Source organism: Kitasatospora sp. NPDC032150 (assembly GCF_055579945.1).
This window is the reverse complement of record NZ_JBVIMH010000020.1, coordinates 99,213-142,773: the sequence shown is the minus strand read 5'-3', so window position 1 is coordinate 142,773 and position 43,561 is coordinate 99,213. Positions and strand designations below refer to the sequence as shown.

34 protein-coding genes, 1 pseudogene and 1 riboswitch are annotated in these 43,561 nt (G+C 71.0%); of the genes and pseudogenes, 26 read left to right on the top strand and 9 right to left on the bottom strand.

Going from position 1 to position 43,561, the window contains the following annotated elements:
- Window positions 1–479 precede the first annotated feature (479 nt).
- The 4 genes from ACZ5ON_RS23430 (at window position 480) to ACZ5ON_RS23415 (ending at window position 5,064) form a co-directional block, all read left to right on the top strand.
- Window positions 480–3,071, top strand: a complete 2,592-nt coding sequence (locus tag ACZ5ON_RS23430) for a DUF4118 domain-containing protein (protein WP_465595920.1) — start codon at window positions 480–482, stop codon at window positions 3,069–3,071.
- The gene (locus ACZ5ON_RS23425; RefSeq protein WP_465595917.1) at window positions 3,068–3,748 is read left to right on the top strand and encodes a response regulator; all 681 of its coding nucleotides are present in this window, start codon (window positions 3,068–3,070) and stop codon (window positions 3,746–3,748) included. Before ACZ5ON_RS23430 ends, ACZ5ON_RS23425 begins: the two co-directional genes overlap by 4 nt.
- Before the next feature lie 84 nt (window positions 3,749–3,832).
- Window positions 3,833–4,237: an OB-fold nucleic acid binding domain-containing protein gene (locus ACZ5ON_RS23420; RefSeq protein ID WP_465595914.1), complete on the top strand. Its 405-nt coding sequence runs from the start codon at window positions 3,833–3,835 to the stop codon at window positions 4,235–4,237.
- A 2-nt stretch (window positions 4,238–4,239) separates the two neighbouring features.
- The gene (locus ACZ5ON_RS23415; protein ID WP_465595911.1) at window positions 4,240–5,064 is read left to right on the top strand and encodes a DUF3159 domain-containing protein; all 825 of its coding nucleotides are present in this window, start codon (window positions 4,240–4,242) and stop codon (window positions 5,062–5,064) included.
- A gap of 86 nt (window positions 5,065–5,150) precedes the next feature.
- On the opposite strand, the gene ACZ5ON_RS23410 is transcribed toward ACZ5ON_RS23415, so the two are convergent.
- The gene (locus ACZ5ON_RS23410) at window positions 5,151–5,819 is read right to left on the bottom strand and encodes a potassium channel family protein (protein WP_465595908.1); all 669 of its coding nucleotides are present in this window, start codon (window positions 5,817–5,819) and stop codon (window positions 5,151–5,153) included.
- Window positions 5,819–6,487: a potassium channel family protein gene (locus tag ACZ5ON_RS23405; RefSeq protein ID WP_465595905.1), complete on the bottom strand. Its 669-nt coding sequence runs from the start codon at window positions 6,485–6,487 to the stop codon at window positions 5,819–5,821. Before ACZ5ON_RS23405 ends, ACZ5ON_RS23410 begins: the two co-directional genes overlap by 1 nt.
- Window positions 6,488–6,732: 245 nt before the next feature.
- Between ACZ5ON_RS23405 and ACZ5ON_RS23400 the strand changes: the two genes are divergently transcribed.
- The 9 genes from ACZ5ON_RS23400 (at window position 6,733) to ACZ5ON_RS23360 (ending at window position 16,355) form a co-directional block, all read left to right on the top strand.
- The gene (locus ACZ5ON_RS23400; RefSeq protein WP_465595942.1) at window positions 6,733–8,811 is read left to right on the top strand and encodes an APC family permease; all 2,079 of its coding nucleotides are present in this window, start codon (window positions 6,733–6,735) and stop codon (window positions 8,809–8,811) included.
- Between the two features lie 314 nt (window positions 8,812–9,125).
- Window positions 9,126–10,421, top strand: a complete 1,296-nt coding sequence (locus tag ACZ5ON_RS23395; RefSeq protein WP_465595939.1) for a class I SAM-dependent RNA methyltransferase — start codon at window positions 9,126–9,128, stop codon at window positions 10,419–10,421.
- Window positions 10,422–10,582: 161 nt separating this feature from the next.
- A complete protein-coding gene (locus ACZ5ON_RS23390) occupies window positions 10,583–11,266 on the top strand; it encodes a TetR/AcrR family transcriptional regulator (protein WP_465595902.1) in 684 nt (227 codons plus the stop codon).
- A 253-nt stretch (window positions 11,267–11,519) separates the two neighbouring features.
- On the top strand, window positions 11,520–11,750 hold the full coding sequence (locus ACZ5ON_RS23385; RefSeq protein WP_465595900.1) for a toxin-antitoxin system HicB family antitoxin: 231 nt from the start codon (window positions 11,520–11,522) through the stop codon (window positions 11,748–11,750).
- Entirely contained in the window at window positions 11,747–12,178 is a 432-nt protein-coding gene (locus ACZ5ON_RS23380; protein WP_465595897.1) for a fic family toxin-antitoxin system, toxin component, read from the top strand. The genes ACZ5ON_RS23385 and ACZ5ON_RS23380 overlap by 4 nt, the downstream gene beginning before the upstream one ends.
- An 87-nt stretch (window positions 12,179–12,265) precedes the next feature.
- Window positions 12,266–13,084 carry a putative RNA methyltransferase gene (locus ACZ5ON_RS23375; protein WP_465595894.1) on the top strand — a complete coding sequence of 273 codons (819 nt, stop codon included), beginning with the start codon at window positions 12,266–12,268 and terminating at the stop codon, window positions 13,082–13,084.
- Between the two features lie 111 nt (window positions 13,085–13,195).
- On the top strand, window positions 13,196–14,611 hold the full coding sequence (locus ACZ5ON_RS23370) for an AAA family ATPase (protein WP_465595891.1): 1,416 nt from the start codon (window positions 13,196–13,198) through the stop codon (window positions 14,609–14,611).
- A gap of 10 nt (window positions 14,612–14,621) precedes the next feature.
- The gene (locus ACZ5ON_RS23365; protein WP_465595888.1) at window positions 14,622–15,014 is read left to right on the top strand and encodes a nucleotide pyrophosphohydrolase; all 393 of its coding nucleotides are present in this window, start codon (window positions 14,622–14,624) and stop codon (window positions 15,012–15,014) included.
- 204 nt (window positions 15,015–15,218) lie between these two features.
- Window positions 15,219–16,355, top strand: coding sequence for a DUF6099 family protein (locus ACZ5ON_RS23360; RefSeq protein WP_465595886.1), 1,137 nt, complete (start codon window positions 15,219–15,221; stop codon window positions 16,353–16,355).
- A 381-nt stretch (window positions 16,356–16,736) separates the two neighbouring features.
- On the opposite strand, the gene dapD is transcribed toward ACZ5ON_RS23360, so the two are convergent.
- Window positions 16,737–17,726, bottom strand: coding sequence for a 2,3,4,5-tetrahydropyridine-2,6-dicarboxylate N-succinyltransferase (gene dapD / locus ACZ5ON_RS23355; protein ID WP_465595883.1), 990 nt, complete (start codon window positions 17,724–17,726; stop codon window positions 16,737–16,739).
- A 146-nt stretch (window positions 17,727–17,872) separates the two neighbouring features.
- Here dapD and ACZ5ON_RS23350 point away from each other — a divergent pair, with 146 nt between their 5' ends.
- The 3 genes from ACZ5ON_RS23350 (at window position 17,873) to argF (ending at window position 23,320) form a co-directional block, all read left to right on the top strand.
- Entirely contained in the window at window positions 17,873–19,537 is a 1,665-nt protein-coding gene (locus ACZ5ON_RS23350) for a 3' terminal RNA ribose 2'-O-methyltransferase Hen1 (RefSeq protein ID WP_465595880.1), read from the top strand.
- Window positions 19,534–22,128, top strand: a complete 2,595-nt coding sequence (locus ACZ5ON_RS23345) for a polynucleotide kinase-phosphatase (protein WP_465595877.1) — start codon at window positions 19,534–19,536, stop codon at window positions 22,126–22,128. Before ACZ5ON_RS23350 ends, ACZ5ON_RS23345 begins: the two co-directional genes overlap by 4 nt.
- Window positions 22,129–22,318: 190 nt before the next feature.
- A complete protein-coding gene (gene argF / locus ACZ5ON_RS23340; RefSeq protein ID WP_465595874.1) occupies window positions 22,319–23,320 on the top strand; it encodes an ornithine carbamoyltransferase in 1,002 nt (333 codons plus the stop codon).
- 22 nt (window positions 23,321–23,342) lie between these two features.
- Here argF and ACZ5ON_RS23335 read toward each other — a convergent pair whose 3' ends face one another.
- Both ACZ5ON_RS23335 and ACZ5ON_RS23330 read right to left on the bottom strand, forming a co-directional pair.
- On the bottom strand, window positions 23,343–23,930 hold the full coding sequence (locus tag ACZ5ON_RS23335; protein ID WP_465595871.1) for a superoxide dismutase family protein: 588 nt from the start codon (window positions 23,928–23,930) through the stop codon (window positions 23,343–23,345).
- A 197-nt stretch (window positions 23,931–24,127) separates the two neighbouring features.
- The gene (locus tag ACZ5ON_RS23330) at window positions 24,128–24,532 is read right to left on the bottom strand and encodes a type II toxin-antitoxin system VapC family toxin (RefSeq protein ID WP_465595868.1); all 405 of its coding nucleotides are present in this window, start codon (window positions 24,530–24,532) and stop codon (window positions 24,128–24,130) included.
- Window positions 24,533–24,929: 397 nt separating this feature from the next.
- On the opposite strand from ACZ5ON_RS23330, the gene acnA reads away from it, so the two are divergent.
- From acnA to ACZ5ON_RS23310, 4 genes are all read left to right on the top strand, one after another.
- The gene (gene acnA / locus ACZ5ON_RS23325) at window positions 24,930–27,590 is read left to right on the top strand and encodes an aconitate hydratase AcnA (protein WP_465595865.1); all 2,661 of its coding nucleotides are present in this window, start codon (window positions 24,930–24,932) and stop codon (window positions 27,588–27,590) included.
- 398 nt (window positions 27,591–27,988) lie between these two features.
- Window positions 27,989–29,395 carry an N-acetylglucosamine/diacetylchitobiose ABC transporter substrate-binding protein gene (gene ngcE / locus ACZ5ON_RS23320; RefSeq protein ID WP_465595862.1) on the top strand — a complete coding sequence of 469 codons (1,407 nt, stop codon included), beginning with the start codon at window positions 27,989–27,991 and terminating at the stop codon, window positions 29,393–29,395.
- A gap of 97 nt (window positions 29,396–29,492) precedes the next feature.
- Window positions 29,493–30,425: a carbohydrate ABC transporter permease gene (locus ACZ5ON_RS23315; RefSeq protein WP_465595859.1), complete on the top strand. Its 933-nt coding sequence runs from the start codon at window positions 29,493–29,495 to the stop codon at window positions 30,423–30,425.
- 13 nt (window positions 30,426–30,438) lie between these two features.
- Complete coding sequence (locus ACZ5ON_RS23310; protein ID WP_465595856.1) at window positions 30,439–31,386, top strand: carbohydrate ABC transporter permease; 948 nt, start codon at window positions 30,439–30,441, stop codon at window positions 31,384–31,386.
- Between the two features lie 178 nt (window positions 31,387–31,564).
- Here the strand turns inward: ACZ5ON_RS23310 and pepN are convergent, their stop codons facing one another.
- Window positions 31,565–34,201: an aminopeptidase N gene (gene pepN / locus ACZ5ON_RS23305; RefSeq protein ID WP_465595853.1), complete on the bottom strand. Its 2,637-nt coding sequence runs from the start codon at window positions 34,199–34,201 to the stop codon at window positions 31,565–31,567.
- A 181-nt stretch (window positions 34,202–34,382) separates the two neighbouring features.
- Between pepN and ACZ5ON_RS23300 the strand changes: the two genes are divergently transcribed.
- Window positions 34,383–35,018 (top strand): mycothiol-dependent nitroreductase Rv2466c family protein, encoded by a 636-nt coding sequence (locus ACZ5ON_RS23300; protein WP_344638433.1) that lies wholly within the window; start codon window positions 34,383–34,385, stop codon window positions 35,016–35,018.
- Window positions 35,019–35,086: 68 nt separating this feature from the next.
- Here the strand turns inward: ACZ5ON_RS23300 and ACZ5ON_RS23295 are convergent, their stop codons facing one another.
- Window positions 35,087–36,502: an amino acid permease gene (locus ACZ5ON_RS23295; RefSeq protein ID WP_465595849.1), complete on the bottom strand. Its 1,416-nt coding sequence runs from the start codon at window positions 36,500–36,502 to the stop codon at window positions 35,087–35,089.
- Window positions 36,503–36,817: 315 nt separating this feature from the next.
- Between ACZ5ON_RS23295 and ACZ5ON_RS23290 the strand changes: the two genes are divergently transcribed.
- A complete protein-coding gene (locus ACZ5ON_RS23290; protein ID WP_465595846.1) occupies window positions 36,818–37,417 on the top strand; it encodes a biotin transporter BioY in 600 nt (199 codons plus the stop codon).
- 178 nt (window positions 37,418–37,595) lie between these two features.
- Window positions 37,596–38,081, top strand: coding sequence for a ribose-5-phosphate isomerase (locus ACZ5ON_RS23285; protein WP_465595843.1), 486 nt, complete (start codon window positions 37,596–37,598; stop codon window positions 38,079–38,081).
- A gap of 33 nt (window positions 38,082–38,114) precedes the next feature.
- Here ACZ5ON_RS23285 and ACZ5ON_RS23280 read toward each other — a convergent pair whose 3' ends face one another.
- The gene (locus ACZ5ON_RS23280) at window positions 38,115–39,395 is read right to left on the bottom strand and encodes a GNAT family N-acetyltransferase (RefSeq protein WP_465595840.1); all 1,281 of its coding nucleotides are present in this window, start codon (window positions 39,393–39,395) and stop codon (window positions 38,115–38,117) included.
- Between the two features lie 190 nt (window positions 39,396–39,585).
- On the opposite strand from ACZ5ON_RS23280, the gene ACZ5ON_RS23275 reads away from it, so the two are divergent.
- Window positions 39,586–40,818 carry a SpoIIE family protein phosphatase gene (locus ACZ5ON_RS23275; RefSeq protein WP_465595837.1) on the top strand — a complete coding sequence of 411 codons (1,233 nt, stop codon included), beginning with the start codon at window positions 39,586–39,588 and terminating at the stop codon, window positions 40,816–40,818.
- Between the two features lie 462 nt (window positions 40,819–41,280).
- Complete coding sequence (locus ACZ5ON_RS23270; RefSeq protein ID WP_344638438.1) at window positions 41,281–41,475, top strand: hypothetical protein; 195 nt, start codon at window positions 41,281–41,283, stop codon at window positions 41,473–41,475.
- Window position 41,476: 1 nt separating this feature from the next.
- On the opposite strand, the gene ACZ5ON_RS23265 is transcribed toward ACZ5ON_RS23270, so the two are convergent.
- On the bottom strand, window positions 41,477–42,256 hold the full coding sequence (locus tag ACZ5ON_RS23265; RefSeq protein ID WP_465595834.1) for a DUF6348 family protein: 780 nt from the start codon (window positions 42,254–42,256) through the stop codon (window positions 41,477–41,479).
- Window positions 42,257–42,664: 408 nt separating this feature from the next.
- Window positions 42,665–42,820, top strand: a riboswitch (cyclic di-AMP (ydaO/yuaA leader).
- A gap of 133 nt (window positions 42,821–42,953) precedes the next feature.
- Between ACZ5ON_RS23265 and ACZ5ON_RS23260 the strand changes: the two are divergent.
- Window positions 42,954–43,352, top strand: a pseudogene (locus ACZ5ON_RS23260) (M23 family metallopeptidase); the annotation flags it as partial.
- Window positions 43,353–43,561: the final 209 nt, after the last annotated feature.

Here is a 43,561-nt window from a genome sequence, read left to right as displayed (position 1 = left end):
ACTGCAGGGGGGACCCTGTGGGAGAGTAGGACGCCGCCGAACAATTTTTAGTGAAAGCCCCTCCCGGGGATACCGGGAGGGGCTTTCCGCATTTCTGGGCAGATCCGGATCCTGAATCCGGAGACAGACCGCCCCGCAGGAACACCGGCGCGCTCGACACCTGGTCGGCACCGGACCGGAACCCCCTGGGTCATCGATCACCGAACGTCCTCGTCCAGGTCCGTGGGTCCGGGGACCCGCACACCGAGCCGGCTCCCGTCACCACTCCGCGACGCCTCCGGCCCGCCGTAGCGGCCGGGTGTACCGCGGTGCACTATGCCGTACTGGCAGCTCCAGTCGACCTGAGACCGTCAAAAACCTGCTAAATCCGCCAGGTTACTGGTCCGATCAGCGGAAATCCGCCCCAAAAGCCGTAGTCTCGAAACCAGCGAACAGGTGTCCGGGGGCGTGGCTCCCGGGCGGCACGAAAAATGGGATGTATGGCACGCGGCAGGCTGCGGATCTATCTCGGGGCGGCGCCCGGGGTCGGGAAGACGTACGCCATGCTCGCGGAGGCGCACCGGCGGCAGGCCCGAGGTACCGCCGATGTGGTCGTCGGGTTCGTCGAGCACCACAAACGGCGGTTGACCGCCGAGCTGATCGACGGGCTGGAGACCGTTCCCCGTCACGAGGTGGTCCACCGGGGCGCCGTCTTCACCGAGATGGACGTCGACGCGATCCTGGCGCGCAAGCCGGCCGTCGCGCTGGTGGACGAGCTGGCGCACACCAATGTGCCGGGCAGCCGCAACGCCAAGCGATGGCAGGACATCGAGGAACTCCTCGCCGCCGGCATCGACGTGGTGTCGACCGTCAACATCCAGCACCTGGAGTCCCTCGGCGATGTGGTGGAGGGGATCACCGGGGTTCGGCAGCGTGAGACCGTTCCGGACGCGGTGGTCCGACGGGCCGACCAGATCGAGCTGGTCGACATGTCGCCGCAGGCCCTGCGCCGCCGGCTGGCGCACGGCAACGTGTACGCGCCGGAGAAGATCGACGCGGCGTGTGCCAACTACTTCCGGGTCGGCAACCTGACGGCGCTGCGCGAGCTCGCCCTGCTCTGGACCGCCGACCGGGTGGACGAGTACCTGCAGCGGTACCGCGAGGAACAGGGCATCAAGGGCACCTGGCAGGCGCGGGAGCGGATCGTGGTCGGTCTCACCGGCGGCCCCGAAGGCGCCACGCTGATCCGCCGGGCCGCGCGGATCGCCGCGAAGGGCTCCGGCGGTGAGGTCCTCGCCGTGCACATCTCCCGCTCGGACGGTCTGGCGGGCGCCGGCTCGCCACAGGCCCTGATCGAGCAGCGGGCCCTGGTGGAGAGTCTCGGCGGCACCTTCCACACCGTGCTCGGCGACGACCCGGCGGCCGCACTGCTGGCCTTCGCCCGGGGCGTCAACGCGACCCAGATCGTGCTGGGCTCCAGCCGGCGCCGGGCCTGGCAGTACATCTACGGACCGGGCGTGAGCGCCACGGTGACCCGGGACTCCGGCGACATCGACGTGCACATCGTCAGCCATGAGCACGCGGCCAAGGGGCGGGGCAGGATCCCGATCCGCAAGGTCACCGACCTCGGTCGGACCCGTACGGTGGCCGGCTGGTTGATCGGTGTGGTCGGACCGCTGCTGCTGGCGGTGCTCCTCACCCATGTGCACGGGCTCGGGCTCTCCACCGACATGCTGCTCTTCCTGTCGCTGACGGTGTGCGCGGCACTGGTCGGCGGACTGTTCCCGGCGATCGCCTCGGCCCTGGTCGGTTCCACGGCGCTGAACTACTACTTCACCCCGCCGCTGCACACGCTCGACATCTCCTCGCCGGAGAACATCCTGGCGGTGGGCATCTTCACCGCCGTCGGCATAGCCGTGGCCTCGGTCGTCGACCTGGCCGCCCGGCGTACCCAGCAGGCCGCCCGCAGCCAGGCCGAGGCCCATACGCTCAGTGCTCTCGCCGGTACGGTGTTGCGCGGCGCGCCCAGCGGCGACAGCCTGCTCACCGTTCTGCTCGACCAGGTCAGGGAGACCTTCCAGCAGGACTCCGCGGCGCTGCTGGAGCGCCCGGGCGAGCACTCCCCGTGGCGGATCGCCGCCAGCGCGGGGTCGTGTCCGCCGGAACGGCCCGAGGATGGCGACGTCGACGTCCCGGTCGGCACCGAGCTGGCCCTGGTGCTGCGCGGCCGGGTGCTTCCGGCCGAGGACCGGCGGCTGCTCGGCGCGTTCGCCGCGCAGGCCGCCGTCCTGCTGGAGCGCCGCCGACTGGCCCGCGAGGCCGCCGCGGCCCGCCGTGAGGCCGAGGGCAACCGGATCCGCACCGCTCTGCTCGCCGCCGTCTCGCACGATCTGCGCACCCCGCTCGCGGGCATCAAGGCCGCCGTCAGCTCCCTGCGGGCCGAGGACGTGGAGTGGGACGAGGCGGACGAGGCCGAGCTGCTGGCCGGGATCGAGGCCGGCGCGGACCGGCTCGACCACCTGATCAACAACCTGCTCGACATGAGCCGGCTGCAGACCGGCACGGTGACCCCGCTGATCCACGAGACCGATCTGGACGAGGTGGTCCCGTTCGCCCTCGGCGGGGTCCCGGTGGATGCCGTCAAGCTCGACGTGCCGGAGACCCTGCCGATGATCCACGCCGATGCCGGGCTGCTGGAGCGTTCGCTGGCCAACCTGATCGAGAACGCCGTCAAGTACAGTCCGGATGGTGTGAAGGTGCTGGTCAAGGCCGATGCGCTGCATCCCCCGGGCAGTGCGGCCAGGGTCGAGCTGAGGGTGGTGGACCGTGGCCCGGGAGTGCCGGAGGCGGCCAAGGAGCGGATCTTCGCGCCCTTCCAGCGCTACGGCGACGCCCCGCGCGGCGCGGGTGTGGGTCTCGGTCTGGCCGTCGCCCGGGGATTCGTGGAGGCGATGGGCGGCACCGTCACCGCCGAGGACACCCCTGGCGGCGGACTGACGATGGTGGTTACTCTGCCCGCCGTCGACCTGCCCGACGTCAACTTCCCTGAAAAGCCACAGCTGCCACCGAACCGAAAGGCGGAGCCCGAATGACCCGGGTTCTTGTCGTGGACGACGAACCGCAGATCGTCCGCGCCCTGGTGATCAACCTCAAGGCCCGCAAGTACGAAGTGGACGCGGCCCATGACGGGGCGAGTGCCCTGGAACTCGCCGCCGCCCGCCATCCGGACGTGGTCGTACTGGACCTGGGCCTGCCCGACATGGACGGTGTCGAGGTGATCAAGGGGCTGCGCGGCTGGACCCGCGTCCCGATCATCGTGCTCTCCGCCCGCCACGCCTCGGACGAGAAGGTCGAGGCACTGGACGCCGGTGCGGACGACTACGTCACCAAGCCGTTCGGCATGGACGAGCTGCTGGCTCGGATGCGGGCCGCGGTCCGGCGTGCCGAGCCGGTCGCGGGGGAGGACGACTCGGTGGTCGTGACCGACAGCTTCACCGTCGACCTGGCGGCCAAGAAGGTGAACCGGGACGGCCGGGACATCCGGCTGACCCCCACCGAGTGGCATCTGCTGGAGGTCCTGGTCCGCAATGCGGGCCGGCTGGTCAGCCAGACCCAGCTGCTCCAGGAGGTGTGGGGCCCCGCCTACCGGACCGAGACCAACTACCTGCGGGTCTACCTCGCCCAGCTGCGCCGCAAGCTGGAGGCGGACCCTTCGCACCCGCGCCACTTCATCACCGAACCGGGTATGGGCTACCGCTTCGAATCCTGAGCGACGGGTTCCGGGAGGCCCGACGCGGACCGGCCGGGGCTGCGGCCCTGCCGTTCGAACACTTGAAACCGGTACCCTTCGGGCATGAGTGGTGACAACAGCGGCGCGCAGCCGCAGGGCCGTTTCCGGCGCATGTTCAGTCGCCTGACCTCCTCCCCCGAGGAGTTGCAGGCGGAGGAGCTGCCGCGGGACACGGCGGAGTCGGGTTGTACCCCGATCGCCAGCTGCGGGGACCGCGAGGTGGTCACCGTGGCGGGCACCCTGCGCACCGTCACCCTCCGGCCCCGGGCCGGTGTGCCCGCGCTCGAGGCCGAGCTCTTCGACGGCAGTGACGCGCTGGACGTGGTCTGGCTGGGACGGCGGGCGATCGTCGGGATAGAGCCCGGCCGGAGGCTGGTGGCCTCCGGCCGGATCAGTTATGCCCGGGGACGCCGCGTCCTCTTCAACCCCCGCTACGAACTGCGTCCGGCCGGACACGGGAGCGAGTGAGCGTGACCAATCTGCCAGGCGGCGACCCCGCTGCCCGTACCGCTGTGCCCGCCGAGTTCGAGGGGTACGTCGAGCACACCCTGACCGAGTCGGTGATGGAGTCGGCCGACGAGGGGTTCGCCGCTTACGAGGCGTCCCGGCAGGCCGGGAACCCACCGGTCCAGGAGACGGCTGAGGAGTCGGCCGCGCGCGAGGCCGCGGCGTCCAAGGAGGCCGCCGAGACGGTGCTCCAGGCCTTCGGCGGCGTCCGGGGCATGATCGACATGACCCTGCCGGGTCTGGTCTTCATCGTCACCTTCAACCTCACCCACCAGGTCGCCCCGGCGGCCTGGGCGGCGCTCGGGCTCAGCGCGCTCTTCGTGGTGGTCCGGCTGTTCAAGCGGGAGACCATCCAGCACGCCTTCAGCGGCGTGTTCGGAGTCGCGATCGGGGCCTGGATCTCGATGAAGACCGGCAAGGCCCAGGACTTCTACCTGCCCGGCCTGCTCTACAACGTCGGCTACTGCGTCGCGCTGGCCGTCTCCGCGCTGGCCCGCTGGCCGCTGATCGGGGTGATGCTCGGCCCGATCACCGGAGAGATGTTCACCTGGCGCACCCAGAACCCGGGCCGGCTGGCCGCGTACACCAAGGCCACCTGGGCCTGGGTGGTGATCATGGGCATCAAGCCGGTGATCCTCTTCCCGCTGTACTTCACCGGCAACGTCAATCTGCTCGGCTGGCTCAAGGTCGCCCTTGGGATCCCGCCGATGCTGCTGGCGATGTACGTGACCTGGCAGATCCTGCTCAAGGCGCCGCCGCCGATCAAGGCGCAGGTCGAGGAGGAGTGACCTCGCTCCGGGGCTCGGACCTCGGGGCAGCTGCGCGAAGGGCCGTACCCGGTTGTCGGGTACGGCCCTTCGCGCAGGTGTGCGGACTAGCGTGCGCTGGATCCGGAGAGTAGCTCCTCCAGCTCCTCCTCGCGCTCCTGGGCGGCCACGAACAGCAGCTCGTCACCGGCCTCCAGGGTGTCGTCCTTGCCCGGTACCAGCACCCGGCCCTCGCGGATGATGGTCACCAGCGCGGTGTCGACCGGCCAGGTGACGTCGCCGACCCGGGTGCCGACCAGGTCGGCGTCGGCGGCCAGGGTGAGCTCGACCAGGTTGGCGTTGCCCTGGCTGAAGCGCATCAGCCGGACCAGGTCGCCGACGCTGACGGCCTCCTCGACCAGGGCCGACATCAGTCGCGGCGTGGAGACCGCGACGTCGACGCCCCAGGACTCGTTGAACAGCCACTCGTTCTTCGGGTTGTTCACCCGGGCGACCACCCGCGGCACGCCGTACTCGGTCTTGGCGAGCAGCGAGACGACCAGGTTGACCTTGTCGTCACCGGTCGCGGCGATCACCACATGGCAGCGCTGCAGCGCCGCCTCGTCCAGCGAGGTGATCTCGCAGGCGTCGGCCAGCAGCCACTCCGCCAGCGGAACCCGCTCCACCGAGATGGAGCCGGGGTTCTTGTCTATCAGCAGGACCTCGTGGCCGTTCTCCAGCAGCTCGCCCGCGATCGAGCGGCCGACGGCCCCGGCTCCGGCAATGGCGACTCGCATCAGTGCTCACCCTCCTGCGGACCCCGTGCGAACACGGCCTCGACGGCTGCCAGATCCGCCCGGTGCAGCGTGACGTGCACCAGGTCGCCCTCCTGGACCACCATCTGCGGCGTGGGCAGCAGGCCCTCGCCAAGGCGAGTGACGAAGGCGATCCGGACGCCCGCGGCCTCTTCGAGGTCGGTGAACCGGTGGCCGATCCAGGACGGGTCGAAGGCCACCTCGGCCAGCTGGATGCTGCCGCTCGGGTCCTGCCAGAGCGGCTCGGCACCGCTCGGCAGCAGCCGGCGCAGCATCTGGTCGGCGGTCCAGCGCACGGTGGCGACGGTCGGGATGCCCAGCCGCTGGTAGACCTCGGCGCGGCGGGGGTCGTAGATCCGGGCCGCGACGTGCTCGACGCCGAAGTTCTCCCGGGCCACCCGGGCCGCGATGATGTTGGAGTTGTCACCGCTGGAGACCGCGGCGAAGGCGCCCGCCTCCTCGATGCCGGCCTCCTTGAGGGTGTCCTGGTCGAAGCCGACCCCGGTCACCCGGCGACCGTTGAAACCGGCGCCCAGGCGCCGGAACGCGGTCGGGTCCTGGTCGACGACGGCCACCGAGTGACCCTGTTTCTCCAGCGTTCTCGCGAGGGCCGAGCCCACGCGCCCACAGCCCATGATGACGATGTGCACGGGGCTACCTCACCCAGTCCGTTGGGGTCATGACCTGTGCAAACACCGCTCATCATCCTTTCGCCCCCAGCCTTCGGGGGTGATCTTCCAGACCGTGCCTTCGGTACGGCGCAGCGGGGCAGCGGGGCCGCCACCCCAGGCTCATCATCCGACACGCTAGCCGGTCCACCGAACGGAGTCCTGACGGAGGTAGCCACCGGAATAGTCGACATCTAGACACGAACCCCTACCATGCCTACGTGCCCATGCCCGCTGATCTACCCAAACGCATCCTTATCGGACGCGCCCTGCGCAGTGACAAGCTCGGGGAGACTCTCCTCCCCAAGCGGATCGCGCTACCGGTCTTCGCCTCGGACGCGCTCTCCTCGGTGGCTTATGCCCCGGAGGAGATCCTCCTCACCCTCTCGCTGGCCGGGGCCTCCGCGATCCACTTCTCCTGGCAGATCGGCGTCGTGGTCGGCATCGTGATGCTCGCCGTGGTCGCCTCGTACCGGCAGAACGTGCATGCCTACCCGAGTGGCGGCGGCGACTACGAGGTCGCCACGGTCAACCACGGGCCGAACTCTGGTCTGGTGGTGGCCAGCGCGCTGATGGTGGACTACATCCTCACGGTGGCGGTCTCCACCACCTCGGGGGTGGCCAACGTGGTCTCCGCGGTGCCCGCGCTGCGCGGCCACGAGATGGCGCTCTCGGTGACCCTGGTGGTCCTGCTGATGGGCATGAACCTGCGCGGTGTGCGTGAGTCGGGCACCGCCTTCGCAGTCCCGACGTACGCCTTCATGATCGGCGTGCTGGGCATGGTGGTCTACGGCGTGGTCCGGCACTTCGCCTTCGGCGCCGACATGCCCGCCGAGAGTTCCGGCTTCCACCTGGCGGCGACCGACGGCAACGGCTCGCTGGCCGGGTTCGCGCTGGTCTTCCTGCTGCTCAAGGCGTTCTCCTCGGGCTGCGCAGCTCTCACCGGTGTCGAGGCGATCTCCAACGGCGTGCCGGCCTTCCGTACGCCCAAGAGCAAGAACGCCGCCACCACCCTGCTGATGATGGCCACCATCGCGGTGACCATGTTCATGGGGATCATCTACCTGGCCCACCTGACCGGGACCCAGATGGCCGAGGACCCGGTGGGCCAGCTGGTCGGCGCACCGGCGGACTACCACCAGAAGACCGCGCTGGCACAGATCAGCGAGGCGGTGTTCTCCAACTTCACCCCGGGCTTCTACTTCATCGCCGGTGTCACCGGACTGATCCTGGTACTCGCCGCCAACACCGCCTTCAACGGCTTCCCGGTGCTCGGCTCGATCCTCGCCCAGGACCGCTACCTGCCCCGTCAGCTGCACACCCGCGGTGACCGGCTCGCCTTCTCCAACGGCATCATCCTGCTGGCCATCGCCGCGATCGCGTTCATCGTCGCCTTCGGTGCCGACCCGAACCGACTGATCCAGCTGTACATCGTCGGAGTCTTCGTCTCCTTCAACATGAGCCAGTCCGGCATGATCCGGCACTGGACCCGTCTGCTGCGCACCGAGACCGATCCGGCCGCCCGGCGGCGCATGCAGCGCAGCCGCGCGATCAACACCTTCGGCCTGGTGATGACCGCGGCGGTGCTGATCGTGGTCCTGGCCACCAAGATCGGTCACGCCTGGATCGCGATCGCCACCATGGTGGTGCTCTTCGTGATGATGAAGGCGATCCGCCGCCACTACGACCGGGTCTCCGACGAGTTGCAGGCCGCCGAGGAGGCCGACGACATCCTGCCGCCCACCCGGGTGCACGGCATCGTGCTGGTCTCCAAGCTGCACAAGCCCACCCTGCGCGCCCTCGCGTACGCCCGGCTGGCCCGCTCGCACACGCTGGAGGCCGTGACCGTCAACGTGGACCCGGCCGACACCGAGGCACTGCGCCGGGATTGGGACGAACGCGGAATCGGGGTTCCGCTCAAGGTGCTGGACTCCCCGTACCGCGAGATCACCGGCCCGGTCCTGGACCACGTCAAGAACCTGCGCCGCAGCAGCCCGCGCGACGTGGTCTCGGTGTACATCCCGGAGTACGTGGTCGGCCACTGGTACGAGCACCTGCTGCACAACCAGAGCGCGCTGCGCCTGAAGGGGCGGCTGCTGTTCAAGCCCGGTGTCATGGTGACCTCGGTGCCCTGGCAGCTGGAGTCCTCCGCGCGGCGCGGGAAGCAGCGCGTCTGGTCCGCCCCGGGTGCCGTCCGGCGCGGCGAGCCCAGGCACGAACGCGTAGAGTCGGGTGGTTCCAGCACCGTAGAGTGGGCTGCTCCCAGCACCGACCTCATCGACGCCAGCAAGGACTCGACCTCGTGACCCGCAACAACCCGTCCCGCTCCGCGGGGAAGTCCGGCAAGTCCGCCAAGCCCGGACAGGTCGCCCGCCCGCGCTGGGGAGCCAAGCCGTCCCGTCCGGCGGCCACGGACCGCGAGGGCTACACGGCCCAGACCGCCCCGCTCGTCCCGGCCGAGCCGAAGCCCCAGCCGGCCCAGGACCGGCCCGCCCGGGCCGAGTCGGCCGCGCCCGGGAAGAGCACGCCGCGCAAGCAGACCGTCCGCGCGCCGAAGGCGCTGCGCGCGGCCAAGCCGGCCAGGGCGGAGCGCGCGCCCAAGGCCCCGAGCGGTGACCCGCTGGTCGGCGAGCGCTACGAGGTCGAGGTGGGCCCGGTCGCGCACGGCGGCGGGCACTGCGTGGCCCGGCACGAGGGCCGAGTGCTGTTCGTGCGGCACGCGCTGCCGGGCGAACGGGTGATCGCCCAGGTCACCGAGGGCACCACCACCTCCCGCTTCCTGCGCGCCGACGCGGTTGAGGTCCTGGACGCCGCCAAGGAGCGGATCCCGGCGCCGTGCCCGTTCTCCGGCCCCGGCCGGTGCGGCGGCTGCGACTGGCAGCACGTCACCCCCGGTGGCCAGCGCAAGCTCAAGGCGCAGGTGCTCACCGAGCAGCTGGCCAAGCTCGCCCACCTGACCCCCGCGGAGGCCGGCTGGGACGGCAGCGTCGAGCCGGTCGGCGGCAAGCTCTCGGCGGGCGAGGTGCCCGCCTGGCGCACCCGGGTGCAGTACGCCGTCGACCCCGCCACCGGCAAGGTCGGGCTGCGCCGCCACCGCTCGCACGACGTCGAGCCGATCGATCGGTGCCTGATCGCCGCCCCCGGGGTGGCCGAGCTGGGCATCGAGGCCCGTGACTGGCCGGGCGTGGAGAGCATCGAGGCGATCGCCGCCACCGGGTCCTCGGACCGCCAGGTGGTGCTGACGCCCAGGGCCGGTGCCCAGCTGCCGCTGGTCGAGCTGGACCGCCCGGTCTCCATCACCCGGATCGACGACCAGGGGAACGTCCACCGGGTGCACGGCCGGACCTTCGTCCGCGAGCGGGCCGCCGGGCGTACCTGGCGGGTGAGCAACGGCGGGTTCTGGCAGATCCACCCCGAGGCGCCGGCCACCCTGGTGGAGGCCGTCCTGGACGGGCTCGACCCGCAGTGGGGCGAGATGGCCCTCGACCTGTACTGCGGGGTCGGCCTGTTCGCCGGGGCCCTGGCGGACCGGGTCGGCGAGGACGGGGCGGTGCTCGGCATCGAGTCCAGCAAGCAGGCCGTGATCGATGCCCGGCACAACCTGGCCGAGGTGGACAACGTCCGGATCGAGTGCGACAAGGTCGAGTCGCTGCTCCCGCGCACCGGGATCACCTCCACCGACCTGATCGTCCTCGACCCGCCGCGCGCGGGCGCGGGCCGGGAGACCGTCGCCCACCTGGTCGGTCTGGAGGCGCGCCGGATCGCGTACGTCGCCTGCGACCCGGCGGCCCTCGCCCGCGACCTGGCCTTCTTCCGCGATGGCGGTTACCGCCCGGTCTCGCTGCGGGCCTTCGACCTGTTCCCGATGACCCACCACTTCGAGTGCGTGGCCATCCTGGAGCCGGTCGCAGAGTAGTCCCGACCCGGGGGCGCGTGGAACCGTACGGCCGTGCACGGCCGGTCACCCGGTTCCGCGCCCCCCGTGCCGTTCCCGGTGGGCTGCGCAGGCACCCCTGATACGTTTCCGCATATCGGTACGGATCCGTATCCGGGAGTTCCCGTGGCAGGGAGGGCAGTGTGGCGCCCAGGCGCATGACCCGCGAGGAGACCAGGCGGCAGACCCGGGAGCGGCTGGTCGCGGCCGCCGCCGAGCTGTTCGCCGAGCGGGGGGTCAACGGGGCCTCGGTCGAGCAGATCGCCGAGCGCGCCGGCTACAGCCGAGGCGCCTTCTACGGCAACTTCGAGGACAAGAACGGCCTGGTGCTGGAGCTCCTCATGCAGCGCACCCTGCACGAGCGGCAGGAGGTCGAGGAGATCGGCCGCGGTGCGGAGTCCTTCGAGGAGATGCTGGCCGCGCTGCGCACCTGGCACCGCGAGCGGGGGCGGCACCTGGCGGACTGGCTCGCGCTGCGGATGGAGCTCGTCCTGCACGCCCTGCGGAACCCCGAGGTCAGGCCACTGCTGGCGGAGCGCGAGGAACTGGCGAGCGCCGCCATCGCCGAGGGCCTGCGCTATGAGCTGGCACGGCGCGGGGCGGTACCGCCGGCCGACCCGGCGTTTCTTGCCCTGATCGTCCACGCGCTGGAGGACGGCCTGCTGATCCAGCGGCTGCTGCGCCCCGACGAGTTCACCGACGAGGTGGTCGTCGACGCGTTCGAAGTGCTGCTGCGCAGCTGGACGGCCGCGCCGGGAGCCGGTGGCGGTGCGGCCGGATCGGCTGAGGCCGGCGACGGTGCGGTGGACTCGGCTGAGCAGAGCTGAACTCGGCGCCGCGAGGCGAGGGACCCGGCCGGCCCGGCGGTGTCCGGATCCGGCGGGGGAGACGTGTTGCGGGCCGAGGATCCCGACACGGTGGTGTTGTGCACGAAGGGGTGACCCGGGGGCCGGGCGGGTATGTTCCCCAGCGCTCGCAGCGGCGATTTCCGGTCTTCTGGGAGCACTGGGGTGAGGGCGGGCGCGGGGAGGGGCAGAATGCGCCCTTGTTGTGCTAGCAACATGACGCTAGCGTTACGTCATGGCGAAGAAGCAGCTGAATGTCCGGGTGGATGCGGCCACCGCCGAGATGGCGCGCGAGCGCGCCGAGCAGCAGGGGATCAGCATGAACCAGTACATCGAACGGCTTGTCAGGCAGGACATGGGCGAGACCGGTCGGCTGTTCGTCGACGCCGCCGCGCAGTTCATGAAGGAGTACGAGTCGACCTTCCTCGTCGAGTTCGGCGACGGCCTGCAGGACGTGCGCCGTTGAACCTTGAGGTGGACCTCTCGTGGCTGCTCATGACCGCCGAGCAGTACACCCCCGGCGACCCGCCGGTCACCGACTACGGATCGCTGCTCGCGGCGGTCACCCGGCACCAGGCCGAGATCTTCGACATCGCCGTCTACCCCGAACCGCAGGACCGGGCGGCGGCCCTGATGCACCAGCTGATCCGGGTTCCGGCGCTGGAGCGGAGCAACGAGCTCTTCGCCACCGCCGTCGCCTACGCGTACCTGGTGGCCAGCGGCTGCAGCGTCGCCACCACCGCGCGCGAGGTGCGCAGCCTGGCGAGGGCGATCCGGGAGGGCAAGCTCGGCGTCAGCGGGGTGGCCGACCGGTTGGCTGCCTGGGTGGTGGACGAGGCCGAGGAGGAAGAGGTCCGGGGGGATGACGACGGGGGCGACGGCGACGCCGACTGAGGCCGCCGGCGGTACCGTCCCGGCCGTGCCCGGGCGGTGATCACCTAGGCTGGGGGTTTCATCCGACACGGCGAGGAACCACGGACGTTGCTGCAGGACATCGAGCGCTACCTGGCCTGCCCGCACTGCGCACAGCGGCTGGCCCTCGACGGGCGCACCCTGCGCTGCCCCGCGGGCCACAGCTTCGACCAGGCCAAGCAGGGCTACGTCAGCCTGCTGGCCGGCGACGCGCACACCAAGACCGGCGACACGGCCGACATGGTCGCCGCCCGCAGCGACTTCCTGGCTGCCGGCCACTACCGGCCGATCGCGGCGGCCCTGGCCGCGGCGGCGGACCGGACGGACGGCCTGGTGGTGGACCTGGGCGCGGGCACCGGCTACTACCTCTCACAGGTACTGGAGCACGCCGGCGGTGTGGGCGCCGCCCTGGACATCTCCAAGTACGCGCTGCGCCGGGCCGCCAAGGCGCATCCCCGGATCGGCGCGGTGGTCTGCGACGCCTGGCGTCCGCTCCCGCTCCTGGACGGCTGTGCCGACCTGGTCCTGAACGTCTTCGCACCGAGGAACGGTCCGGAGATCCGCCGGGTGCTGCGCCCGGGTGGCCGACTGCTGCTGGTCACACCGACCTCCCGGCATCTGCGCGAACTCGTCGCGGCGCTGGGCCTGTTGTCAGTGGACGAGGAGAAGGAACGCCGGGTCGAGGAGAAGCTGAGCCCGTGGTTCACCAGGGCCGACCGGGTCGAGGTGGAGTTCCGGCTCAGCCTGTCGCGGGCGGATGCGGCGGCCGTGGTGGCGATGGGCCCCAATGCCTGGCACACCGCTCCCGATGTGCTCGGCGCGGCGCTGGCGGAGCTGCCGGAGCCGGTCCGGGTCACCGGCTCGGTACAGGTGTCGACGTACTGCTGAGCCCGGGCGGGCGGTCCGGTCAATCGCCGGGGGCGGGTCCGGCTACCCATAGGGATGAACGGGGCGCGCAGGGACGTTTCGTCTCGGCCGGCGGCAACTAGGGTGCCCCGGGTGACCAGCGAAGCCGCCCAGTCCGCAGTCCAGCCGCTCTCGGGCACCGTCGTGCCGGTCGGAACCCCGGCCGTGCGGGCGTCCGCCCGCCCGGCCGTCGAGGAGCTCAGGCTCACATCGTTCAAGTCGTACCGCCGGACGGCCCTCGCGCTCTCTCCGTTCACCGTCCTCCACGGGCCCTCCGGGGTCGGCAAGTCGAATGCGCTCGACGCCCTGGCCGTGCTCTCCCGGCTGGCGCTGGGCGAGCCGATCGGCCCTTCGCTGGACGGACTCGGCGGTACCGCGGGGCCGCTGGCCCAGCCGGTCAGGGGCGGGCTGCTCGGCTGTGTGCCGCACGGCCGGAACGCGATCATCCTGGGCTGCACGGTCCGCTCCTGTGCCGGACCGATCCGGCTCGAACTGGTGGTGCGCACCGACGGCCGGGTCCGGGTCGCCCGGGAATGGCTCACCTGCGCGGGGCGGACGCTGGTCGAGACCGGAGAGCAGGACGTGGCCCACGGGAAGGTCAACGTCACCTGGCACAACGACACCCGGCAGGGCGACATTCGGGCGCCGTTCCCCAGCGACAGCCTGATCGTCACCCAGATCCCGCTGCGGGTGGCCGGCTCCTCGGCCGGGGAGTGCAAGGTGCTCGCGGCGGCCGAGCAGTTGCTGACCGCGCTGCGCGAGATCTTCCCGCTGCATCCGGTGCCCGCCCTGATGCGCGACTGGGTGAAGCCCGATCCGGACGCCAGGCTGCTGGGAACGGCCGCCAACATCTCCGCCGTCCTGGCCAGGGTCAGGAACGACTGCACCCGGCGCTACGGGCGGCTGCTCAAGGCCGTCCAGGCGGCGGCTCCGCACCCGCTGCTCGGGCTAGACGTGGCCCGGCGCGGGCCCGAGGCGCAAGAGCGGCTGCTCGCGGTCTTCGACGAGGGGGTGCTCGGACGGACCGGTGCGGACCAGGCCTCGGACGGCATGCTGCGGCTGCTCGCCTTCGCCGCGGTACTGCTGACCGGCGCGGGGGTGCTGGACGTGGAGCCGGCTGCCGAAGTCCCGCCGGCGCATCGCCAACTGGCCGTACTGGCAGAGGACTTGGGCGCCGGACTGGCGGGGGAGCAGGTCGCCGCGCTGCTGCGGATGGCCCGCGAGGTGTGCGAGAAGGGGGACGTCCGGCTGCTGGCGGCGGTGAACGATCCGGCGCCGGTACGGGAGGCGGGCGGTGCCGAGCTGGTCGAGTGCCGACGTGATCCGGCCACCGGGCACAGCGTGCTGCGGCCCGATCCGCCCCGGGTGCCGGCGCAGTCGGCGCGCGGGGACAGGGCGGATGCGGCGGGTGGGGCGGGTGGTACGACCGGTGCGGACGGGGGCGTGACCGGCACGGATGCGGACGGGGCGGATGAGGGCGGTTCCACCGGGACGCCGGCGATGGGGTAGACCTGGGTGCGTGAGTGAGCAGACGAAGGGCCCGGCGGGCCCGACCCTGGAGGAGCTGCAGCAGCGGCTCACCGACTTCGCGGCGGCCCGGGACTGGCAGCCTTTCCACACCCCGAAGAACCTCGCGGCGGCGTTGAGCGTGGAGGCGGGCGAACTCCTGGAAATCTTCCAATGGTTGACGCCGGAGCAGGCGTCCGAGGTGATGGCCGAGCCGGACCGGGCGCACCGGGTCCGGGACGAGGTCGCCGATGTGCTGGCGTATCTGCTGCAGTTCTGCACGGCGGTCGGGGTGGATCCGCTTACCGCGCTGGCAGCGAAGATCGAGCGGAACGAGGTGCGCTTCCCGGTGGAAGGTCGGCGACCGACGGGCGAGGACGACGGCGAGGGCGATCAGATCGGCTGACTGCCGGACCACCGCTCCGCTGAACTGAACTTCCGTTGAACTGCGCTTTCGTGCACCCGTGTGGGTGACACGGATTATCCACAGGGCGGGGTTGTCCACAGGTTGTCCCCTGGGTGCTGCGCGGACCCGATCCGAGCAGCACGCTTGCGCCGTGACACACCGTCGGCGACGGCGGTCCGACGCAAGCGAGGGGAGCGGCGGGTTATGGACGCGCTGCGATTGATCAAGACGGCTCGGCACGCGCTGGCGGAGGCCCGAAGCGCATCGGACGCGCTCGCCGAAGCCTGGCAGGCGGGGCTGCTCATCGAGGCCGTCGGGGTGCGGATCGCCGAGCGCGAGTCCGGTGAGCTCGGCGCTCTGGGCCAGCTGCTCTGCGACGCGGGTGCCCACGCCGTCGGCTGCTTGGAGCAGCCGTCCGGCGGAGCGGCCGCCGAGGGTGGCACCGAGGGGGAGTGGAGCCGGGGCGAGTGGGGTGGCACCGGCCGCGCCTCCCGGCTTGACGAACTCGGCGAGTTGGAGCCCGTGCTCCGGGAACTCGGCCGGCTCCTGCACGAAGTGGCCGAAGCGCTCGTGGTGCTGGCCTGCGGCGCTGACGGCGAACGCCTCTACTGGCGGTGCATCGACGGCATCGACGCGGGGGCCGAGTGCAAGGACTTGGTGGCGGAACTCCTCAGGGCGGTGCGCAGGCAGTCGGGGGACTCGAGCGGTGAGGCCGTGGAGGAGAGCACCGACTTCCCGGACGAAGGGGACACCTGGTACGAGGGCGAGGAGTGGGAGCACCGCAGGGACGGGCGGGGTGACGAAGACCGGGGCCGCCGACAGTCGAGCCGTGAGCGGCCCGGTGACGAGCAGCGGGACGCCGGGCGGCGGCGTCCCGGGGCCGATGGAGCCCCTGAGTCGAGCAGTGAGCAGGACAACCCCGAGCCGAATGACGCGAGGCCGCACGGCGGGGGGACCGGGCCGGGCGCGGACCGCTGCTCGGAAGGGAACCTGCCGACCCTGGTCATCCCGCTGGCGCCGCCGGGCGCAGCGTCCGGCTACCGGCCCGGGGCGGACGAGTCGGCGGAGCCGTCGGCGGCCCCTTCCCGCCCGGCCTGGTCCGGCCGGGTGCCGGAGGAGCGCAGGTCGGCGCCGAGTCCGGCCAGCGAGTCGTTGACGGAGGCGAGCAGTTCCTGCATCTGTTCCAGCAGGCTCTTGGGCGTGGCGGCGGCGGGTGGCACGACGGCAGTGGGAGGGGTAGCGGTGGGCACGCCTGCGGTGGCCGCTGTCTGTGGTGCGACGGGTGCCTCGGACCTGGGCTCGGACATGAGGGGGACCCTCCAGCTCGGTAGTGCGGTGTGAGGCGGCGGAGGTCGACGCCGCCGGTTCAACGAGCGGCTCGGGTGCCCAGTCACCCGGCACCACTCGTTGAGCTCCAAGCCCAGCCTGCTGTCAGCCGCAGGGGTGAGGACGGCTTGCGGCGCGGCGCCGCACTCGGCTAGGAGCGGCGGGGTGCGGGGGTGCGGGGGTGCGGGGGTGCGGGGGTGCCGGGGCGCGGGGTGCCGGGGCGCGGGAGGTTGTGGGCGTCGTCGGTTCTATGCCGTCGCTTCGTTCGGGGCGCGGCTGCCGGGCCGGAATACGCGTGCCCGGCCGGAGCGAGCGCGCCGGGTGTACGGGAAAAGGACCGGGCTCTCGGTGCCGCCGCGAGGACGGCGCCGAGAGCCCGGCACAGTGCAGAGGAGGTCAGTTGTGCGCGTGCAGGTCGGCGTTGAGCCCACCCCACGAACCGGATCGGGCGATCACCTCGACCGCGCCGCTCTGCGAGTTGCGGCGGAACAGCAGGTTGTCCTGGCCGGAGAGCTCGACCGCCTTGGCGATCTTGCCGTCGGGGGTGGTGACACGGGTGCCGGCGGTCACGTACAGACCGGCCTCGACCACACAGTCGTTGCCGAGCGAGATGCCGATGCCAGCGTTGGCGCCCAGCAGGCAGCGCTGGCCGACCGAGACGACCTGCTTGCCGCCACCGGACAGGGTGCCCATGATCGAGGCCCCGCCACCGATGTCGCTGTGGTCGCCGACCACGACGCCCGCGCTGATCCGGCCCTCGACCATCGAGGTGCCCAGGGTGCCGGCGTTGAAGTTGACGAAGCCCTCGTGCATCACGGTGGTGCCGACGGCCAGGTGCGCACCGAGGCGGACCCGGTCCGCGTGCGCGATCCGGACACCCGACGGCGCGACGTAGTCGCTCATCCGCGGGAACTTGTCGATCCCGTACACGGCCAGCTGGCCGCCCTGGACGCGGACGGCGAGCCGGGCCTGCTCGACGTTCTCGACCGGCACCGGACCGATGCTGGTCCAGGCGACGTTGGCGAGCAGGCCGAAGATGCCGTCCAGGTTCTGGCCGTGCGGCTTGACCAGGCGGTGGCTCAGCAGGTGCAGGCGAAGGTACACGTCGTGCGTGTCCAGCGGCTTCTCGTCCAGGGAAGCGATGGTGGTGCGCACCGCGACCACCTCGACGCCCCGGCGCGCGTCACTGCGCAGCGCCTCGGCGGTGCCCGCGCCGAGGGCCGCCTCGGCCTCTTCGGCGGTCAGTCGGACGGTGCCGGCCGGGCCCGCCCCGGCGACGAGTTCGGGGGCGGGGTACCAGGTGTCGAGGACGGTCCCGTCGGCGGCGATGGTGGCCAGACCGGCCGCAACGGCGCCGCTTGCGAGGTTGGAGGTTTCAGCAGTCACATCGTGCACGTTAACGAATCCCGGCCGCGGCTGCCGAACCCGCTCACCGTCCGGACGCGGATTCGGATCATCCGGACATCGATTCGAGCCGAGGTGCGCATAAAACCCGGTGCCCGCGTGATGGGTGCTCGGCGATACTCAGCCGGGTGTTCATCTCGATCTCCACCACAGGAACGGCCGAGCGGCCCGCCACCGACCTGGGATTTCTGCTGCACAAGCACCCTGGCAAGGTGCAGCGGTTCTCGACCTCCCACGGTGAGGCGCATGTCTTCTACCCCGAGGCGACGGCCGAGACGTGCACCGCGGTGCTGCTGCTGGACGTCGACCCGATCGCGCTGGTGCGCAAGGGTCGGGGCAAGGGCCGCGGCGGCTCTCCGGACTTCTCGCTCGCCCAGTACGTCAACGACCGCCCCTACGCGGCCTCCTCGCTGCTCACGGTAGCCCTGCGGACGGTCTTCCGGACCGCGATGAAGGGCGTCTGCGAGACGCGTCCCGGCCTGGCGGACCAGCCGATGCCGCTGCGGATCTCACTGCCCGCGGTACCTGCGAGCGGTGCGGGCGAGAGCGGTGGCGCCGTGCTGGTCGGCCGGCTCTTCGAGCCGCTCGGCTGGCAGGTCGCGGCCGAGGCGATCTCGCTGGACGAGGCGTTCCCCGAGTGGGGCGAGTCCCGGTACGTCCGGGTCGAGCTGACCGCCACCGTGCGGCTGGCCGACGCGCTCCAGCAGCTCTATGTGCTGCTGCCGGTGCTGGACGGTTCCAAGCACTACTGGGTCGCGCCGGACGAGGTGGACAAGCTTCTCGACGCCGGAGAGGGCTGGCTGGCCGAGCACCCGGAGCTCAATCTGATCATCCGCCGGTACCTGGCGCGGCGCTGGTCGCTGGCCCGGACCGCGATGGAACGCCTGGAGCTGGCCCGGCTCGCCGAGGCCGACGAGCGGGAGGCCGAGGAACTGGACAATGCGGTGGACGACGATGGCACCGACGATGGCACCGACGAGAACACCGGAGAGAGCGCCGACGGCAGGGAGGTCGCCGAGCCCGAGGCGGGTGCCGAGGGGCCGGCCGACCGGAAGCGCACCTCGCTCGCCGTTCAGCGCCGGGAAGCGATCCTGGCCGCCCTGCGTGAGACGGGCGCGGCCCGGATCCTCGATCTCGGCTGCGGGCAGGGCGAGTTGGTCGGCGCGCTGCTCAAGGACACCCGGGTGACCGAGGTGCTCGGCGTGGACGTGTCCGCGCGGGCACTCTCGGCAGCCGCCCGCAAACTGCGGATCGAGCGGATGCCGGAGCGCCAGTCGTCCCGGGTCAGGCTCGTCCAGGGTGCGCTCACCTACACCGACGCGCGCCTCAAGGGCTACGACGCGGCCGTGCTCTGCGAGGTGATCGAGCACCTCGACCTGCCCCGACTGCCCGCACTCGAGTACGCGGTGTTCGGCGCCGCCCGCCCCGGTGCCGTCGTCGTGACCACACCCAACGTCGAGTACAACGTCCGCTGGGAGACCCTTCCTGCCGGGCACGTCCGGCACGCGGACCACCGGTTCGAGTGGGACCGGGCACAGTTCCTGGCCTGGACGCAGCGGGTGGCCGACACGTACGGGTACGACGTCACCATCCGGCCCGTCGGCCCGTACGACGAGGAGGTCGGTGCGCCGACCCAACTGGCGCTGTTCCGCCTCGGGGGCGCCGGCGTCGAGCCCGCCGCCACCGCCGCCGCCGCCACCGCCGCCGCCACCGCCGCCGCCGCCACCGCCGCCGCCACCACCGACGCCGCCACCACCACCACGACCGCCACGGAAGGGAGCGTGACTCGATGACCGACACCACCACCGCAGCGCCCGCCCAGGTCCGCGCCCTGCCCGTCACCGACCTCTCGCTGGTGGTGCTGGTCGGCACCACGGGCTCGGGCAAGTCCAGCTTCGCCCGCAAGCACTTCCTGCCGACCCAGGTGGTCTCCTCCGACTTCTGCCGCGGTCTGGTCGCCGACGACCAGAACGACCAGTCCGCCTCCAGCGACGCCTTCGACGTGCTGCACTACATCGTCGGCAAGCGGCTGGCCGCCGGTCGGTTCACCGTGGTCGACGCCACCAACGTCCAGCAGGAGGCCCGGCGCCGACTGGTGCAGATTGCCCGGGAGCATGACGTGCTCCCGATCGCGATCGTCCTCGACGTCCCGCCGGACGTCTGTGCCGAACGCAATCGCACCCGCCCGGACCGGCAGCTTCCGCCACATGTGATCCCACGTCAGCAGCGCGAGCTGCGCCGCTCGCTCAGGGGGCTGGAGCGGGAGGGCTTCCGCAAGGTCCACGTGCTGCGCGGGGAGGCGGAGGTGGTGGCCGCCCGGATCGTCATCGAGAAGCGCTTCAACGACCTGCGCCACCTCACCGGGCCGTTCGACATCGTCGGTGACATCCACGGTTGCCGCTCCGAGTTGGAGACCCTGCTGGTCCGGCTCGGCTACACCCTCACCCGGGACGAGCAGGGCCGCCCGGTCGATGCCGCGCACCCCGAAGGCCGTACCGCTGTCTTCGTCGGAGACCTGGTCGACCGCGGCCCGGACACCCCGGGTGTGCTGCGCCTGGTGATGGGCATGGTGGTTGCAGGACACGCCATCTGCGTCCCCGGCAACCACGAGAACAAGTTGGGCCGGTGGATGGCCGGCCGCAAGGTCACCGTCTCGCACGGCCTGCAGGAGTCGGTGGACCAACTGGCGGGCGAGAGCGAGGAGTTCCGAGCCCAGGTGCAGGCCTTCATGCGCGATCTGGTCAGCCACTACCTGCTGGACGGCGGCGACCTGGTGGTCTGCCACGCCGGCCTCCCGGAGAAGTACCACGGCCGCACCTCGGGCCGGGTCCGCTCGCACACGCTCTACGGCGACACCACCGGTGAGGCTGACGAGTACGGGCTGCCGGTCCGCTACCCGTGGGCCGAGGAGTACCGGGGCCGGGCGCTGGTGGTCTACGGCCACACCCCGGTCCCGTCCGCGAGCTTCCTCAACAACACCATCTGCCTGGACACCGGCTGCGTCTTCGGCGGCAGCCTCACCGCGTTGCGCTACCCGGAGCGCGAGCTGGTCAGCGTCCCGGCCGAGCAGGAGTGGTACGCCCCGGTCCGGCCGATGCACGGTGACGCACCCGGTGCCCGCGACGGCCGTCCGCTCGACCTGGCCGACGTGGCGGGCCGCCGGGTGGTCGACACCACCCACCACGGCCGGGTCGCCGTGCGGGAGGAGAACGCGGCGGCCGCGCTGGAGGTGATGAGCCGTTTCGCGCTCGACCCCAGGCTGCTGGCGTATCTGCCGCCGACCATGGCCCCCAGCGCGACCTCGCGCCGCGAGGGCTATCTGGAGCACCCGGAGGAGGCGTTCCTCGCCTACCGCCACGACGGGGTGCGGCAGGTGGTCTGCGAGGAGAAACACATGGGCTCGCGCGCGGTGGTCCTGGTCGCCCGGGATGCCGCCGCGCTGGAGAAGCGGTTCGGAGTCGAGGGGCCAGGTGCGGTCTGGACCCGGACCGGGCGGGCCTTCCTCAGCGACGAGGAGCTGACCGGGGCGGTGCTGGACCGGGTTCGGGTGGCCGCCGAGAGGGCCGGGCTGTTCGAGGAGCTGGCCAGTGACTGGCTGTTGCTCGACACCGAGCTGATGCCCTGGTCGCTCAAGGCCGCCGAGCTGCTGCGCCGTCAGTACGCGGCGGTCGGTGCGGCGGCGGGCGCGGCACTTCCGCGGGTGCTGGCAGCGCTGGAGCAGGGCGCCGGACGCGGTCTGGAGCTGGCGGAGCTGACCGAACGGCAGCGGCAGAGGGCGGCGGACGCGGAGGCGTTCACCGCCGCCTACCGCCGCTACTGCTGGCCGACCGAGGGCCTGTCGGGCATCCGGCTGGCGCCGTTCCAGGTGCTGGCGGCCGAGGGCGCGAACCTCGCGGTCCGTCCGCACGACCAGCACCTCGCCTGGATCGACCGCCTGGTCGCGGCCGACGACCCGCAGGAGCCGATCCTGCGGAGCACCGGCCGTCTGGTGGTGGACACCTCGGACGAGGAGTCGATCACCGCGGGCGTCGCCTGGTGGGAGGAGCTGACGGCGGCCGGCGGCGAGGGCATGGTGGTCAAGCCGCTCGCCTCCCTCGTCCGGCGCGAGGCGGGCGAGGGCCGCCCCGGCGGTCTGGTCCAGCCGGGTATCAAGGTGCGCGGCCGGGAGTACCTGCGGATCATCTACGGTCCGGACTACACCCGGCACCTGGAGCAGCTGCGGCAGCGCTCGCTCGGCCACAAGCGGTCACTCGCCCTGCGCGAGTACGCCCTCGGCCTGGAGGCACTTGACCGGCTGGCGGCGGGGGAGCCGCTGTGGCGGGTGCACGAGGCGGTGTTCGCCGTGCTGGCTCTGGAGTCGGAGCCGGTCGATCCGCGGCTCTGAGGCCCACGCCGGGCCCCGGCCACTCCCGCTGGAGGTTCACCCGCCGGATGGGCCACCCGCCGGAAGGGCCGCCCCTACAGTCCGGGGCGGCCCTTCCGGCGAGTGGCCAGGACGATTTGGACCTGCATACAAATTCATAACCTCGTATACACTTCCCGTCTCAGTGTCCCCGACGCCACAGGAGCCCGGCATGGCCTTCAACCTCCGGAACCGGCACTTCCTCAAGGAGCTGGACTTCTCCCCGCAGGAGTTCCGCTTCCTGCTCGACCTCTCCGCGCAGCTCAAGGCCGCCAAGTACGCGGGGACGGAGCAGCAGCGGCTGCGCGGCAAGAACATCGCGCTGATCTTCGAGAAGACCTCGACCCGGACTCGCTGTGCCTTCGAGGTGGCCGCTCATGACCAGGGGGCGAGCACCACCTACCTGGACCCCTCGGGCTCGCAGATCGGCCACAAGGAGTCGATCAAGGACACCGCCCGGGTGCTCGGCCGGATGTTCGACGGCATCGAGTACCGGGGTCACGGCCAGGGGGTCGTCGAGGAACTGGCCGAGTACGCGGGCGTGCCGGTCTGGAACGGGCTCACCGACGAGTGGCACCCCACCCAGATGCTGGCGGACGCGCTGACCATCCGGGAGCACACCGCCGAGCCGCTGGAGGAGGTCGCCCTGGCCTACCTCGGCGACGCCCGCTCCAACATGGGCAACTCGCTGCTGGTCACCGGCGCTCTGCTGGGGATGGACATCCGGATCGTCGCCCCGCGACAGCTCTGGCCGGCCGAGGAGGTGCAGAAGGCCGCCCGGGCGCTCGCCGACTCCACGGGCGCCCGGATCACCCTGACGGAGGACGTCGCGGCCGGGGTCGCCGGCGCCGACTTCCTCTACACCGACGTCTGGGTATCGATGGGCGAGCCCAAGGAGGTCTGGGTCGAGCGGATCGCGATGCTGAAGCCCTACCAGGTCTCGATGGAGACGGTCCGGGCGACCGGCAACCCGGCCGTGAAGTTCCTGCACTGCCTTCCGGCCTTCCATGACCTGGGTACGGAGGTCGGCCGGCAGATGCACGAGGCCACCGGGATGTCCGAGCTGGAGGTGACCGACGAGGTGTTCGAGTCCAAGCACTCCATCGTCTTCGACCAGGCGGAGAACCGCCTGCACACCATCAAGGCCGTCCTGGTCGCCACGCTGGGTTCCTGACCGGCTCGCTCCGCCCGGCTCTTCAGAAGGCCACGTTCACGCAGGCCACCCGGTCGCTCGCGGCATGCGAGCCGGCCGGGGCGCCCGCGTGGAGGACGAGCGACCTCGCCTCGCCCGGCCGGAAGGCCCAGCGGACGGTGGCGCTCGCCGAGCCGTTGCCGGCCCGGTCGGTGCGGAGCGTCATGCGCAGCTCGTTGCGGTCGTTGGCGTACGCCAGGTCGCTGGAGGGCTGCACCGGGTCCACGCTGTGCTGGTAATGCGGACCGGACGCGGCCGGGTCGGCGCCGCACCGCCCCGTGTGCGCGTGGACCGGGAACCCGTGTTCCGCCGTGGCCCCCGACAGCTCCATGCGCACCGTGGTCCCGTCCGTGGTGCGCACCACCCTCACACGGACGTGGGAGCCGTACCGGACGAGGTCCGGCGCGTGGCTGATCGCGGTCGGCGGCACGAAGGCGGAGGCCGGGGCGAAGTCGGCGTCCACCTCGGTGGTGTGGGGCAGTGCCGGGTGCAGCAGGGCGAGCGGGAGCAGGGAAGCGGCGAGCGGGGCGGACATGGTGTGGTCGGACCTCCGGGGTGAGCGGACACGGGCGGTGCCGTGACTGCTGGACACCGACCACGGTCTCGGCCCCGCCCGGCGCACCGCGTGGAGCCGTGCCGCAGGGTCACCCGTACGGGCGGCCGGTACGGCACTGCCCGTTCGGCGCGGCCCGGGTGAGGTGTTCGGTCTGCGCGAAGGGCCGATGCTCCGAGGTCACCGCTCCGGGGCGGACGCCGCCCCGCGCGAAGCCCCGGCCCCGACGGCCCGGGTCACCGCGCGGGAGCGATGCCCCGGATCTCGCAGCGCGGCCCGCTCGCCCGCATCAGCCGCAGGTCGGCCGTCACCAGCGGGACCCCGAGCTGCTCCGCGACAGCGACGTAGGCGGCGTCGTCCGGCGTCAGGTTGTCCTTCAACTCCCAGATCCGCCCGAGCAGGGGAGCGGCCTCCACCTTGCGGATCACCAGGCCGGCCAGTTCGGAGGCCAGTTCGGCCACCCGGTCCGCGTCGAGTTCCCGGGCGAGGTACAGCCCGCGCAGCGACTGCATCACCTCGATCACCACGTGCTCGGGGGCGACCCACTCGCCGCCCGCCGCCAGTTCGGCCCGGGCCGCCTCGCCCCGTGCACCCCGGTCGGCGAGCGCCAGCACCAGCGCGGAGGCATCGACGACGATCACGAGTGGGCTCCCTGGACGGTGGCGGTCGACTGACTGGGCTTCACCGTAGCCGGACCGGTCACCGGCACGATGCGCGGGCCCAGGACTTGCGTCAGGGGGGTGGTGCAGGAAGTTTTGGAGGCATGTCACGGCGGTGTCGTCGGATCGCGCCCAAAGGCATGCCGGCGGAAGGCATGCCTGCAGGTGGGAGTCAGGCGCCCATGCATTATGGTTTATCTCGACATCGAGATAACTCCACGCTAGGATTTATCTTGACGTCAAGATACTTGCCGAGAGGCGCAGGCGCCCATTCCCGCGAATGGTTAGTTAGCTAAGGCTTACCTCACCTTATCGCCCGGTGGGCAGAGGGGCGCAGCACGGCCCCACGCACACACGAAGCACCTAGAAGGAGTCAGTCGTGTCCGCGAACAGCTTCGACGCCCGCAGCTCGCTGCAGGTGGGCGACGAGTCGTACGAGATCTTCAAGCTCTCCGCCGTCGAGGGTTCCGAGCGGCTGCCGTACAGCCTCAAGGTGCTGCTGGAGAACCTGCTCCGCACCGAGGACGGCGCGAACATCACCGCCGACCACATCCGCGCGCTCGGCAACTGGGACGCCACCGCCCAGCCGAGCGAGGAGATCCAGTTCACCCCGGCCCGCGTGATCATGCAGGACTTCACCGGTGTGCCGTGCGTGGTCGACCTCGCCACCATGCGTGAGGCTGTCAAGGAGCTTGGCGGCGACCCGTCCAAGATCAACCCGCTGGCCCCGGCCGAGCTGGTCATCGACCACTCCGTCATCGCGGACAAGTTCGGCACCCCGGACGCCTTCGTCCAGAACGTCGAGATCGAGTACGGCCGCAACAAGGAGCGCTACCAGTTCCTGCGCTGGGGCCAGACCGCGTTCGACGAGTTCAAGGTCGTCCCGCCGGGCACCGGCATCGTCCACCAGGTGAACATCGAGCACCTGGCCCGCACGGTCATGGTTCGGGGTGGCCAGGCGTACCCCGACACCTGCGTCGGCACCGACTCGCACACCACCATGGTCAACGGCCTCGGCGTGCTGGGCTGGGGCGTCGGCGGCATCGAGGCCGAGGCCGCGATGCTCGGCCAGCCGGTCTCCATGCTGATCCCGCGCGTGGTCGGCTTCAAGCTGACCGGCGAGCTGCCGGCCGGCACCACCGCCACCGACCTGGTGCTCACCATCACCGAGATGCTGCGCAAGCACGGTGTGGTCGGCAAGTTCGTCGAGTTCTACGGTGACGGCATCGGCGCCATCCCGCTGGCCAACCGCGCCACCATCGGCAACATGTCGCCGGAGTTCGGCTCGACCTGCGCGATCTTCCCGATCGACGCCGAGACCATCAACTACCTGAAGCTCACCGGCCGCAGCGAGCAGCAGCTCGCCCTGGTCGAGGCGTACGCCAAGGAGCAGGGCCTCTGGCACGACCCGTCGGTCGAGCCGGTCTACTCCGAGTACCTGGAGCTGGACGTCTCCACCGTCGTCCCGTCGATCTCCGGCCCGAAGCGCCCGCAGGACCGCGTCGTCCTCGCCGAGGCCGCGGCCAAGTTCGCCGAGGCGCTGCCGACCTACTCGGTCGAGGCGTCCAAGCCGACCGCCGTCACCGCCCCCGACGGCTCGTCCTACGAGATCGACAACGGCGCGGTCGTGATCGCCTCGATCACCTCCTGCACCAACACCTCCAACCCCTCCGTCATGCTGGGCGCCGCCCTGCTGGCGAAGAAGGCCGTGGAGAAGGGCCTGACGGTCAAGCCCTGGGTCAAGACCACCCTGGCGCCCGGCTCCAAGGTCGTCATGGACTACTACGAGAAGGCCGGCCTGCTCCCGTACATGGAGAAGCTGGGCTTCAACCTGGTCGGCTACGGCTGCGTCACCTGCATCGGCAACTCGGGCCCGCTGCCCGAGGAGGTCTCGGCCGCGGTCAACGAGGCCGACCTGGCCGTCGTCTCGGTGCTCTCCGGCAACCGCAACTTCGAGGGCCGGATCAACCCCGACGTCAAGATGAACTACCTGGCCTCCCCGCCGCTGGTGGTCGCCTACGCCCTCGCCGGCAACATGAACGTCGACATCACCCGCGAGGCCCTGGGTCAGGACGCGGAGGGCAACGACGTCTTTCTCGCCGACATCTGGCCCACCGAGCAGGAGGTCGCCGACGTCGTCGCCGGCTCCATCGACGAGGCCATGTTCGACAAGGGCTACCAGGACGTCTTCGCCGGCGACCACCGCTGGCAGTCGCTCCCGGTCCCGACCGGCAACACCTTCGAGTGGGACGCCGAGTCCACCTACGTCCGCAAGCCCCCGTACTTCGAGGGCATGGCCAAGACCCCGAGCCCGGTGACCGACATCACCGGCGCCCGCGTCCTGGCCAAGCTGGGCGACTCGGTCACCACCGACCACATCTCCCCGGCCGGCAATATCAAGCCGGGCACCCCCGCGGCGCAGTACCTGACCGAGCACGGTGTGGAGAAGCGCGACTTCAACTCGTACGGTTCCCGCCGTGGCAACCACGAGGTGATGATCCGCGGCACCTTCGCCAACATCCGCCTGCGCAACCAGATCGCGCCGGGCACCGAGGGCGGCTACACCCGCGACTTCACCCAGGCCGACGCCCCGGTGTCGTTCATCTACGACGCGTCGCAGAACTACCAGGCCGCCGGCACCCCGCTGGTCGTCCTGGCGGGCAAGGAGTACGGCTCCGGTTCGTCCCGTGACTGGGCCGCCAAGGGCACCGCACTGCTGGGCGTCAAGGCCGTCATCGCCGAGTCGTACGAGCGCATCCACCGCTCGAACCTGATCGGCATGGGCGTCCTGCCGCTGCAGTTCCCGGAGGGCCAGAGTGCCGACTCCCTCGGCCTGACCGGCGAGGAGACCTTCTCCATCACCGGCGTGACCGAGCTCAACGAGGGCCGCACCCCCAAGACCCTCAAGGTCAAGGCGGTCGGCGCGGACGGGACCAGCACCGAGTTCGACGCGGTCGTCCGCATCGACACCCCCGGCGAGGCGGACTACTACCGCAACGGCGGCATCCTGCAGTACGTGCTGCGCTCGCTGATCGGCTGATCCCAGTAGGTCCGGCGGAGGCCGGCACCCACTCCTCGGAGTGGGTGCCGGCCTCTTCTGTTTCCGGATCACGTTTTGACGCATTGCTGCTCGAACTTGCGCGTTTCTATGTTCAAACACGCATGAACGCGCTACGTTCTCGGATGTCAGCGGCCCTGGCGCACCTCTGCGGGCCCCTGCGAATTGCACATGCTGCACGGCCGGCAACGCTTTGACAGTCACCGGTCACCCCCGGTGGTGCGCGCTATTGCCGCCGGATGGCCGCAGGACTATACCTTTGCGCATCACAGCAACGCCTCTGAGCGGCACTTTCGCCGCTGGGCGCGCCCCAGCAGCGGGAATTGACGAGCCGTCATAATCTGGCTGCATCTCAAGGACACCGAGGGGTTAGGGCACTCATGGGCTCTGCAAGCGAGTACAACCGCCGTGACATCTTCAAGCGTGCCGCCGGTATCGCCGTGCTCGCGGCGGCCGGAAGTCCACTGCTCGCCGCCTGCGCCGCCGGCGCCGGCGGAAGCGACAACAAGGGAACGAAGAGCAGCGGTTACAACCTCACCGACGTCAAGAACCCGTTCGGCGTGGACGCCGGGGCGGGCCTTGAGGTCTTCATCTTCGACGGCGGCTACGGCAGTGACTACGCCAAGGCGTTCGAGGCCATCTACGCGAAGTCCTACCCCGACGCGAGGATCAACCATCAGGCGGACAAGGACGTCACCGGCAAGCTCCAGCCGCGCTTCAACGCGGGCAGCCCGCCGGACGTCATCGACGACTCCGGCAACAAGCAGATCAAGCTGGACGTGCTGGTCGACTCCAACCAACTGACCGATCTACAGCCGCTGTTGGACGCACCGTACCTCGACGACCCGACCAGGAAGGTCCGCGACGTGCTGATGCCCGGCACGCTCGACTCCGGCACGGTCAAGGGCAAGGTCTACAACCTCTCCTACGTCTACACCGTGTTCGGCCTCTGGTACTCGGGCAAGCTGTTCCGGGAGCACGGCTGGACGGCTCCGAAGACCTGGGCCGACTTCATCGCACTCGGCAGCCGGATCAAGGCCGCCGGCATCGCCCCGCTGGCCCATCAGGGCAAGTACCCGTACTACATCAACGTCGCCATGTTGGACATGATCGCCAAGCAGGGTGGCCCGGCCCTGATGAAGCGGATCGACAACCTGGACCCGACCTCCTGGGACGACCCGGCCGTCAAGACTGCGATGGACGCGTTCTACCAGGTGGTCGACCAGGACTTCCTGCTCCCTGGTACGAACGGCATGACCCACACCGAGTCGCAGACCGCGTGGAACCAGTACAAGGCCGCCTTCATCCCGTGCGGCTCCTGGCTGGAGAACGAACAACTCGCCTCCACCCCGGCCGACTTCGAGATGACCTTCATGCCGATGCCTTCGCTGCCCGGCGACCGGATGCCGTTCGAGGCGATCCGGGCGGGCGCGGGCGAGCCGTTCATCGTGCCCCGGCAGGGCAGGAACGTGGCCGGCGGTCTGGAGTTCCTGCGGATGATGCTGACCAAGGAGGCCTCGGGCAAGTTCGCCCAGACCGCCAACAGCCTCACCTGCCTCAAGGACGGCGTCGGCCCCGAGGTCAAGCTGAAGCCGGGCACCCAGTCCACCGTGGTGGCCCTGAAGGCCGCGGGCACCAACACCTTCAACTACCAGTACCCGAACACCGCCAGCAAGTTCGACGAGGACCTGCAGAACGCCTCCGGCGAGCTGATGGCCAAGCGCATCGGACCGGACGAGTGGATCAAGCGCGCCAAGGAGTCGGCGGCCAAGAACAAGTCCGTCTGACCGGCGGAGCCGACGGGTGTGCCCGGGCCCGCGGGCGGCGGCTCCGGCGCGCGCCCGGGTCTGACGGGCAGGAGATGCACGGACAGGAGATGCGGCGATGCGTCACGGCAAGTACCCCTTCATCGTGGGGTTCCTCTTCCTCCCGATCGTGCTGTACGCGGGCCTGGTGCTCTGGCCCTACCTGCAGACCTTCGGGTACTCCCTGACCGACTGGTCCGGGCAGAGCCAGCAGATGGACTTCGTCGGGCTGGACAACTACGGCAAGCTGTTCCACGACGGCGTCTTCCTCGGCGCGCTCGGGCACAACGTCCTGCTGCTCACCGTGCTTCCGGTCGCGACCATCCTGATCGCGCTCTTCTTCGCCTTCATGCTCAACGTCGGCGGCCGGGGTGGCACCGGCGGGGTGCAGGGCGTGCGCGGGTCCGCCTTCTACAAGGTGGTCTTCTTCTTCCCGCAGGTGCTCTCGATCGCCATCCTCGCCGTGCTCTGGCAGGCGGTCTACCGCACCGACGCCGCCGGCCTGGCCAATGGCGTACTGATCAAGCTGGGGCTGGCGGACGCCCAGCACCCGGTGGCCTGGCTCTCCGACCCCGACCTGGTGCTCTGGTGCATCCTCGGGGTGCTGGTCTGGAGCGGGGTCGGCTTCTACCTGGTGCTGTTCTCGGCCGCGATGCAGTCGATCCCCAGGGACATCTACGAGGCGGCCCTGCTGGACGGCGCGGGACGCGGTCAGACCTTCTTCAGGATCACGCTGCCGCTGCTCTGGGAGACCGTGCAGACCGCCTGGGTCTACCTCGCGATCGTGGCGATGGACGCCTTCGCGCTGGTCGCCAGCATGACCCCGGGACGCGCCTACGGCGGTGGCCCCGACCACCACAGCGAGCTGATGTCCACGTATCTGATGCGCAACTTCCTCGCCTTCGGGGAGGCCGGCTACGCCTGCGCGATGGGTGTCGTGATCTTCTTCTTCACCCTCATCCTGTCCGTCGTCTCGCTGCGGGTCACCCGGCGCGAGCGGATCGAGTACTGAGCGGGGCCATGGCATGAGCACCAGCATCGAAAGGAACGCCCCCGCGCCGGAGGTGGAGCGCACCCGCGGCGGCCGTCCGGCGAACCGGGCAGAGCGCTTCGCCGACCGCGGGGGAGTGCTGAACGTCTTCTCGCACGGGTTCCTCGCCCTCTGGGCCGTGATGATCGTCTTCCCGCTGCTCTGGGTGGTGCTCGGCTCGTTCAAGACCGACGCCCAGATCAACGGCAGCGCCTGGAGCTGGCCGGGTCACTGGAGCTTCGACGCCTTCGGCCGGGCCTGGACCAAGGGCATCGGCGGCTTCTTCGCCAACACCCTGATCGTGCTGGCCGGTTCGCTCACCCTGACCATGTTGCTCGGCTCGATGGCGGCCTATGTGCTCGCCCGGTACGAGTTCAGGGGCAACCGGCTGATCTACTACTTCTTCGTGGCCGGGGCGATGTTCCCGGTCTACCTGGCCCTGGTCCCGCTCTTCTTCATGGTCCGGAACCTCGGCGAGCTCTCCCCGCTGCTCGGCCTGAACAGCTACCTGGGCCTGATCCTGGTGTACGTCGCGTACTCGCTGCCGTTCACCGTGTTCTTCCTGCACTCCTTCTTCCGCACCCTGCCAACCGCCGTGCACGAGGCGGCGATGCTGGACGGCTGCTCGCACACCCGGGCGTTCTTCCGGGTCATGGTGCCGATGGCGAAGCCCGGACTGATCAGCGTCGGCATCTTCAACCTGCTCGGTCAGTGGAACCAGTACATCCTGCCGGTGACTCTGATGCAGCCGACCTCGGCGGGCGAGGCCGACCACTCGGTGCTGGCCCAGGGGCTGGTCAACCTGGCGTTGCAGTCGGGGTACGCGAGTGACGCGCCGTCCCTCTTCGCCGGCATGACGATCGCGATGCTGCCGGTGCTGGTGGTGTACCTGTCCTTCCAGCGCCAGGTGCAGTCCGGACTCACGTCCGCCACCCTCAAGTAGCGCGGGGCCGAGGGCGTGGGAGCCCTCGGCGGTCGGGCCCGTCGGCCCCCGACCGGCTCGGGGCGCGGGGCCCGCGCGAGTGGCCCGCTGTCGCGGTGCACGGTGTTTCGCGCGGGCCCCGCCCCGGGGTGGTTCCCGGTGGGCCGGCCGCCTCAGACCCGGTCGGCCGGCGGAGGGATCAGCCCCGGTCGCACGCCTGCGCGCGCAGTGCCCGCGCCAGGTCGTCGTGGCACTCCAGGACCAGCCGCCGGAGGGCGGGCGCGGCGGCGGGGTGTCCGGTCAGCCAGGCGTCGGCGGCGGCGAGGGTCCGCTCGTCGGTCTGGTAGCGCGGGAAGAACCCGCCGACGATCCGCATCGCGATCTCGATGCTGCGCTGCGACCAGATCTCCTCCAGCAGCGCGAAGTAGCGCTCGGTGTAGCCGGCCGTCAGATCGCGGCGGCCCGGCTGGTTGAAGCCCGAGATCTGGGCCTCCACCAGGGCGTTGGGCAGCTCGTCGGAGTCGATCACGGCCGACCAGGCGGCGGCCTTGGCCTCGGCGGTCGGCAGGGCTGCCAGGCACTCGGTCAGGTGCTGCTTGCCGCTGGCGGTGTTGTCGGCGGCCAGCTCCGCGTTCAGCTCCTCGGCGCTCGCCTTCCCGGCGGCGGCCAGTGCCAGCCAGAGCAGCCAGCGCAGGTCCTGGTCCACCTCCAGGCCGTCGATCCGGGCGGTCCCGGCGAGCAGCCCGCGCAGCAGCCGGAACTGCTCCTCCTCGTGGGCGGTCTGCGCCAGGAACCGGGCCCAGGCCAGCTGGTGGTCGCTGCCCGGTTCGGCGGCGCGGAGTTCGCGCAGCGCGCCCTCGGCGAGCAGCTGCGCGCCCTCCGGGCGCCAGGCCGGGTCCGCGTACACGTCCAGCGCGAGCTTGGCCTGCTGGTGCAGTGACTGCAGCACGCCGATGCCCGACTCCTGGCCCGCGAAGCGCAGTACCAGCGCCAGGTAGTCGCGGGTCGGCATCAGCCCGTCCCGGGTGAGGTTCCACACGGCCGACCAGGCCAGCGCCCGGGCGAGGCCGCCAGGCCGACCGGGCCCCTCGCCCCCGGCCGTCGGCCGGGGGTACCCCCGCCCGTTGGCGGGCAAGGAGGGCCCGTCGGTGATCTCGCCGAGGCCGTCGCGCAGGGTCTCCAGCGAACGGTCGTCGAAGCGGATCTTGCAGTACGTCAGGTCGTCGTCGTTGAGCAGCACCAGCGCGGGCCTGGGCAGCCCGGCGAGCTCGGGGACGACGGTGCGGGTGCCGTGCACGTCCAGCTCGATCCGGTGGGTGCGGACCAGGGCGCCGACGGCGTCGCGGTCGTAGAGGCCGATCGCGATCCGGTGCGGACGCGGGGTCGCGCCGTCCTGGATCACCGCGAACTCGGTGATCCGGCCCTCGGCGTCACAGGTCAGCTGCGGGGTGAGCGAGTTGACCCCGGCGGTCTGCAGCCAGGCCTCGGACCAGGCGGTCAGATCGCGGCCGCTGGTCCGCTCCAGTACGTCGAGCAGGTCGCCGAGCACGGTGTTGCCGTAGGCGTGCCGCTTGAAGTACTGCCGCACGCCCGCGAAGAAGGCGTCCCGGCCGACGTAGGCGACCAGCTGCTTGAGCACCGAGGCGCCCTTGGCGTAGGTGATCCCGTCGAAGTTCAGCTTGGCGTCTTCGAGGTCGCGGATGTCCGCGGTGATCGGGTGCGTGGTGGGGAACTGGTCCTGCCGGTAGGCCCAGGCCTTGCGCTTGTTGGCGAAGGTGATCCAGGCGGACCGGTACCTGGTGGCCTCGATCTGCGAGAAGGAGCCCATGAAGTCGGCGAAGGACTCCTTGAGCCACAGGTCGTCCCACCACTTCATGGTGACCAGGTCACCGAACCACATGTGCGCCATCTCGTGCAGGATGACGTTGGCCCGGCCCTCGTACGCGGCCTCGGTGACCTTGGAGCGGAAGACGAAGTCCTCGCGGAAGGTGACGCAGCCGGGGTTCTCCATCGCGCCGATGTTGTACTCCGGTACGAAGCACTGGTCGTACTTCCCGAACGGGTACGGGAAGTCGAACTCCCGATGGAAGAAGTCCAGGCCCTGCTTGGTGACGGTGAAGATCTCGTCCGCGTCGAAGTAGGGGGCCAGCGACCTGCGGCAGGTCGCGGCGAGCGGGATCTCCAGGGTGGAGCCGTCGGCGAGCCGGTGGTGGTAGTGGTCGCGCTCGACGTGGTACGGGCCGGCGACCACGGCGGTGAGGTAGGTGGAGATCGGTTGGGTGGGCGCGAAGCGCCAGACGCGGGCGCCGCCCTGGTCGGTGATCTCCTCGTGCGCCGCGTTGTGGTAGACGTCCCAGGCGGCCGGTGCGGTCACCGTGAAGCTGAACGGGGCCTTCAGATCCGGCTGTTCGAAGGTGGCGAACACCCGGCGGGCATCGGCCGGTTCGTAGTGGGTGTAGAGGTAGGTCTCGCCGTCCGCCGGGTCGACGAACCGGTGCAGGCCCTCGCCGGTCCGGCTGTAGGCGCAGTCCGCCTCGACCGCCAGGACGTTCTGCTCCGCCAGGGTGTCGAGGGTGATCCGGGCGCCGTCGAAGACCGTATCCGGGTCCAGGGCGCGGCCGTTGAGGGTCACCGACCGTACGGCGGGCGCCAGCAGGTCCACGAAGGTGGCGGTGCCCGGCGCGGAACTGCGGAAGGTGATCGTGGTGGTGGAGCGGAAGGTGGCGGCCGCCGGGTCGACGGCGGAGGTCACGTCGAGGTGGACCCGGTAGCTGTCCACACTGAGGATGTCGGCCCGCTGCTGGGCTTCCTCGCGGCTCAGGTTCTTGCCCGGCACGGGCGGTACTCCTTTGTCCGGCTCGCACACAGGGTGCTGGGAGGTCTTCCTTGCCGGGCATCCTTTCACGCGGCCCGCACCGTGTTATTGCACAGGTCACACGGAATCAGTCCGGGGGCCGCGGTGTTGCGATCGGAGGCAAGCACCGTTGCTTCTCGGAAAAGTGCGAAGGACGTAGCCAGTGACCACCGCAGACTCCCGCAAGATCGCCGACTTCTGGTTCGACCCGATCTGCCCCTGGGCCTGGATGACCTCCCGCTGGATGCTGGAGGTCGAGAAGCTCCGCCCGGTGGAAACCCGTTGGCACGTGATGAGCCTCGCCGTCCTCAACGAGGACCGCGAGGACCAGCCGGAGAAGTACAAGAAGAACCTGCCCAACGCCTGGCGCCCGGTCCGGGTGCTGATCGCCGCCGCCCAGGAGTACGGCGACAAGGTGCTCGGCCCGCTCTACACCGAGCTCGGCACCCGCTTCCACAACCAGGGTCTGCCCAACAACCGGGAGACCATCGAGGCCGCACTGGTGGCGGCGGGGCTGCCGGCCGAGCTGGCCGACGCGGCCGACAGCGACGAGTACGACGCCGAGGTGCGCGCCTCGCACCAACAGGGCATCTCGCTGGTCGGCGAGGACGTCGGTACTCCGGTGATCGCGGTGGACGGCGCGGACGGCGAGCGGGTCGCCTTCTTCGGCCCGGTGGTCACCCCGACCCCGCGCGGCGAGGCCGCCGCCCGGCTCTGGGACGGCACCCTGCTGGTCGCTTCCACCCCGGGCTTCTTCGAGATCAAGCGCACCCGCACGGCGGGCCCGTCCTTCGAGTGAGCACGGCCGGCGCGTGAGCGGACACGGCGAGGGGCCCGGTACCAGGTACCGGGCCCCTCGCCGTGCCGTCAGGCGGTGCGCCGCTGCTTCAGCCAGCCGAGCACCGAGAGCACCACGGTCAGACCGGCCGTGAAGTACAGCTGGATCCGGTTGTCCGCGTCGAGGGTCATCAGGGCCAGCACCGCGAGGACCGCAGCCAGCGCCACCCAGGTCAGGTACGGGAAGAGCCACATCCGCACGGTGAGCTGCTCGGGCGCCTCCCGCTCGATCCGGCGGCGCATCCGCAGCTGGGCCACCGCGATGAAGGCCCAGACCACCAGCACGGCCGCGCCGACCATGTTGAGCAGCCAGGCGAAGACGGTGGTCGGCCACCAGTAGCTCAGCAGCACCGCGAGGAAGCCGAAGGCCGAGGAGGCCAGCACGGCCAGCCGCGGCACCCCGCCGGTCACCCGGGCCAGCGCCTTGGGGCCCTGGCCGCGCTGGACCAGCGAGTACGCCATCCGGGAGGAGCCGTAGATGTTGGCGTTCATCGCCGACAGCAGCGCGATCAGCACCACGACGTTCATCAGCTGGCCGGCGCCGGGGATGCCCAGGTTGTCCAGCACTGCGACGTACGGGCCGTCCTTGGTCACGCTCGCGTCGTTCCACGGCACCAGGGTGACGATCACGGCCATCGAGCCGACGTAGAACAGGGCGATCCGCCACATCGCGGTGCGCACCGCCGAGGCGACGCTGCGCCGGGGGTCCGTGGACTCGGCGGCCGCGATGGTCACCGTCTCCAGGCCGCCGTAGGCGAAGACCGAGGCGAGCAGGCCGGTGATCAGGCCGGTGGAACCGTGGGGGAAGAAGCCGCCGTGACCGGTGAGGTTGGCGGTACCGGGGGAGGAGGTGCCGGGCAGCAGGCCGAGGATGGCCAGCACGCCGATCACCAGGAAGGCGGCGATTGCAGCGATCTTGACGGCGGCGAACCAGAACTCGAACTCACCGAAGTTCTTCACGGCCGCCAGGTTGGTGGCGCAGAAGAAGCCCATGAAGACGGCGACCCAGACCCAGAGCGGCACGCTCGGGAACCAGCCGTTCATCACGTGCGAGGCACCGATCGCCTCGGCGCCCACGCCGACGCAGAGCAGCGTCCAGAACATCCATCCGACGGTCAGACCGGCCCAGGGGCCGATCTCCCGCTCGGCGTGCACGGAGAACGAGCCGCTGGCCGGACGGGCCGCGGACATCTCGCCGAGCATCCGCATGACCAGCATGACCAGCAGGCCGGAGGCGGCGAAGGCCAGCACGATGGACGGACCGGCGGCGGCGATACCGGCGCCGGAGCCGACGAACAGCCCGGCGCCGATCACGCCGCCGAGCGCGATCATCGACAGATGGCGCTGCTTGAGACCGTGGGAGAGCTGCTGGTTCTCAGAGCCCGAGCCGGCGTTGGACGCCGGCTCGTTGGACTCCAGCAGCGGCTGGGTGGTGGGGGTCGGCATAGAGGCGGATCCAGACTGTTACGGATGTCGGAGCAGTCAGTCCACTATTCGGTACGCCAGATGGTCATGCCAAGAAATCCGACCGGAGGACCGGATTTCGGACATTAGAGTGACTGAAAGTGATCGTCTATCTACCTAAATAGCGTCTTGGTGTCCTGATAAGACGGAATCCGACAAGGTGCGGGCCGAACACTTGTCAGAGGCCGACGCGCCGTGGACACGACGTTGCACATAGGTTCACAACTGTTCCCGAGCGTCAACGAACGACCACGCCGCGTCGATGCGACCAGGTCGCGTCAGAACTGGAGACCCGCCATGGCCACTGCCGTCACGCCCGCCCCCGCCACGGTGCTCGCCGACCACCTTCCGCGAGCGGCCACCCGGCTCGGCGGCCAGGCGCGCGAGCTGGCTCTGGTCGTCGGCGGCGCCGCGCTGACCGGCCTCGCGGCCCAGTTCTCGGTGCCGGTCCCCGGCTCGCCCGTCCCGGTCACCGGGCAGACCTTCGCCGTGCTGCTGGTCGGCACCGCCCTCGGCGCCCGCCGGGGTGCCGCCTCGCTCGCCCTGTACCTGCTGGCGGGCATGGCCGGGATGCCGTGGTTCGCCGAGGGCTCCTCGGGCTTCGCGATGCCGAGCCTCGGCTACGCCATCGGCTTCGTCCTCGCCGCCGCCCTCACCGGGGCGTTCGCCCGGCGCGGGGCGGACCGCAGCGCGCCGCGCACCGCGATGGCGATGGTGCTCGGCAACCTCGCCATCTACGCGGTCGGCGTCCCGTACCTGGCGGCCTCGCTGCACGTCTCGCTCGCCAAGGCCGCCGACCTCGGCCTCTACCCCTACCTGATCGGCGACGCGCTCAAGGTCCTGCTCGCCATGGGCGCCCTCCCCCTGACCTGGAAGCTCCTGCGGCGCCGCGGCTGAGCCTCGTTCCCGGGGCGCGGGGAGCCGTGTGACTCCTGCCCGAGCGGGCAGGCCGCGCGGGCCCCGCGCCCCGGCGCGCGGCACGTTCCCCATGACGCACCGGTCGGCCGCGACGCCCGAGGCGCTCGTGCGCGCCCCTGCGGCGGTACCCGGCGGGTCGCATGCCACACTCATACGCATGCGCGTGTACCTGGGTTCCGACCATGCCGGATACGACCTCAAGAACCACCTAGTCCAGTGGCTGAAGGACAACGGCCACGAGCCGATCGACTGCGGTCCGCACATCTACGACGCCGAGGACGACTACCCGCCGTTCTGCCTGCGCGCCGCCGAGCGCACCGCCGCCGACCCCGAGGCGCTGGGCATCGTGATCGGCGGCTCGGGCAACGGCGAGGCGATCGCCGCCAACAAGGTGAAGGGCGTGCGGGCCGCGCTCGCCTGGAGCGAGCAGACCGCCTCGCTCGGCCGTGAGCACAACAACGCCAACGTGATCAGCATCGGCGGCCGGATGCACACCCCGGAGGAGTCGACCCGCTTCGTCGAGGTCTTCCTCAACACCCCGTACAGCGGCGAGCCGCGCCACACCCGCCGGATCGCCATGCTGAGCGAGTACGAGACCACCGGCGAGCTCCCCCCGATCCCGGCCCACCACCCGCAGGGCTGATCCCCTTCCCGGCGCGGGCTGCCGTACAGGTGCTCAGAACCCGTGCGGCAGCCAGGGCGCGACCTGGGAGGCGAACGCCCGGGAGGCCTCCTCCAGCGCACCCTCGCGCAGTTCGGTGACCCGCCCGGCCGCGCCGAGTGCCGCCAGCGTCAGCCCGCCGAGGTACGCGGAGCCCAGCTCGCGCACCGACAGCGCCAGATCGGCCGGCTCCGTGGTCGGCACGCAGCTCGCCGCCTTGCCCGGCCCGTCGGCCTGGAGCTTCCAGCGCCCGGTGTTCCACGGGCAGAACTCGTCCGTGACGTCCAGTACCAGCGCGACCGGCGACGCGTACTCACGCAGCCGGAGCGCCTCGCCGACCTCCACCAGCCGGACGTAGAGCATGTCCTCCAGCACGGGGTGCAGCCGGCGGGTGTCCGAGACCAGGTGCAGCAGCGGGTCGTCCACCGGGCGGTTGCCGGCCGTGACCCTGTCGGTCAGGTCGATCTCCAGCAGATACGACCAGAGCCTGGCGTACACCTGCGGTGTCAGCGCCTCGACGTCGCGCACCAGCACCGTCCCGGCCGCCGGTTGGCTGACCGGCTCGGGCCTGACCTGGTACCGGGCGTAGCCGAGCAGCCGGCCGCTTCGTGCGTCCTCGGCCAGCACCGCCTGGAGCGGCGAGGCGTTGCCGCGCGTCGCGGGCGGGTCGAGCAGCGGCAGACGGTCCCAGTTCGGGCGGCGCTCCAGCATTCCCGGGCGCAGCGGTACGAGGGAGGCGTACAGCTCCTCGCAGGCCGGGCTGCTGAGCGCCGGGTCGGCCAGCCGCAGCCGGACGCCGTCCGCCGGCAGCGGGGGAAGGGTCACCCGGCGGCTCTCGATCTCCAGGGCGAGGTGGAGGGTGCCGAGGCCGTAGCCGAAGCGGCCGTAGATGGCCGGTTCGGAGGCGGTGAGTACGGCCAGGGCCTCGCCGCGGGCGCGGACCTCGTCCAGCTGGCGGCGCATCATCGCGGTCAGCAGGCCGCGCCGGCGGTGCGTCGGCAGCACTCCGACCAGGGTCACCCCGGCGACCGGGACCACCGCGCCGCCCGGTACGGCCATCCGGAAGCTGTACGCACTCGAGGCGGCCACCGGGGTCGTCCCCTCCCAGACGCCCTGCGAGCGGCCGGTCTCGGTGAGGTCCCGCCAGAGCTGCCGGGCCTCGACCGGCTCCTCGCTGCCACCGAATGCGACCTCCGCCGCCCGGTACCAGGCGTCCCACTCGGCGGGGGTCAGGGTGCGGACTTCCGGTGCGTTATATGGGGAATGAGTGGAATCAGTGGCAAGGTCCGGAGTCATACCTCCCACAGCTATCATCCGTTTTGATCGGGCGCGACCGATTTTTCGCCATATCCTCAACTGCCGTGCAGTGGCCGGAAGATGGGCGCTCCGCCCGGCGGCCGAAAGGTGCCGGGGAAGCCCGGCACAACCCGCCCGACACGGCAAGCCCATCGACGTCGCCCCGCACCGGTGGATAAGGTCGGAGCCCATGGCTGGCAGCACGCCGGGCGCACCGCCCCAGACGACTGCGAAGGGGCCCACCGCGACGGCGGCCGCGGACCCCTGGACGGCCCGGCTGCGCACCAGGCTGTACCGGGCCCGCCGAACGCTGCGCCGAACCGGGGTGGACTACTTCCGCGGTGACGCCTCCGACTGGCTCGCCTTCGCCGCCTTCCTGGCGGCGATCCCGCTGCTGGTGCTGCTCAACGTCTGGTTCCCCGCCTGGGTGCCGCCCACCGCCCTGGTCCTGCCGATCCTGGCCGGCGCCCTGTTACTGCGGCCGGGCACCCTGGTGCTGCTGTACGCGGCGGCCGCCCTGGGCCTGTCCACCGAGTCCGTGATCCACACCGGCGAGCGGGTGGCCAGCGAGCACCCCGAGAGCTATGTCTTCGGCGTCACCCCGGGTGCCGCCCTGGTGGTCGGCGCGGTCGGGGTGGCCGGACTGCTGCTGGCGCAGTTCCGCAGCCGGGTCGGCGTACCCTGGCGCGGCGGCGGCACCATGCTGTTCGACCTGCGCGAACGGCTGCGGGTGCAGAGCCAGGTCCCGAAACTGCCCGAGGGCTGGTACGCGGACATGGCGCTGCGGCCGGCCGGCGGCCAGTCCTTCTCGGGCGACTTCGTGGTGGCCGCCAGGACCGGACCGGGGCGGCGGATGCTGGAGTGCGTCCTGGCGGACGTCTCCGGGAAGGGCATGGACGCCGGCTCGCGCGCCCTGCTGCTGTCCGGCGCCTTCGGTGGCCTGCTCGGCTCGCTGCCCGCCCACGAGTTCCTGCCGGCCGCCAACGGCTATCTGCTGCGGCAGGACTGGGAGGAGGGCTTCGCCACCGCCGTCCACCTGGTGCTGGACCTGGACACCGGCGAGTACGAACTGCTGTCGGCGGGGCATCTGCCCGGGATGCAGCGGCTGTCGGGGGCCGGCCGCTGGGAGGTCAAGGAGGCGGCCGAGGGCCCGCTGCTGGGGATCTACGATGGTGCCAAGTTCGAGGGCGTGCAGGGCCGGTTGAACCGGGGCGACCTTCTGATGCTCTGCACCGACGGTATGGTCGAGGTGCCGGGGCGCGATCTCTCCGAGGGCATGGACCGGTTGATGGGGGAGGCCGATCGACTGGTCGCCGGGGCACTGTTGCAGAGCGGCAGCCGGGGCGCGGCGGTCCGGCTGATCGAGACGGTGGCCAAGGACGTCAACGACGACCGGGCGGTGCTGCTGCTGTGGCGCGGGTGAGGCGCCGGGCCGGCCGGGCGGAGCCCGACGGCGACGGTTGGTTCGACCATCGGACAGGTGTGTCAAGTCCGGCGGCCGATCTTCGGCCAATCCTGGCGGGGCGTCCGCACGGTGCCGTCGGACGGGCCCCGATGCCCGGTCACCGCTGACCGGGCCGGTGGACGAGCCCCTGCCGACAGCTCGTCAGCGACCTTGGGCTATCGTCTCGGTCGGCGGAAATTCGTCTCACATGCCAGGAACTTCCGGCCGGGCTTCCGGCTACGCCTTTACGCAGTCGGCACGAACGACCACACTGAGTCGGTGGGTGGGACTGGTCGGTACCGGTGGTCGGGGGATGGGGGGCGTTGCATGCGGCTCTCTGTCGGCGCCGCACGGCCTGTGCCCCGCCAGACAGGCCGGGCTCCGGCGTCGCCACGGGGTTTCCGGGTGAAACCCCGCAACGAAGTAAGGAAGTGAGTCCGGGTGGTGCTCTCCGTCTCCGCACTGGTGCTGTTCGGTGCCCTCGTCTTCATCTTCATCCGCAACAAGCAGCTGAAGACCAGTCACGCCATCATCTCGGCCCTGTTCGGCTTCATGCTCAGTGCGTCCACGGCGGCGGAGCCGATCAAGAACTTCCTCACCTCGGTGGCCAACAGCCTGAAGTCCTTCTCCGGCTGACCTACCGTCGGGCGGACCGTAGCACGTGCCTGACCCGGGCCAGCAGGCCGGGCCGGGCCACCGGCAGCACGACCGGTACCGGCGCCGGGGCGGGGCGTACGGGTTCGGGGTGCAGGCCGCCCTCGGGGACCAGCAGGATGAACAGCCGTGCCCAGCAGAAGCGTTCACCGCGCGGCCAGTCCAGTGCGTGCAGTGCGGCCGAGGCGGCCTCCGAGACCTCGCCGTTCACCCGGACCTCGGCGATGTCGTCGCCGGACCGCCCGCCGAGGAAGAGCTTCACTCCGGTCAGCCGCCCGGTGGTGAGCTCGGGCCGGAGCGCGTCGGCGATGGCGGTCAGCGGCTGGTGGTCGGCCAGCCAGTCGGCCAGGCGCTCGTTGCCGAAGCCGAAGACGGCCGCCGGGCCCTGGATGGCGTGCCACTCGGCCAGTTCGGCGGGCTGGTAGTGGTCGCCGTGCTCGCCCCGGTGTTCCAGCAGCTCCACCACGGTGGAGGCGGTGGTGGTGGCCCACATCTTCACGGCGTTGTCGAGCTTCTCCTCCTCGGTCTTGCCGAGTCCCGCCGCGCAGTCCCAGACCACGGGGGCGTCCGCACGCCCGAGGTCGAGGACGAAGCCGAGGTCCACATGGCCGCTGCCGCCGTCGCCAGGGTGCTCGCGGACGGCCACCGCCGTGGTCCCCGGACCGCGGACCACTTCGTCGTCCACCGTGAACTCCACGCCGAACTGCGCCATTTCGCGGACCACGCTGCGCTGGATGACGGCCATACGGTCCTGCGGGCGCACGGGCTGGCTCCTAGCTCGAATAGATGATCGTTAAGGCAGATGCGAGCGAGGGTATCGGCCTCGGGCCCCGGCGGGAAACGGACCGTCAGTTACGCCGAGTGCGGATGGGGTGACGCAGCTCACCGGAGATTCTCCCGTCCATGCCGGAGGGTGCTCGGTTCGCCACAGGGCGTGCGATTCATAACGTTCTGTACGGATTCGTCCTGCCGGTCGTGACCGTCCCGACTGCGCAGGGCAGTCCACCCCGGCCGGAGAGTGACTTCGGATCCGTGTGCCTTTATGTGTCCCTTATGTCCGGATGGGACGAGCTTGCTCCGTGTACGTCGGATCGGCTTTTCTTCAGCCATCCCGGTCACCGTCCGGGTCGGTCCGCCGGGTGGAACGCCGAGTCCTGCCGCCGCCCGGGGGTCGCACTTCACGCAGTGCACGGCAGGAGCGGGGGAACCGAAGGCAGGTCGCCGCGCCCGGAGATCCGGGCCGGCCAGGGGTGAAGCCGCTTCCAGGCGGCCGGGCTACTCCCGGTCCGAACCCGACAGCTCACCTCGCAGGCGTCGGAGAGGACTCCCCCATGTCCGCGCAGGACGCCCGCTGTTCCCGGCTGCCCCGATTCGCCCGCCGCGCGCTCGTCGCCGCCGCGGCCGGCACCGCCGTGGCGCTGCCCGCCACCACGGTCGCCGCCCAGGCGGCCCCGGCCTACACCGCTCCGGTGGCCAACCCCCGCCTCGGCACCCCGTACCACGCGGCCGGGTCCGCGTGGGCCAGCGGCTACCACACCGGCGTGGACTTCCTGGTCTCCACCGGTACCCCGGTGAAGGCGGTCACCAGTGGCACCGTGGTCACCGCCGGCTGGGGCGGCTCGTACGGCAACCAGGTCGTCATCAGGCACACCGACGGCCGGTACTCCGAGTACGCCCACCTCTCGGCGATCGCCGTCCGGGTCGGCCAGTCCGTGGGCGCCGGCCAGCAGATCGGCCGCTCCGGCGCCACCGGCAACGTCACCGGTCCGCACCTGCACTTCGAGGTCCGCACCGGCCCCGGCTACGGCTCCGACATCAACCCGGTGGGCTACCTGGTCAGCCACGGCGTCCGGCTCTGACGCGCCTTCGGTCCGCTCCCTCCCCGGCCCCGGCCCCGGCCGGGGGCCGGACCGGTCGTCGCCGGGGCGTCGCGGCGGCACTCCGAAAACGACTTCGGCCCCGGGGGGAAGGGGGTCCCCTCTGGGAAAGGGAGAAGGAGTTTGAGATGTGGGCGAGAAGCCGACCCTCACGCGCAAGTTGGAAAGACTAGGGTTTCCACCTTAGCCGC

What these genes read in the sequence shown, in the direction of transcription:
- ngcE (WP_465595862.1), top strand. Translation starts at nt 27,989, where the DNA reads ATGGGCTCTGCAAGCGAGTACAACCGCCGTGACATCTTCAAGCGTGCC.
- ACZ5ON_RS23275 (WP_465595837.1), top strand. Translation starts at nt 39,586, where the DNA reads ATGGCTGGCAGCACGCCGGGCGCACCGCCCCAGACGACTGCGAAGGGG.
- ACZ5ON_RS23285 (WP_465595843.1), top strand. Translation starts at nt 37,596, where the DNA reads ATGCGCGTGTACCTGGGTTCCGACCATGCCGGATACGACCTCAAGAAC.
- ACZ5ON_RS23410 (WP_465595908.1), bottom strand. Translation starts at nt 5,819, where the DNA reads ATGCGAGTCGCCATTGCCGGAGCCGGGGCCGTCGGCCGCTCGATCGCG.
- ACZ5ON_RS23360 (WP_465595886.1), top strand. Translation starts at nt 15,219, where the DNA reads ATGGACGCGCTGCGATTGATCAAGACGGCTCGGCACGCGCTGGCGGAG.
- ACZ5ON_RS23345 (WP_465595877.1), top strand. Translation starts at nt 19,534, where the DNA reads ATGACCGACACCACCACCGCAGCGCCCGCCCAGGTCCGCGCCCTGCCC.
- ACZ5ON_RS23280 (WP_465595840.1), bottom strand. Translation starts at nt 39,395, where the DNA reads ATGACTCCGGACCTTGCCACTGATTCCACTCATTCCCCATATAACGCA.
- ACZ5ON_RS23295 (WP_465595849.1), bottom strand. Translation starts at nt 36,502, where the DNA reads ATGCCGACCCCCACCACCCAGCCGCTGCTGGAGTCCAACGAGCCGGCG.
- ACZ5ON_RS23430 (WP_465595920.1), top strand. Translation starts at nt 480, where the DNA reads ATGGCACGCGGCAGGCTGCGGATCTATCTCGGGGCGGCGCCCGGGGTC.
- ACZ5ON_RS23310 (WP_465595856.1), top strand. Translation starts at nt 30,439, where the DNA reads ATGAGCACCAGCATCGAAAGGAACGCCCCCGCGCCGGAGGTGGAGCGC.
- ACZ5ON_RS23290 (WP_465595846.1), top strand. Translation starts at nt 36,818, where the DNA reads ATGGCCACTGCCGTCACGCCCGCCCCCGCCACGGTGCTCGCCGACCAC.
- argF (WP_465595874.1), top strand. Translation starts at nt 22,319, where the DNA reads ATGGCCTTCAACCTCCGGAACCGGCACTTCCTCAAGGAGCTGGACTTC.
- ACZ5ON_RS23385 (WP_465595900.1), top strand. Translation starts at nt 11,520, where the DNA reads ATGGCGAAGAAGCAGCTGAATGTCCGGGTGGATGCGGCCACCGCCGAG.
- ACZ5ON_RS23400 (WP_465595942.1), top strand. Translation starts at nt 6,733, where the DNA reads ATGCCCGCTGATCTACCCAAACGCATCCTTATCGGACGCGCCCTGCGC.
- ACZ5ON_RS23420 (WP_465595914.1), top strand. Translation starts at nt 3,833, where the DNA reads ATGAGTGGTGACAACAGCGGCGCGCAGCCGCAGGGCCGTTTCCGGCGC.
- ACZ5ON_RS23425 (WP_465595917.1), top strand. Translation starts at nt 3,068, where the DNA reads ATGACCCGGGTTCTTGTCGTGGACGACGAACCGCAGATCGTCCGCGCC.
- ACZ5ON_RS23315 (WP_465595859.1), top strand. Translation starts at nt 29,493, where the DNA reads ATGCGTCACGGCAAGTACCCCTTCATCGTGGGGTTCCTCTTCCTCCCG.